Source organism: Sutcliffiella rhizosphaerae (genome assembly GCF_917563925.1).
Lineage (GTDB): Bacteria > Bacillota > Bacilli > Bacillales > Bacillaceae_I > Sutcliffiella_A > Sutcliffiella_A rhizosphaerae.
The window spans coordinates 173015-230685 of sequence record NZ_CAKJTJ010000001.1 but is presented as its reverse complement, the minus strand read 5'-3'; the positions used below and the strand labels follow the sequence as shown (position 1 = coordinate 230685).

52 protein-coding genes, 1 other RNA gene and 2 other annotated features (2 of these 55 running past the window's edge) are annotated in these 57671 nt (G+C 38.3%); of the genes, 46 read left to right on the top strand and 7 right to left on the bottom strand.

Features of this window, described 5'->3' with window-relative positions; genetic code table 11:
- From secDF to dtd, 7 genes are all read left to right on the top strand, one after another.
- Nucleotides 1–2072, top strand: the 3' portion of a protein-coding gene (gene secDF / locus LRP81_RS01165) for a protein translocase subunit SecDF (protein ID WP_230499396.1). It extends 178 nt beyond the left edge of the window; the window shows 2072 of its 2250 coding nt (coding positions 179–2250); its start codon lies beyond the left edge, outside the window; it ends in the stop codon at nucleotides 2070–2072.
- Between the two features lie 104 nt (nucleotides 2073–2176).
- Complete coding sequence (locus tag LRP81_RS01160; RefSeq protein WP_230499395.1) at nucleotides 2177–3076, top strand: cation diffusion facilitator family transporter; 900 nt, start codon at nucleotides 2177–2179, stop codon at nucleotides 3074–3076.
- 18 nt (nucleotides 3077–3094) lie between these two features.
- Entirely contained in the window at nucleotides 3095–3403 is a 309-nt protein-coding gene (locus tag LRP81_RS01155) for a LapA family protein (protein WP_230499394.1), read from the top strand.
- Between the two features lie 84 nt (nucleotides 3404–3487).
- Nucleotides 3488–5833, top strand: coding sequence for a single-stranded-DNA-specific exonuclease RecJ (gene recJ, locus LRP81_RS01150; RefSeq protein ID WP_230499393.1), 2346 nt, complete (start codon nucleotides 3488–3490; stop codon nucleotides 5831–5833).
- A 14-nt stretch (nucleotides 5834–5847) separates the two neighbouring features.
- Nucleotides 5848–6360: an adenine phosphoribosyltransferase gene (locus LRP81_RS01145; RefSeq protein WP_230499392.1), complete on the top strand. Its 513-nt coding sequence runs from the start codon at nucleotides 5848–5850 to the stop codon at nucleotides 6358–6360.
- 353 nt (nucleotides 6361–6713) lie between these two features.
- A complete protein-coding gene (locus tag LRP81_RS01140) occupies nucleotides 6714–8912 on the top strand; it encodes a RelA/SpoT family protein (RefSeq protein WP_230499391.1) in 2199 nt (732 codons plus the stop codon).
- Nucleotides 8913–8929: 17 nt separating this feature from the next.
- Entirely contained in the window at nucleotides 8930–9370 is a 441-nt protein-coding gene (gene dtd, locus LRP81_RS01135; RefSeq protein ID WP_230499390.1) for a D-aminoacyl-tRNA deacylase, read from the top strand.
- Nucleotides 9371–9422: 52 nt separating this feature from the next.
- On the opposite strand, the gene LRP81_RS01130 is transcribed toward dtd, so the two are convergent.
- The gene (locus tag LRP81_RS01130; RefSeq protein WP_230499389.1) at nucleotides 9423–11168 is read right to left on the bottom strand and encodes an SH3 domain-containing protein; all 1746 of its coding nucleotides are present in this window, start codon (nucleotides 11166–11168) and stop codon (nucleotides 9423–9425) included.
- 133 nt (nucleotides 11169–11301) lie between these two features.
- Between LRP81_RS01130 and LRP81_RS01125 the strand changes: the two genes are divergently transcribed.
- The 4 genes from LRP81_RS01125 (at nucleotide 11302) to ssrS (ending at nucleotide 15176) form a co-directional block, all read left to right on the top strand.
- Complete coding sequence (locus LRP81_RS01125) at nucleotides 11302–11478, top strand: RNA polymerase subunit sigma-70 (protein ID WP_230499388.1); 177 nt, start codon at nucleotides 11302–11304, stop codon at nucleotides 11476–11478.
- Between the two features lie 85 nt (nucleotides 11479–11563).
- Nucleotides 11564–11804 (top strand) — a binding site (T-box leader).
- A gap of 61 nt (nucleotides 11805–11865) precedes the next feature.
- Complete coding sequence (gene hisS / locus LRP81_RS01120) at nucleotides 11866–13149, top strand: histidine--tRNA ligase (protein WP_230499387.1); 1284 nt, start codon at nucleotides 11866–11868, stop codon at nucleotides 13147–13149.
- Nucleotides 13149–14921 (top strand): aspartate--tRNA ligase, encoded by a 1773-nt coding sequence (gene aspS / locus LRP81_RS01115; protein WP_230499386.1) that lies wholly within the window; start codon nucleotides 13149–13151, stop codon nucleotides 14919–14921. Before hisS ends, aspS begins: the two co-directional genes overlap by 1 nt.
- A gap of 66 nt (nucleotides 14922–14987) precedes the next feature.
- A non-coding RNA gene (gene ssrS / locus LRP81_RS01110) (6S RNA) lies at nucleotides 14988–15176 on the top strand.
- A gap of 445 nt (nucleotides 15177–15621) precedes the next feature.
- On the opposite strand, the gene LRP81_RS01105 is transcribed toward ssrS, so the two are convergent.
- A complete protein-coding gene (locus LRP81_RS01105; RefSeq protein ID WP_230499385.1) occupies nucleotides 15622–15975 on the bottom strand; it encodes a sunset domain-containing protein in 354 nt (117 codons plus the stop codon).
- A gap of 269 nt (nucleotides 15976–16244) precedes the next feature.
- Between LRP81_RS01105 and LRP81_RS01100 the strand changes: the two genes are divergently transcribed.
- A complete protein-coding gene (locus LRP81_RS01100) occupies nucleotides 16245–17012 on the top strand; it encodes a tRNA threonylcarbamoyladenosine dehydratase (RefSeq protein WP_230499384.1) in 768 nt (255 codons plus the stop codon).
- Nucleotides 17013–17544: 532 nt separating this feature from the next.
- On the opposite strand, the gene LRP81_RS01095 is transcribed toward LRP81_RS01100, so the two are convergent.
- Together LRP81_RS01095 and LRP81_RS01090 are read right to left on the bottom strand one after the other, a co-directional pair.
- Nucleotides 17545–18219, bottom strand: coding sequence for an RsfA family transcriptional regulator (locus LRP81_RS01095; protein ID WP_230499383.1), 675 nt, complete (start codon nucleotides 18217–18219; stop codon nucleotides 17545–17547).
- 187 nt (nucleotides 18220–18406) lie between these two features.
- Nucleotides 18407–19675: a replication-associated recombination protein A gene (locus LRP81_RS01090; protein WP_230499382.1), complete on the bottom strand. Its 1269-nt coding sequence runs from the start codon at nucleotides 19673–19675 to the stop codon at nucleotides 18407–18409.
- A gap of 363 nt (nucleotides 19676–20038) precedes the next feature.
- Between LRP81_RS01090 and LRP81_RS01085 the strand changes: the two genes are divergently transcribed.
- The 6 genes from LRP81_RS01085 to recD2 all read left to right on the top strand — a co-directional run bounded on the left by LRP81_RS01085 (nucleotide 20039) and on the right by recD2 (nucleotide 26824).
- Nucleotides 20039–20713 (top strand): YczE/YyaS/YitT family protein, encoded by a 675-nt coding sequence (locus LRP81_RS01085; RefSeq protein ID WP_230499381.1) that lies wholly within the window; start codon nucleotides 20039–20041, stop codon nucleotides 20711–20713.
- 27 nt (nucleotides 20714–20740) lie between these two features.
- Nucleotides 20741–21157, top strand: a complete 417-nt coding sequence (cymR, locus tag LRP81_RS01080; protein WP_230499380.1) for a cysteine metabolism transcriptional regulator CymR — start codon at nucleotides 20741–20743, stop codon at nucleotides 21155–21157.
- A 36-nt stretch (nucleotides 21158–21193) separates the two neighbouring features.
- Nucleotides 21194–22339, top strand: a complete 1146-nt coding sequence (locus LRP81_RS01075; protein WP_230499379.1) for a cysteine desulfurase family protein — start codon at nucleotides 21194–21196, stop codon at nucleotides 22337–22339.
- Between the two features lie 83 nt (nucleotides 22340–22422).
- Nucleotides 22423–23538 (top strand): tRNA 2-thiouridine(34) synthase MnmA, encoded by a 1116-nt coding sequence (mnmA, locus tag LRP81_RS01070; RefSeq protein ID WP_230499378.1) that lies wholly within the window; start codon nucleotides 22423–22425, stop codon nucleotides 23536–23538.
- A 213-nt stretch (nucleotides 23539–23751) separates the two neighbouring features.
- Nucleotides 23752–24405: a tetratricopeptide repeat protein gene (locus tag LRP81_RS01065; protein ID WP_230499377.1), complete on the top strand. Its 654-nt coding sequence runs from the start codon at nucleotides 23752–23754 to the stop codon at nucleotides 24403–24405.
- Nucleotides 24406–24424: 19 nt separating this feature from the next.
- Nucleotides 24425–26824: an SF1B family DNA helicase RecD2 gene (gene recD2, locus LRP81_RS01060; RefSeq protein ID WP_230499376.1), complete on the top strand. Its 2400-nt coding sequence runs from the start codon at nucleotides 24425–24427 to the stop codon at nucleotides 26822–26824.
- 49 nt (nucleotides 26825–26873) lie between these two features.
- Here the strand turns inward: recD2 and LRP81_RS01055 are convergent, their stop codons facing one another.
- Entirely contained in the window at nucleotides 26874–27419 is a 546-nt protein-coding gene (locus tag LRP81_RS01055; RefSeq protein WP_230499375.1) for a hypothetical protein, read from the bottom strand.
- A 186-nt stretch (nucleotides 27420–27605) separates the two neighbouring features.
- On the opposite strand from LRP81_RS01055, the gene LRP81_RS01050 reads away from it, so the two are divergent.
- From LRP81_RS01050 to LRP81_RS00925, 26 genes are all read left to right on the top strand, one after another.
- Nucleotides 27606–28079 carry a PRC-barrel domain-containing protein gene (locus tag LRP81_RS01050; protein WP_230499374.1) on the top strand — a complete coding sequence of 158 codons (474 nt, stop codon included), beginning with the start codon at nucleotides 27606–27608 and terminating at the stop codon, nucleotides 28077–28079.
- A 15-nt stretch (nucleotides 28080–28094) separates the two neighbouring features.
- Nucleotides 28095–28289 (top strand): hypothetical protein, encoded by a 195-nt coding sequence (locus LRP81_RS01045; RefSeq protein ID WP_230499572.1) that lies wholly within the window; start codon nucleotides 28095–28097, stop codon nucleotides 28287–28289.
- Nucleotides 28290–28314: 25 nt separating this feature from the next.
- Complete coding sequence (locus LRP81_RS01040; protein WP_230499373.1) at nucleotides 28315–28470, top strand: YrzQ family protein; 156 nt, start codon at nucleotides 28315–28317, stop codon at nucleotides 28468–28470.
- Nucleotides 28471–28702: 232 nt separating this feature from the next.
- Nucleotides 28703–29593, top strand: a complete 891-nt coding sequence (locus LRP81_RS01035) for a nitrilase-related carbon-nitrogen hydrolase (protein WP_230499372.1) — start codon at nucleotides 28703–28705, stop codon at nucleotides 29591–29593.
- Between the two features lie 256 nt (nucleotides 29594–29849).
- Nucleotides 29850–31169: an NAD(P)-dependent oxidoreductase gene (locus tag LRP81_RS01030; protein WP_230499571.1), complete on the top strand. Its 1320-nt coding sequence runs from the start codon at nucleotides 29850–29852 to the stop codon at nucleotides 31167–31169.
- A gap of 22 nt (nucleotides 31170–31191) precedes the next feature.
- The gene (preA, locus tag LRP81_RS01025) at nucleotides 31192–32478 is read left to right on the top strand and encodes an NAD-dependent dihydropyrimidine dehydrogenase subunit PreA (RefSeq protein WP_230499371.1); all 1287 of its coding nucleotides are present in this window, start codon (nucleotides 31192–31194) and stop codon (nucleotides 32476–32478) included.
- 16 nt (nucleotides 32479–32494) lie between these two features.
- Nucleotides 32495–33919: a dihydropyrimidinase gene (gene hydA / locus LRP81_RS01020; RefSeq protein ID WP_230499570.1), complete on the top strand. Its 1425-nt coding sequence runs from the start codon at nucleotides 32495–32497 to the stop codon at nucleotides 33917–33919.
- Nucleotides 33920–34034: 115 nt separating this feature from the next.
- Nucleotides 34035–35501 (top strand): NCS1 family transporter, encoded by a 1467-nt coding sequence (locus tag LRP81_RS01015; protein WP_230499370.1) that lies wholly within the window; start codon nucleotides 34035–34037, stop codon nucleotides 35499–35501.
- A 16-nt stretch (nucleotides 35502–35517) separates the two neighbouring features.
- Entirely contained in the window at nucleotides 35518–35736 is a 219-nt protein-coding gene (locus LRP81_RS01010; RefSeq protein WP_230499369.1) for a hypothetical protein, read from the top strand.
- A gap of 68 nt (nucleotides 35737–35804) precedes the next feature.
- Nucleotides 35805–36038, top strand: coding sequence for a hypothetical protein (locus tag LRP81_RS01005; RefSeq protein ID WP_230499368.1), 234 nt, complete (start codon nucleotides 35805–35807; stop codon nucleotides 36036–36038).
- A gap of 138 nt (nucleotides 36039–36176) precedes the next feature.
- Complete coding sequence (locus tag LRP81_RS01000; RefSeq protein WP_230499367.1) at nucleotides 36177–37784, top strand: PucR family transcriptional regulator; 1608 nt, start codon at nucleotides 36177–36179, stop codon at nucleotides 37782–37784.
- Nucleotides 37785–38042: 258 nt separating this feature from the next.
- Complete coding sequence (locus LRP81_RS00995; protein ID WP_230499366.1) at nucleotides 38043–39512, top strand: CoA-acylating methylmalonate-semialdehyde dehydrogenase; 1470 nt, start codon at nucleotides 38043–38045, stop codon at nucleotides 39510–39512.
- Nucleotides 39513–39778: 266 nt separating this feature from the next.
- Nucleotides 39779–41119 (top strand): aspartate aminotransferase family protein, encoded by a 1341-nt coding sequence (locus LRP81_RS00990; RefSeq protein WP_230499569.1) that lies wholly within the window; start codon nucleotides 39779–39781, stop codon nucleotides 41117–41119.
- A 57-nt stretch (nucleotides 41120–41176) separates the two neighbouring features.
- Nucleotides 41177–42235: an AI-2E family transporter gene (locus tag LRP81_RS00985; protein WP_230499365.1), complete on the top strand. Its 1059-nt coding sequence runs from the start codon at nucleotides 41177–41179 to the stop codon at nucleotides 42233–42235.
- A gap of 48 nt (nucleotides 42236–42283) precedes the next feature.
- Nucleotides 42284–42509: a binding site (T-box leader), on the top strand.
- A gap of 190 nt (nucleotides 42510–42699) precedes the next feature.
- Nucleotides 42700–45333 (top strand): alanine--tRNA ligase, encoded by a 2634-nt coding sequence (alaS, locus tag LRP81_RS00980; protein ID WP_230499364.1) that lies wholly within the window; start codon nucleotides 42700–42702, stop codon nucleotides 45331–45333.
- An 81-nt stretch (nucleotides 45334–45414) separates the two neighbouring features.
- The gene (locus tag LRP81_RS00975; protein ID WP_230499363.1) at nucleotides 45415–45681 is read left to right on the top strand and encodes an IreB family regulatory phosphoprotein; all 267 of its coding nucleotides are present in this window, start codon (nucleotides 45415–45417) and stop codon (nucleotides 45679–45681) included.
- 3 nt (nucleotides 45682–45684) lie between these two features.
- On the top strand, nucleotides 45685–46101 hold the full coding sequence (ruvX, locus tag LRP81_RS00970; RefSeq protein WP_230499362.1) for a Holliday junction resolvase RuvX: 417 nt from the start codon (nucleotides 45685–45687) through the stop codon (nucleotides 46099–46101).
- 18 nt (nucleotides 46102–46119) lie between these two features.
- Entirely contained in the window at nucleotides 46120–46404 is a 285-nt protein-coding gene (locus tag LRP81_RS00965) for a DUF1292 domain-containing protein (protein WP_230499361.1), read from the top strand.
- A gap of 354 nt (nucleotides 46405–46758) precedes the next feature.
- A complete protein-coding gene (gene mltG, locus LRP81_RS00960; RefSeq protein ID WP_230499360.1) occupies nucleotides 46759–47898 on the top strand; it encodes an endolytic transglycosylase MltG in 1140 nt (379 codons plus the stop codon).
- A 216-nt stretch (nucleotides 47899–48114) separates the two neighbouring features.
- Nucleotides 48115–48780: an O-methyltransferase gene (locus LRP81_RS00955; protein ID WP_230499359.1), complete on the top strand. Its 666-nt coding sequence runs from the start codon at nucleotides 48115–48117 to the stop codon at nucleotides 48778–48780.
- Nucleotides 48773–49699 carry a peptidase U32 family protein gene (locus LRP81_RS00950; RefSeq protein WP_230499358.1) on the top strand — a complete coding sequence of 309 codons (927 nt, stop codon included), beginning with the start codon at nucleotides 48773–48775 and terminating at the stop codon, nucleotides 49697–49699. Before LRP81_RS00955 ends, LRP81_RS00950 begins: the two co-directional genes overlap by 8 nt.
- Before the next feature lie 24 nt (nucleotides 49700–49723).
- The gene (locus tag LRP81_RS00945; RefSeq protein ID WP_230499357.1) at nucleotides 49724–50995 is read left to right on the top strand and encodes a peptidase U32 family protein; all 1272 of its coding nucleotides are present in this window, start codon (nucleotides 49724–49726) and stop codon (nucleotides 50993–50995) included.
- A 4-nt stretch (nucleotides 50996–50999) separates the two neighbouring features.
- The gene (udk, locus tag LRP81_RS00940) at nucleotides 51000–51635 is read left to right on the top strand and encodes a uridine kinase (RefSeq protein ID WP_230499356.1); all 636 of its coding nucleotides are present in this window, start codon (nucleotides 51000–51002) and stop codon (nucleotides 51633–51635) included.
- Nucleotides 51636–51796: 161 nt separating this feature from the next.
- Entirely contained in the window at nucleotides 51797–52270 is a 474-nt protein-coding gene (gene greA / locus LRP81_RS00935; protein WP_230499355.1) for a transcription elongation factor GreA, read from the top strand.
- 56 nt (nucleotides 52271–52326) lie between these two features.
- Nucleotides 52327–54108 carry a peptidoglycan D,D-transpeptidase FtsI family protein gene (locus tag LRP81_RS00930; protein WP_230499354.1) on the top strand — a complete coding sequence of 594 codons (1782 nt, stop codon included), beginning with the start codon at nucleotides 52327–52329 and terminating at the stop codon, nucleotides 54106–54108.
- A 95-nt stretch (nucleotides 54109–54203) separates the two neighbouring features.
- Entirely contained in the window at nucleotides 54204–54878 is a 675-nt protein-coding gene (locus LRP81_RS00925) for a YrrS family protein (RefSeq protein ID WP_230499353.1), read from the top strand.
- A gap of 1127 nt (nucleotides 54879–56005) precedes the next feature.
- Here the strand turns inward: LRP81_RS00925 and LRP81_RS00920 are convergent.
- The gene (locus LRP81_RS00920; protein ID WP_230499352.1) at nucleotides 56006–56473 is read right to left on the bottom strand and encodes a hypothetical protein; all 468 of its coding nucleotides are present in this window, start codon (nucleotides 56471–56473) and stop codon (nucleotides 56006–56008) included.
- Between the two features lie 56 nt (nucleotides 56474–56529).
- Nucleotides 56530–56739, bottom strand: coding sequence for a YrzA family protein (locus LRP81_RS00915; protein WP_230499351.1), 210 nt, complete (start codon nucleotides 56737–56739; stop codon nucleotides 56530–56532).
- A gap of 176 nt (nucleotides 56740–56915) precedes the next feature.
- Between LRP81_RS00915 and LRP81_RS00910 the strand changes: the two genes are divergently transcribed.
- Both LRP81_RS00910 and mtnN read left to right on the top strand, forming a co-directional pair.
- Nucleotides 56916–57557, top strand: a complete 642-nt coding sequence (locus LRP81_RS00910) for a class I SAM-dependent methyltransferase (RefSeq protein WP_230499350.1) — start codon at nucleotides 56916–56918, stop codon at nucleotides 57555–57557.
- A gap of 73 nt (nucleotides 57558–57630) precedes the next feature.
- A protein-coding gene (gene mtnN, locus LRP81_RS00905; protein ID WP_230499349.1) for a 5'-methylthioadenosine/S-adenosylhomocysteine nucleosidase crosses the window boundary here: on the top strand, nucleotides 57631–57671 show its 5' end (the start). 661 nt of this gene lie beyond the right edge of the window; 41 of the gene's 702 nt are visible here — the first part of the coding sequence; its start codon is at nucleotides 57631–57633; its stop codon lies off the right edge, out of view.

Below are 57671 nucleotides of genomic sequence, written 5' to 3'. Positions count from 1 at the left end.
ATGTTTTACTAAGTACTGTAAGTGCATTGAATAATCGTGTAAACGTTCTGGGTGTAAGTGAACCAAATATTCAGATTGAAGGAACAGATCGAATTCGTGTTCAACTTGCAGGTATCGACGATCAAGCTAAAGCACGGGAACTACTGTCCACAGAAGCAAAACTAACATTCCGTGACGTGGATGACAAGTTATTAATGGATGGTTCAGCTTTGGCTGAAAGTGGGGCAACCCAGTCCTTTGATCAATATAATGCACCAAGTGTTTCATTAACGCTTCGTTCTGCGTCCGAATTTGGTGATTTAACACGTCAAATTATGAACATGGGACCTAATCGTAATCTAATTGTCATTTGGCTTGATTATGAAGAAGGTGTGGACTCTTACGCTGCGGAAGCACAAAAGGAGAATCCAAAGTACCTCTCAGCTGCAACGGTCCAACATGTAATTAATGATACAAATGTCCAAATCACTGGAAACTTTACCGTAGAATCTGCTAAAGAGCTTTCGGATCTGTTGAATGCAGGTTCTTTACCAGTTGAATTAACAGAAATCTACTCAACATCCGTTGGAGCGCAATTCGGTGAAACTGCTCTTCAGAAAACGGTATTTGCTGGAATAGTTGGTATTGCTATCATTTTGCTATTTATGTTAGTTGTTTATCGTCTGCCAGGTTTTGTGGCTGTCATTACATTGAGCGCATATATCTTCCTTATCTTGTTAGTGTTTAACCTGATGAACGGGGTCTTAACATTGCCTGGTATCGCAGCATTAATTCTCGGGGTTGGGATGGCAGTTGATGCCAACATCATCACCTATGAGAGAATTAAAGAAGAACTGAAGCTTGGACGATCGACGATGTCAGCATTTCGAGCTGGTACAAGAAACTCTTTTTCAACTATCTTAGATGCGAACTTAACCACTTTGATTGCTGCAGGAGTTATGTTTGCATACGGGACAAGTTCTGTAAAAGGGTTTGCGACCATGTTAATTGTAAGTATTTTGTTAAGTTTTGTGACGGCAGTATTTGGATCACGGATTCTGTTAGGGCTACTAGTTAATAGTAGAATTTTAAATAATAAACCACATCTTTTTGCAGTGAAAAAAGAGGATATACTAGATATTAATCAAATCAATGATCAGACAGATCCACCGAATAGATTTTCAAACTGGGATTTCTTAAAACATCGTAATAAATTCTTTGTTTTCTCCGCAACAATGGTCGTGATTGGGATAATAATTCTGACAGTGTTCCGGTTAAATCTAGGAATTGATTTTGCTAGTGGTGCTCGAATTGATATAATGAGCGAAAATCCTTTAACTGCAGAAGAAGTTAAAGAGGAGTTAGCATCCATTAATTTTGAACCAAGTGATGTCATTTTATCGGGGGACAATAACGAAATGGCTGTTGCAAGGTATGTTGATGATTTTTCTCAATCTGAAATTGCGGAAATTAAGCAGCATATTAGCAGTAAATATGGAAGCGAACCTAGTATTAGTACTGTATCACCGACTGTTGGGGAAGAGCTTGCCCGAAATGCATTCTTCGCAGTATTAATTGCATCCATAGGTATTGTTATATATATTTCAGTCCGTTTTGAGTTTTTGTATGGATTAGCTGCGATTACAGCCTTGTTATATGATGCGTTTTTTATCATTGTCGTTTTCAGTATTTTGAGGCTAGAGGTTGATATCACCTTTATAGCGGCAGTACTGACTATAATTGGGTATTCTTTAAATGATACGATTGTGACATTTGATCGAATACGTGAAAATTATAAAAAGAAGAAGCGTGTTAAAACTTATGAGGATTTAGCGGAAATTGTAAATAAAAGTCTTCAGCAAACATTTACTCGTTCCATAAATACGGTATTAACGGTATTGTTTGCAGTTGTAGCATTGTTGTTATTAGGAAGTGAATCCATATCAAACTTCTCGATAGCACTGCTCGTTGGCTTAATTGCAGGAACGTATTCTTCATTATTCATCGCTGCCCAGCTATGGCTTGTTTGGAAGCATAAGCAATTGAATAAACCAAAAAAAGCTCCAGTAAATGAAGCGGAACCGGAAGTATAAGAAAAATGTCGTACGTCTTTTTATAAGACGTGCGATTTTTTTTGTTTTAGAAAGAAGAATAAAAAAGATTCTCATACAATAGAAGAAGGAAGGGGTGTTGGGTGATGGAACATAACGAACGTTTTAAGAAGGCTGAATTTGCTGCATTAGTTGGAGTGTTTGGGAATGTTATCTTAGCGGTTTTTAAGGCATGGATCGGAATTATTGCCAACAGCCGTGCACTTATTGCAGATGCTGCTCATTCCGCTTCTGATATTGTAGGGTCTTTTGCCGTGTATATAGGGTTAAAAGCGGCAAAGCGGCCGCCTGATGAGGATCATCCGTATGGGCATGGAAAAGCTGAGAATATTGCTGCAATAATAGTTGCAGTTCTTTTGCTTATTGTGGGCTTTGAGATTGGAAAATCCTCTTTTCAAGCTTTCTTTAAACCCATCGACCCACCAAAGATAATCGCTATTTATGCCGTCATTATTTCCATTATTGCGAAGGAAGCGATGTTTCAATATAAGCATAGATTGGGAAAAAGAATTAAAAGTGATGCAATTATCGTAAATGCCTATGAGCATAGGTCAGATGTTTATTCTTCAATAGCTGTATTAATTGGAATAGCAGGTGCTGTTTTTGGTGGTAATATCGGAATTGAATGGCTAGTATATTTAGATCCAGTGGCAGGAATAGTGGTTGCAATTATTATCATCAAGATCGCCTGGAAGCTCGGTTCTGAATCTATACACAGTACGTTGGATCACGTTCTACACGAAGAAGATACAGAAAAATTTCGAGTCATTGTTCAATCAGTACCAGAGGTTATGAAGATAGATAGCCTTCATGCAAGAGAGCATGGGCACTATGTAATCATCGATTTGAAAATCTCCGTAAATCCCTACATTACTGTTGAAGCTGGTCATCTAATAGGGAAGAAAGTAAAGGCTAGGCTATTGGAAAGTAAAGAAGTACAGGATGTATTTGTTCATATCAATCCTTACTCTGAACAAGTAACATAAAAAAGGAGAGAAGTCATTGTGAAAACACAATGGTATTTACTTGCTGGAATTTTGTTTACCATATTTGTATCGGTATTTGCTGTATTGAATGTGGCACCGGTTGAAGTTAATTTCTTGTTCGGAACTGCTGAATGGCCACTTGTGTTAGTAATATTATTTTCCACACTGATGGGGATAATAATAGCAGGTTCTATAGGTATCTATCAAGTAGTGATGACAAGGCGTAAATTCGAACAAAAGCATAAAAATAGTAACACTACTAAGACGTACACATCTGAAAATACAAAAACGGGGGCATCACATGAAAGGAAGCACAAGCTGAAATAGTGGCTTGTGTTTTCTTATGTTAAACCTTTATTGAAGCCATCTCCTCTCTCTAGTATAATTAGAAAAGCTAAGGGAGGAATTATTTTGATAGCTTCTAAATCACGTTGGAATGTTAAGGAACCAAATAGAGAAAAAGTACAATATTTGGCGGAGTCTCTTAATATTGCCCCACTAATTGCTTCCCTTTTAGTAAACAGAGGGATGGATACACTTGAGACTGCAAAAGAATTTTTATATACACATGAACTGGATTTTCACGATCCGTTTTTGATGGATGATATGGACAAGCTTGTAGAAAGAGTTAATCAAGCTATTCAAACGGAAGAAAAAATTCTTGTCTACGGAGATTATGATGCAGATGGAGTTAGTAGCACCACGGTTTTAGTAACGGCACTTAGAGAAATTGGTGCAAAAGTTGAATTTTATATTCCGAATCGATTTACAGAAGGGTACGGACCGAATGAATCTGCTTTTAAGCAAGCAAAGGAAAACGGTTTTTCCGTCATTATTACAGTTGATACAGGGATTTCCGCACTTCATGAAGCTAAGATTGCCAAAGATCTAAATATGGATCTCATTATTACAGATCACCATGAACCTGGTCCAGAACTTCCTGATGCATTCGCGATTATTCATCCGAAAAAAGAGACCTGTACATATCCTTTTAAAGACTTAGCGGGAGTTGGAGTTGCCTATAAGGTAGCACATGCGCTATTAGGGAAAAATCCTGAACATCTTCTAGATGTGGCAGCTATAGGAACAATAGCCGATTTAGTTCCTTTAGTGGGAGAAAACCGGTTATTAGCTTCAAAGGGTATTAAAAAAATGCAGCAAACAACACGGATTGGTCTTAAGGCTTTGTTCCAAAAATGTGGGGTAGAAACTCACACTATTTCAGAAGAAACAATAGGTTTTTCCATCGGTCCTAGAATTAACGCGGTTGGTAGATTGGACAATGCTGACCCTGCTGTACATCTATTAATGACAGAAGATGTGGAAGAAGCAAAAATGCTGGCAGATGAAATGGAAAGTTATAATAAAGAGCGTCAGCAAATTGTCACGCAGATAACTGAAGAAGCGATTCAACAAGTGGAAGAAAAATATCCACCTGAAGAAAATAGCTTTATTATTGTCGAGGGACATAACTGGAATGCAGGTGTAATCGGCATTGTTGCTTCTCGTCTCGTTGATCGCTTTTACAGACCAACTATTGTGTTAAGCCTTGATGAAGAAAAAGGGTTAGCTAAAGGTTCCGCAAGATCAATCGCGGGATTTGACTTGTTTGAAAATTTATCTGGATGTCGGGACATTTTACCTCATTTTGGAGGTCACCCGATGGCTGCGGGAATGACTCTAAATATGGAAGATGTAGAAAAGCTCAGATTAAGGATGAATCAGCGAGCATCTGAAATACTAAAGGAAGAAGATTTCTCACCAATAACAGATGTGGATATAGAATGCAAAGTCGAAGAAGTAACTTTGCAGACAATTGAACAACTAGACAAACTAGCTCCATTCGGAATGGCAAATCCTAAGCCCAAAGTATTAGTAAAAAGTGTTTCTCCACAACAACTAAGACAAATTGGTAATAAGAGTAACCATTTAAAGATGGTCATTGAACAAGATGGTTGTTCTTTAGATTGCGTAGGATTTGGCTTTGGAGAAAAATTTCATCATGTTTCTCCAGGAGCAACTCTTGATGTGCTTGGGGAACTTTCTATTAATGAATGGAATAATTTCCGTAAACCACAGTTGTTTTTAGCAGATTTACGGGTGAAGGAATACCAGCTGTTTGACATCCGTTCTATCAAACAACTTAACCAAACATTGCAGGGAATTGCTAAAGATAAACTTTGTATTATGTATTTTAACGAAAAAACACTAAAAGAAGTAAACTTGGATAATGAATTGTACCCGTACGCAACCTATGTGGTAAATGGGACTAAGATAGAAACAAAAGGGAAATACCTTGTACTGCTGGATATACCTTCAGATGAATTGTTGCTTTCAACAATTTTAGAAGAAGCAGAGCCTGCAAGGGTATATGCAGCATTCTTCCAAAAAGAAACGCACTTTTTTTCAACAATCCCAACCCGAGAGCATTTCAAATGGTTTTATGCACTACTTGTGAAAAAAGGGTCATTTGAACTGTCAAAACATGCTGGAGATATTGCCAAGCACAAAGGTTGGTCAAAAGAAACGGTATATTTCATATCACAGGTGTTTTTTGAGTTAGAATTTGTTACAATAGACAAGGGTTTTATCGCTTTGAACCATACCGCGAAAAAACGGGACATTGAAGAGTCCCCTACTTATCAAAAAAAGCAACAACAAGTGGAACTCGAAAACTTGTTTCTATACTCATCATATAAACAACTAAAATCGTGGTTTGATCGGCATCTAACCAGGCAATGCATTGTTCATTCATAGGAGGAAAATAGAAGATGGATTTAAAGAAATATATTACAATTGTTCCAGATTGGCCAAAACCCGGCATTCAGTTTAAAGATATTACAACATTGATGGATAATGGGGATGCCTATCGCTATGCAACAGATCAAATCGTTGAGTATGCTCGCGAAAAAGAGGCAGATCTGATTGTTGGTCCTGAAGCTCGAGGGTTTATCATTGGTTGCCCGGTTGCATATTCTTTAGGAGTAGGTTTTGCACCAGTTCGTAAAGAAGGAAAGCTACCACGTGAAGTGGCGCGAGTAGAATACGGATTAGAATACGGCAAAGATGTACTAACGATTCATAGAGATGCCATTAAACCTGGGCAGCGTGTATTAATTACTGACGACCTTCTTGCAACAGGTGGTACAATTGAAGCGACGATTAAACTTGTAGAAGAACTTGGTGGAGTCGTTGCTGGTATTGCATTCCTAATTGAACTGTCTTACTTGGATGGGCGCAATAAGCTTGATGGATTCGATATCTTAACATTGATGAAATACTAATACAAAAACTAGGACTGAAAATAGTCCTAGTTTTTTTAAAAAGAGTTTTTTAAGTAAGCACAATGTCAAGCGCCTCGCCGCCTCGTCTTATACTTGTCGGGGCTGATCAAGGCGCTTACGCTTTTCTGTAACAGGGTAATTTTTACACCTATTCCTAAAAAATCTGTCGACAAATCTTTATTTTTCACTTAATATCCCTTTACATCTACTTAAATTTTCACGATAATAAAAACAATATCTTTGTTTTGGTAAAATTGAAAAGTAATTGTCAATAAAGTAATAGAATTATTTAATATAAATCGGAAATATTGTGAATCCAAAATGGAGAAATTCAAAAAAGGTGAGTAGAAAAAATGGCAAATGAGCAAGTATTAACTGCAGACCAGGTGATAGAAAATGCGAGGCGCTATCTGAAAGGCGACGATATCACATTTTTAGAAAGAGCGTATGAGTTTGCTAAAAATGCTCATGCAGAACAGTATCGAAAATCAGGAGAGCCTTACATCATACACCCGATACAGGTTGCAGGAATCCTTGTAGACCTTGATCTAGATCCATGCACTATTGCAGCTGGGTTTCTTCATGATGTCGTAGAAGACACCTCTATTTCCTTGGAAGAAATTAAAGAAGCTTTTAACACAGAAGTTGCGATGCTTGTGGATGGCGTTACAAAACTTGGAAAAATAAAATATAAATCACATGAAGAGCAGCAAGCGGAAAATCATCGTAAAATGTTTGTAGCTATGGCGCAAGATATCCGCGTCATCTTAATTAAACTTGCAGACCGTCTTCACAATATGCGCACCTTAAAGCATCTTCCACAAGAAAAGCAACGCCGTATTTCTAATGAAACGTTGGAGATTTTTGCGCCACTTGCTCATCGGCTTGGTATTAGCAAAATAAAGTGGGAACTTGAAGATACAGCGCTCCGCTACCTTAATCCTCAACAATATTATCGGATTGTAAATTTAATGAAACGTAAGCGTGCAGAGCGGGAGCAATATATTTCTGAAGTAATGAATGAGGTTAATAACAGCCTCGAGGAAGTGGAAATTACTGCTGAGCTTTCTGGTAGACCTAAACATATTTATAGTATTTATCGTAAAATGGCGATGCAAAACAAACAATTTAGTGAGATTTACGATCTTTTAGCGGTCCGAATCATCGTAAATAGTATTAAAGACTGCTATGCTGTTCTTGGAATCATTCATACGTGCTGGAAGCCTATGCCTGGTCGATTCAAGGACTATATTGCAATGCCAAAACCAAATATGTATCAGTCGTTGCATACAACCGTAATCGGTCCTAAAGGGGACCCTTTGGAAGTGCAAATCCGGACAAATGAAATGCATCAAATTGCTGAATACGGAATTGCTGCTCACTGGGCATACAAAGAAGGTAAAGAGACGGATGATAGTGCATCCCTTGAAGATAAATTAACCTGGTTCCGAGAAATTCTCGAATGGCAAAATGATGCCACCAATGCAGAAGAATTTATGGAATCTTTAAAAATTGATCTTTTTTCAGATATGGTCTTTGTGTTTACACCGAAGGGAGACGTAATCGAACTACCTTCTGGATCTGTTCCGATTGATTTTTCCTATCGAATCCATTCTGAAATCGGGAATAAGACAATTGGTGCCAAAGTTAATGGGAAAATGGTGACGTTGGACTATAAACTGAAAACTGGTGACATCATTGAAATATTGACATCCAAACATTCATACGGACCAAGCCAGGATTGGTTAAAGCTTGCCCAAACATCCCAAGCAAAAAATCGCATCAGACAATTTTTCAAAAAACAACGTCGTGAAGAAAATGAGGAAAAGGGCCGCGACTTAGTTGAAAAGGAAATTAAAGGACTGGATTTTGACCTTAAAGAAATATTAACATCAGAAAACATTAACCGTGTTTCAGAGAAATTCAATTTTATGACTCCGGAAGATATGTTTGCTGCTGTTGGTTATAACGGAATCACTGCTCTGCAAGTTGCCAACCGTTTAACAGAAAAACAACGTCGAAAACGGGATCAGGAGCAACAAATTACTGATATTACAGAAAGTGCAGAAAAGAAAAAAACGGCACCGGTAAAGAAGCGTAAGGACGCAGGTGTTGTTGTCCAAGGTATTGATAGTCTACTTGTTCGCTTATCAAAATGCTGTAATCCTGTTCCTGGTGATGAGATAGTCGGCTTTATTACGAGAGGTCGAGGAGTATCAGTCCATCGTGCTGACTGCGCAAATGTTCTTGCTGAAGAGACCAATGATCGTTTGATAGATGTGGAATGGGAAAGTGATGTCAAAGATAATCGTGAATACAATGTAGAAATTGAAATTACTGGTTACGACCGAAGAGGCTTGTTAAATGAAGTATTACAAGCTGTTAATGAAACAAAAACTGATATAACAGCTGTATCTGGGCGTTCTGACAGAAATAAGATGGCAACCATTCATATGGCAATAGCTATCCATAATATAAATCATTTGCATAAAGTTGTGGAGAGAATTAAACAAATCTCTGATATATATGCAGTTCGTAGAATTATGCAATAAGTGAGGTTACCTGGAAAATGAGAGTAGTGCTGCAAAAAGCAAAAAGAGGAGAAGTCCGTGTAGAAGGAGCAACCGTGGGTAAAATCGACAAAGGGTTAATGCTCCTAGTTGGTGTCACACATGAAGATTCACTTGAAGATGCGGCTTATGTTGCAGAGAAGGTAATTAATTTACGTATCTTTGATGATGAAAACGGTAAAATGAACTTATCTTTATTAGATGTAGGGGGACAAGTTCTATCTGTTTCGCAATTTACTCTATATGGAGATTGTCGGAAAGGTAGACGCCCAAACTTTATGGCTGCAGCAAAGCCAGATTATGCAGAAAAAGTATACAATGCTTTTAATCAAGAGCTCCGAAATAAAGGGTTGGAAGTGGAGACCGGTCAATTTGGAGCCATGATGGAAGTGGATTTTGTGAACGATGGCCCTGTGACATTGATTGTGGAAAGTAAGTAATATACAACAAGCCGCTTGATCACCTTTTAAATTAGGGAATCAAGCGGCTTGTCTAATTTTCTTTAAAATATTGAGCAAGTCCTTGATAGATGGCTGTTGATGCTCTCTCTTGGAAATCACCAGATTTAATCGTCATTTCCTCACCACGGTTACTAATATACCCCAATTCTAATAGAAGGGAAGGTCGCATACTTTCTCTTAAAACAAGATAGTTTTCCTGTCTATAACCCCGATCGCGTAAATGGATATATTGAGTAAGTGCAGAATGAACACTTTCTGCTAAGCTCTCATCGGAATTACTATAGTAATACGTCGTAGTACCTGTTACACTACTATCGTCCAGACTATCGTAGTGGACACTGATAAAAGCATCAGCTTGGTAATAGTTCGCCATTTGAGGGCGTGTGTGTAAAGGAACAGAAGTATCAGCTTGTCTAGTCATATGGACTTTAGCACCTGCAGCCCTTAACTTATCATGCAATAGTTGTGAAGTACGTAATGTTAACTCCTTTTCATAAGTACCAGAAGCGCCAATTGCTCCTACATCTCTTCCTCCGTGTCCTGGATCGATGACAATAACTTTATTGGCCAAATATTGCTCTGCACCAGCTCTTGATATCTTATTAGTACTTCCTTTTGTAGTGACTATCCATCCAGCAACAAAGGCGTCAGAACCGTCAGATAGCTTTATTTTATACCAATTGTCTTCCACTCCAGCAATCTCAAATTCTTCGCCTTTATTTGCTCTTAGCACTACGTTTGCAGTCGTTGAAGGAGCACTGCGAATATTGGTTGCATCATCGACTATGACAATGGTTCCCTCGGTGTTTGATGGAATTTCTTGTGATGATTGTCCACTCTTTTCAAGAAACCAGCCTGCAATCCATCCTTTTTGTCCATCATCCATTTCAATTTCACACCAATTATTTCTTTCATTGATTATTTTTACCTTGGAGCCTTCTGCAAGCTGTTTCAACACACTTCCATTCAAAGATGGTTCACTTCTTACATTAAGACCTGCTACTTTGATAATTGCTTCAGTAGCGGTTGGTGCTGATCCTGCTTGATCTTGATTAAGAGTGGCATAATCTTTGTGTATCCATCCATCCATTCCTTGATAATTGATTTTTAGCCACTCACCACTTGACGCTGTTACCATTACTTGTTGTCCAGTTGATAATGTCCCAAGCACTTCACCTTGAGTAGAAGCTTCACTGCGTATGTTCAGGTCGTCTGTTAGAATAGTGGCCACTTGTTGTTTTTCTTCATCGACTGTTGTTTCAGTTTTTTTAGCAGTTATTGAGACAAATTCTTTTGCTACCCAGCCTTCTACTCCGTCCCCGCTTATTTTCACCCAATTTTCATTTTCATCTAAATAACGGACATTTACGGAAGAGGTGTGAACAAAACCAATTACTGAAAAGTTGGTACCTGGTCCAGTACGAACACGTAAATCGTCAGTTAGTATTTGGACAAAAGACTCTCCGCCTGTACTAGGAGCAGTAGAACCACCGCCATTACTGCTTTCTTTTACAAGATAAGATGCTACCCAACCAGCCTTTGAAGAGGTAACTTGAATTTTCACCCATTCTCCCTGACTCTCCACTACTGGATATGTCTCTCCGCGTAATACTTTGGAAATGATTGCCCCATTTGTATCAGGAGTTGTTCTAACGTTTAAGACATCTGTCGCGACAACAACTGATTTATTTGCATAAGCAGATGTAACATCCAAAAAGGCAAAAACTGTTGAAAATAATAAGAGTGCTGTAATAAAAATATGTAGTTTTTGACGCAAACCGTTGCCTCCTTTATGTGTGCTCACCAAATTCTCTTCTACATGTAATCAAAAAAATCCTGCTAATATTGAAAGATTTAGCCAGAAAAAGGACAGGATAGTAATTAGTGTAGCAAAAAAGGAGCGTATGAGGATGAAATTTAGTGAAAAACATAATAGAGCTTATGGAAGTAGAGATGTATTCGGTGTAAGTTTTCATGATTTTCTCGAAAAGGAAAAAGACTCTTCCACATACTTGGAATTGGCATCTGAGTTTGGAATATCGGTAAGGGATGTCAAATCGTTAAAAAAACAAATAAATCGAATTTAATAATATCTTGACAAGAGGATTCTAATGTATATATACTAGCAAGTATCTTACATAGCCAATTGTCTATTTAAAAGACTTACTATATTTTATACCGATGATGGGGAACAGTAGTTGAGAAACACATGGAAAGAGAAGAAATGCCTTGGGCTGAAAGCATTTCACCATGATGCCTCAATGAACGAACACTCCGTAGGATCCCCTCTGAAAAAGCAGAAATTGCTCTATTAGGAGATGGACGTTGCAGGCGTTAACTGCTTGAGTGGAAGTATCGTTTATTTAGTTACTTCAATTAGGGTGGCACCACGGGATAATCTCCCGTCCCTTGTTTAGTTTTTAAACAAGGGACGGGAGTTTTTTTATTTTTGAAAGGAAGAGGAGGAACTGTTAATGGCAATTCAAATACCGCGTGGAACACAGGATATTTTACCTGGTACAGTGGAAAAGTGGCAGTATATTGAAGCAAAGGCAAAAGAAATCTGTGAGATTTATAACTATAAAGAAATTAGAACTCCAATATTTGAAAGTACTGAGCTCTTTTTTAGAGGAGTAGGAGATACCACAGATGTTGTCCAAAAAGAAATGTACACATTTGAAGACCGTGGAGGTAGAAGTCTTACTCTTCGTCCAGAAGGAACGGCTTCAGTGGCAAGGTCTTACGTCAACAACAAAATGTTTGGATCCCCTAATCAACCTACAAAACTATTTTACATTGGACAGATGTTCCGTTACGAGAGACCACAAGCTGGTAGGTTTCGTCAATTTGTTCAATTTGGTATAGAGGCGCTCGGAAGTAACGACCCTTCCATAGATGCAGAAGTTATTGCATTAGCAGTAGACCTATATCAAAGCCTTGGCTTAAAAAACTTAAAAGTAGTTATTAACAGTTTAGGTGATCAAGAAAGCAGACAGGCACATAGAGATGCCTTAATTAATCACTTCCAGCCTAGAATTAATGAATTCTGTGGAGACTGTCAATCGCGTTTAGAGAAAAACCCGCTTCGTATTTTAGATTGTAAAAAAGACCGTGAGCACGAGCTGATGAGCACAGCACCATCCATCCTGGCCTATTTAAATGGTGATTCAAAAGCTTACTTTGACAAAGTCATCGGTTATTTAGAAGTAATGGGAGTGAATTATGAAATTGACCCGAATCTTGTTAGAGGACTTGATTATTATTTCCATACTGCATTTGAAATAATGAGTACTTCTGAAGGATTTGGTGCCATCACTACTCTATGCGGTGGCGGACGCTATAATGGTCTAGTTCAAGAAATTGGCGGACCAGAGACACCAGGTATTGGCTTCGCACTAAGTATCGAGCGATTAATCTCTGCAATGGAAGCAGAAAATGTGGAGTTCCCGAAAGAAGATTCTATTGACTGTTTTGTTATAGCATTAGGCGAAAAAGCAAAGGATACCGCAGTTAAACTACTTTTTGACCTCCGTAAAGCGGGCATAGTTTCAGAAAAAGATTACCAGGATAAAAAATTAAAAGCCCAGTTTAAAGCAGCTGATCGCCTGCAGGCTAAATATACCGTTGTTTTCGGGGATGACGAATTAGATAAAGGAGTAGTTTCTATTAAAGAAATGGAAACTGGAGAGCAACAAGAAGTCCCATTTGAAAATGCTGTTGCATATATTTCAGAAAAGAAAAGTGAGGAGAGATCATGATGCAAGGAAGAACTTATTTTTGTGGAGAAGTCCCACAATCATCCATTGGAGAAACGATTGAACTGAAAGGATGGGTTCAAAAACGTCGTGATCTTGGGGGATTAATTTTCTTAGACCTACGTGACCGTACTGGTCTTGTACAAATCGTTTTTAATCCGGATGTTTCTGCGGAAGCGTTACAAACTGCTGAATCTGTCCGTAATGAATTTGTACTATATATTAAAGGAAAAGTAGTTGCCAGAGATGAGGCGACAATAAACACCAACTTAAAAACTGGTGGGATTGAAGTGCATGCAGAAGCGATTGAAGTGTTAAATGCTGCAAAAACACCACCTTTCGTTGTAGGCAACAAAACAGAAGTAAATGAAGATGTTCGTTTGAAATATCGCTATTTAGACCTACGTCGTCCTATTATGTTTGACACTTTGAAAATGAGACATGAAGTATCACGTTCTATTCGTGAGTTTTTAAATAATAAACAATTTTTAGAAGTGGAAACACCAATCTTGACTAAAAGTACACCTGAAGGAGCACGTGATTATTTAGTTCCTAGTCGTGTACACCCAGGTGAATTTTATGCACTGCCACAATCACCTCAGATCTTTAAACAGTTGTTAATGGTTTCTGGTGTTGAGCGTTATTACCAAATTGCCCGCTGTTTCCGAGATGAAGACCTTCGTGCAGACAGACAGCCTGAATTTACCCAAGTCGATATTGAAACATCCTTCCTATCAGAAGAAGAGATTATTCAAATGATGGAAGAAATGATGGGCATGGTAATGAAAGAAACGAAAGGATTGGAAGTTTCAGATACCTTCCCTCGTATCACCTATCAAGATGCAATGGAAAGATACGGGTCAGATAAACCAGACACACGTTTTGAAATGGAACTTATCAACCTTTCCGAACAAGTTGCAGGTAGTGGATTTAAAGTGTTCAGTGCCGCTGTAGAAAACGGTGGACAAGTAAAAGCGATCAACGTTAAAGGTGCAGCTTCTAAATACTCAAGAAAAGACATTGATGCACTAACAGAGTATGCTGCTGTTTATGGAGCTAGAGGCTTAGCCTGGTTGAAGATGGAAGCAGAAGGTTTAAAAGGACCGATTGCGAAATTCTTTAACGAAGAAGAACAACAAAGCTTTATTCAAACATTGGATGCTTCAGAAGGGGACCTAATTCTTTTCGTAGCAGATAAAAAATCAGTAGTGGCGGATGCTCTTGGTGCCCTTCGACTGAAATTAGGAAAAGAACTAGGACTAATCGATGAAGGTAAATTCAATTTCTTATGGGTAACAGACTGGCCGCTTTTAGAGTACGATGAAGAAGCGGGGCGTTATTTTGCAGCACATCACCCATTTACCATGCCTAGACGTGAAGACATGTCGTTACTTGATACAAATCCAGGACAAGTACGGGCTCAAGCATATGACCTTGTCTTAAATGGTTACGAATTAGGTGGGGGTTCTCTTCGTATTTATGAAAGAAACATCCAAGAAAAAATGTTTGAAGTGCTAGGTTTTAGTAAAGAAGAAGCGCAGGAACAATTCGGATTCTTGCTAGAAGCATTCGAATATGGAACTCCTCCACATGGTGGAATTGCGCTTGGTTTAGACCGTCTTGTCATGTTGCTTGCAGGGAGAACGAATCTTCGTGATACGATTGCATTCCCGAAAACTGCAAGCGCAAGCTGTATCTTAACAGCCGCTCCAAGTCCTGTCGAAAGTGGGCAATTAGACGAGTTACATTTGTCGCTATCTGACAAAAAAGAGTAGATTTTCCTATGTGTTGTTCCCTTGTAAAAAAGGTTATCCGTGTGGTATGATACTTTCAAGAAGTTGCAAGTCCTGATGTGTTCGTCGTATAACCTATTGTTTTGACCGAACAATAGATTATACGGGAGCTCAGAGTTTTCGTCGCTGCGTAAATGCCTTCCCTGTGAGGACTTACTAGATGCATGAAACAGAGCACCCACCTGCTGTGAGCGGGTTCAAAACGAAGGCATCAACGACGGCACAATTGGGACTTGCATACATACGGAAAAAGGGGCTGGGACAAAAATGTTTTAGCCTAAGACAAAACCGAACTTATTTGAGTAATTGATCAAATATGTTCGGTTTTTTAGTATAAAAATATGCTTTTATTTTTTAGATTACACTAGCGGTTGATTGGAGGGCAAGACGTAGACTCCTGCGGGAGAAGTGGCTAATGTGAGACCCCGCAGGCGAAGCCGAGGAGGCTCGCGGGTCACCCGCGGAAAGCGAAGTCTTGCACGGAAATCAATAGCGGTATTTATTGTCGGCCATTATATTGTTCGTCTTTTTGTTTGTGTTCTTTAGTTTTGTCCCAGCCTCCTCTTTTTTGTTTGATAAAAAAATAGGTTTCGCTTACAAGGATGTTTTAGATAACAAATTGTGAAAAATTAGATAGAAACAAAAAACACCCCTAAATCAGAGAAGGGGTGAATCTTCATAGTTATCTGGCAGATTTACGATATCCAGCAGCTTCTGCTTCTTCTTCTGTATGAAACCATTCAACAGGTGTCGTTCGATCATAAAAAACACCGCCAGGAACATGATATATATTTTCACCTCGAGCATTTTTATTTGCTTTAATTAATGGAGTGTTTTCTTGTTCAGACATAGATTCTTTAGTATTCTTTTTCGATTTTTCCAGCGTCACCGCAATAGCCTCTAGTGTTTGCTTAACTTGAAACGAAGTGACCTCTTTAGCAATCACTTGTTGATTTCTTCTTTTTACATTGAAAATTGTCAGGAATCCACTAACTAGTACAAATATAAATGATAAGACCTTCCATACACTTTTCATCAACATCCCCCGCCTTCAAATAAACTAACTCTTCGTTTCTATTCCCTCTATTATAAGGTAAACAAACCAGTTTCGTAAAAAGTAAACCTATAAAAGCAAAATTATTGACAATATTTACATTCATTAAACCCTTTCCATACAAAATAGGTAATTCCATTCCATCCACTTGTGACCACTTGATTTTCACCAAAAGTATGTTATATTCGATTTCGGGTACAATCTTTAAAAGATAAAAGTTGATTCGAATGATAAATGGAGTTGATTAAACAATGCTGCATCAATTTTCAAGAAATGAATTAGCAATAGGAAAAGAAGGGTTGGACAAGCTGAAAAACAGTACAGTTGCTGTCTTAGGTATTGGAGGAGTCGGATCTTTTTCAGCTGAAGCTCTTGCACGTTCTGGAGTAGGTCGCCTTATCTTAGTTGATAAAGATGATGTCGATATCACCAATGTTAACCGCCAGCTTCATGCATTATTGTCAACAGTTGGACAACCTAAAGCAGATTTAATGAAGGCACGTATTCAGGATATAAACCCTGAATGCGAAGTGATTGCCTTAAAAATGTTTTACACCGAAGAGACATATGAAGAGTTCTTCAGCTATAAGCCTGATTATGTCATTGATGCATCTGATACAATCTCTTATAAAATTCATTTAATGAAAGAATGTCTTCAACGAAAAATCCCAGTCATATCAAGTATGGGTGCTGCCAATAAAATGGATCCAACACGCTTTAAAGTTGCGGATATTTCCAAAACACATACAGATCCAATTGCTAAAGTAATACGAACCCGCCTGCGTAAAGAGGGAATTCACCGTGGAATCAAGGTTGTCTTTTCTGATGAAAGTCCGATCGTCATTCGTGAAGACGTAAGAAAAACAGTTGGTAATGACAAGGCACAAATCAGGAAGGCAAAAATGCCGCCATCCTCGAATGCGTTTGTCCCATCTGTAGCTGGTCTAATCCTTGGTGGATATGTGATTAATGATTTACTAAAGCATATAAAAATCCAGCGTGTCGGTGGACAACAATAATAAGAGAAAAAGTAGGACGAAAACGAGCAGTTATTCCATCCTACTTTTTTTTATTGTTGAAAGGGTATTTCAATTGTTCGTTCGTTTAGAAGTGAACCGTTTGCTAAATCAAATAAACAACTGATTGTTCTTTTGGATAGGGTTGATATAGTATCTAAATCATCATCAGATCTATGAGTACCCAAATCCCATGAGAGTTAATGGGAAAATGTCATCATCAGCAGTATGAAGACAAAAATCCGAGGGGAACCTTTAGAAAAATGACTTCATCTGCGATATGAGGACGAAAATCTCAGAAGGACGATAAAAAAGTCCTCATATGCATAATGAAGACTAAAAACTCAGTGAAACTGGATAACTGTTAATCAATATGAAACTTTTCTATCAGATTTACTATTTAAGTCATACTTCAATAAGATAATTTTTCAAGGAGTACCTTGCAACTATAAAAAGTGAAAATTCAAGAAGTTAAAGTGGTTGTTTCTTTAATAAATATTTTTCAAACTTCTTGGAACAGCTTTATACATGGTTTTTATATTACACAATCTTGAACGTTACCTGTTAGTCTTTTAGCACGGTTCATAATTTGTACAAGCATCTCATAGTCTTCATTGATAGTGGTTTGTTGATCTTCCAATTCTTTTAGCTTTAATTCTAAAACTTGGTTTTTTTGCTTCAATAATTGATTTTCCCGTTGCAGTCTTTCTTGCTCCATCGTCTGACGATATTCTGACTGTCGATCTTGAGCAAGGTTTTGTAAAAAATGAATACAGTCATCTAATGTTAAAGATGGTGATTGTGTTGCATTTCTGACTGGTAGTGGGAGATATTCTTCATCCTCCAGATCTAATTCGTAAGGGAGGGAGGTGTTGGTTTCTTTTTGTATCTTTGGTGCAGGGAGCCATTGTACCTCCACTTGTTGATTGTTTAATTCATTTTTTGTAGTCTTTTGCTCTAATTTAGTCTGTTTATCGAGAGCTCGCTTTTTCTCTTTGCGTTGTTTTTTGGCAATGGCAACTGCAGGCTCGTATTTCTTTCTGACTTCTGCATTCCATCTGAAGCCACATGCTGCAGACGTTCGATTTAGTGCATCTCCAACTTCATCAAATGCACCTAGTTGTGTGCCACCATCTCTTATGTATCGTAAAACGGTCTCTGCTAAAAAGAGGTCATCTTCATGAGACCAAGCATCCTGTCTTACTTTCATTAGCATTCTCTCCTTATAAACGGGCGATTTTTTACCATCATTTCCGTAAATAGACTAGAATATACAGAAAATAAACTAGTTTATAAGAATGGAACGTCATTTTTGCAATTTTAGTTGTTTTTTTAATTATTTGAGCAGGCAGATAAGGAGCTGAATAAGAAAGAGGCGCACCTGGGTGTAGCACCTCTTATTTATTTTTCGTTTTTTCGTAAATTTTAGCAAGAGCAGCTTCAAATTTGCTCGTCTCTTTTGGCTTATAATAAGATTTATTTTTCAGTTTATCAGGAAGATACTGCTGAGCTACCCAACCACTTGGATAATCATGAGGATACAAGTAATCCACACCTCTTCCAAGCGTGGTGGCACCTTTATAATGGGCGTCCTTTAAATGTGGTGGAACTTCTCCCACAAGCCCTTTTCTTATATCAGCTAGCGCTTCATCCAATGCCTTGTACGCCGTATTGGATTTAGGGGAAAGGCATAGTTCGATTACGGCATTAGCAAGTGGTATGCGTGCTTCCGGAAAGCCAAGGCGTTCTGCTGATTCAATTGCTGCTAGTGTTCTCGCCCCTGCAGGAGGATTAGCAAGACTGATATCTTCATAAGCAATTACTAAAAGTCGTCTGCTTATACTTACAAGATCACCAGCTTCAATTAATCTACCGAGATAGTGAAGAGCCGCATCAACATCACTTCCCCGAATGGATTTTTGGAAGGCTGATAAAACATCGTAATGGCCATCCCCATCCTTATCGTGATAGAAGCTTTTTTTCTGCAGGCATTCTTCGGCAGTTTCGAGAGTGATGACGACTGCGCCTTCATCATTTGGTGTTGTCGATAGAACTGCTAGCTCCAGAGCATTAAGAGCTGATCTAACATCCCCTCCACAGCCGTTGGCAAAGTGTATTAGTGCGTCGTCCTCTAGAACGACGCTATATTCTCCGAGCCCGCGTTCCTTATCCTCTAGTGCCTGCATAATAACTTTTTTTATCTCATCAACAGACAAAGGATGTAATTCGAAAATCTGACATCTGCTACGAATTGCCGGATTAATGGCGTGATAGGGATTACTTGTAGTTGCACCAATCAATACGATTCTGCCATTTTCCAAATGTGGCAATAAGAAGTCTTGTTTTGCTTTATCCAGACGATGGACTTCATCTAATATAAGGATGACTTTTCCAGACATTTTTGCTTCTTCCGCAACAATTTCCATATCTTTTTTATTGTGGACAACTGCATTTAACGTCCGAAAAGCGTATTGGGTACTTCCAGCTATTGCCGTTGCGATAGAGGTTTTTCCAATGCCTGGTGGTCCATATAAAATCATGGAGGAAAGATGCTTTGCTTTTACCATTCTTTGAATGATTTTCCCCTGTCCAACAAGGTGCTCCTGTCCTACCATTTCTTCGATCGTTCTTGGCCTCATGCGAAAGGCCAATGGATTATTATTCATGCTATGACACCGTCCTATTACTTGACATGCTTTTTGTCTAGAGTCTTTTCTTGAAGAATGTTGTTATTGTATAAATTCGGCTTCTGAGAAATTTGCCTTTTGGTTTATGTATAAAAGCTCGAATGAATATTGATTGTTAAGAATTTTTTATATAGTTCACAAAAGCAACAAAGGTTGTGAAAACAGACTCTGTTTAATACACACTTTATCATAATTCTCTTCATTTCATGAACTGTAATACTTTTTCTTTTATGCTATAATGAAAGATATTTTGTATAGTCGCCTTCTCGTCTTATGCTTGTCGGGGCTGGTCAAGGCGCTTGGGCTTTTCTAATAAAAATGACAACTGAAGGGTAGAGACAGATGCATATAGAGCGGAGCATAGGCAGAAGAATATTCTTAGTGAAATGGTCCATATATTTTATTGGATTATTTATAATGGCTTTTGGTATTGTATTAATGATAAGGGCAAATCTTGGTAGTGCCCCTTGGGATGTCTTTCATATTGGCCTTTATTATCAACTTGGCTTGACGATTGGTACATGGTCTATTATCGCGGGCTTTTTTATTTTGGTAATTTCTTCTTTCATTGTAAAAAAACCTCCACAAATTGGAGCATTACTGAACATGTTGATGGTTGGAATCTTTATTGATATGTACCTATTAATTCCTCAACTGGAAACACCGGGATCATTAATAGGTAAAATGATAATGTTATTTATTGGTATAATCATTATGGGAATTGGAATAGGTATTTATATTTCCGCTCGATGTGGTGCTGGTCCACGTGACAGTTTAATGATAGCTTTAACAGAAGTAACAGGCTGGAAAGTGCAGCATATTAGATTAGGAATGGAAATAGTAGTATTATGTTTAGGATGGCTTTTGGGTGGTCCAGTGTTTGTTGGTACAATCCTGTTCAGTTTAACAATTGGCATTATTGTGGGATGGACACTACCTGCTTGCCAACGGATGACCGATTTAATCATTGAAAAAATTCAACATAAACATGATGAAAAAATTACCTTGCATATATAGAATGAGAAAAGAGTAGAGGTGTAGGAAATGAAAATTTCAACAAAGGGCCGCTATGGCCTGACGATTATGATTGAGTTAGCAAAGAATGTTGGTGAAGGTCCGCTTTCTTTAAAAACAATTGCACAGACACATGACTTATCTGAGCACTATTTGGAGCAACTAATTGCACCACTAAGAAATGCAGGTCTTGTGAAAAGTATAAGAGGGGCATATGGTGGATATATTTTAGCGGATGAACCGACAAAGATTACCGCTGGTGATATTATTCGTGTATTAGAAGGTCCAATTAGTCCAGTTGAAGTCATTGATGATGAAGAACCTGCAAAACGAGAGTTGTGGATAAGAATCCGCGATGCTGTCAAGGATGTTCTTGATAGTACAACATTAGATGATCTTGCAAACTACAGTGGTGGCGAGCAAGAATCGTATATGTTTTATATTTAAATAATTGGATTTTATATTGAAAGGAGGCGTCTGTGAGTGAAACAAATCTATTTGGATCATGCGGCGACCTCACCTATGCACCCAGTTGTCCTTGACAGCATGCTTTCTGTAATGAAAGAGGAGTTTGGTAACCCCTCAAGTATTCACGGTTTTGGAAGGAAAACTAGGCATCTTGTGGATGAAGCTCGGCATATGGCAGCTAAAAGCATTGGGGCAAAGGAATCAGAGATAATTTTCACCAGTGGCGGGACGGAAAGTGACAATCTAGCAATTGTAGGTGTAGCTCGAGCTAATCAAAATCGAGGTAAGCATATAATTACAACACAGATTGAACATCATGCTGTCCTCCATACGTGTGAACAACTCGAAAAGGAAGGGTTTGAAGTAACGTATCTTCCTGTAAATAAAGAAGGACTAATTGACATAAATGAATTAAAGGCAGCTTTGAGGAACGATACCATTCTTGTGACTGTCATGTATGGGAACAATGAGGTTGGGGTCATCCAGCCGATTAAGGAAATAGGGGAAATTCTTAAAGAACACAAGGCATATTTTCATACGGATGCAGTTCAGGCTTTTGGGTTAATACCGATTAATGTGAAGGAAGCTGGTATTGACCTTCTTTCAGTATCTGCTCATAAAATAAATGGACCAAAAGGAACTGGTTTTTTATATGCTCATACGGGTACGAACTTTTCTCCAATCACATATGGTGGGGAACAAGAGCGAAAACGGAGAGCAGGAACAGAGAATGTAGCTGGTATCGTAGGATTAAAAACCGCTATTGAATTTTCTTTGGACGAGGCAGCAGAAAGGTCACTTCAATACAATAACTTTAAAGAAATCATGCAACAAATCTGGAAAGAAGAAGGAGTCGTTTTTCACATGAATAACAGTGCAGAAGCAACTTTACCACATGTGATGAATGTGTATTTTCCAGGAACGAATGTGGAATCCTTGCTTGTAAACCTCGACTTAGCGGGAGTCGCTGTCTCGAGCGGTTCTGCGTGTACAGCGGGTTCCATTGATCCGTCCCATGTGCTTGTTGCGATGTTTGGGAAGGAATCCGATCGAATCGCCTCTTCCATTCGTTTTAGTTTTGGATTAGGTAATACGATGGTCGATATCATATATGCTGCTAAAGCAACTGCAAAGGTTGTTAACAGATTGGTGAAAAAATAAGCAAAGACTTGCAGGTGTAAAGAGTGCAGTAGTTAGCAAGAAACATAATGTTTATATAGAATAATTGAAACGGGGTGATCATGATGACAAAAGCACCAAAAGATACCCGTGTAGTAATAGGAATGTCAGGTGGGGTGGATTCATCTGTAGCGGCACTTCTACTAAAAGAACAAGGCTACGATGTAATCGGCATCTTTATGAAAAACTGGGACGACACCGATGAATTCGGTGTTTGTACAGCAACAGAAGATTACAATGATGTAATCCGAGTTTGTAACCAAATCGGTATCCCTTATTATGCGGTAAATTTTGAAAAACAATATTGGGATAAAGTATTCCAATACTTTTTAGACGAATATAAAGCAGGACGTACGCCAAATCCAGATGTTATGTGCAATAAGGAAATTAAGTTTAAAGCCTTTTTGGAGCATGCAATGGACCTTGGTGCAGATTACCTTGCGACTGGGCATTATGCCCAGGTGGAGTTCCGTAATGGAGAATACAAAATGTTGCGGGGATTGGATGATAACAAGGACCAAACCTACTTTTTAAATCAGTTGACTCAAGACCAACTTTCAAAAGTAATGTTCCCGATTGGTAATATTGAAAAATCAGAAGTCCGGGAAATAGCAAAACAGGCAGAGTTAGCTACTGCTACTAAAAAAGATAGCACAGGAATCTGCTTTATTGGAGAGAGAAATTTTAAAGAGTTTCTTAGCGGTTATTTACCAGCACAGCCAGGCAATATGGTGACGCTTGATGGAGAGGTAAAAGGGAAGCATGACGGCTTGATGTATTACACAATCGGACAACGTCATGGTCTTGGAATCGGTGGAAGTGGTGATCCTTGGTTTGTTATTGGAAAGGATTTGGAGAAAAATATCCTTTATGTTGGTCAAGGCTTTCATAATGAACTTCTTTATTCAGATTCCATTATCGCAACAGATATTAGCTGGGTTTCAGATACATTACCAGCAGATGGCTTGTCATGTACTGCTAAATTTCGCTACAGACAGCAAGACAATCAAGTAACAATCCACAGACTGGAAGATAATAAAGTAAAGGTTGTCTTTGACACGCCAATACGTGCAGTTACCCCTGGACAAGCAGTAGTGTTTTACAGTGATGATGAGTGCCTCGGTGGCGGAACCATTGATGACGTCTTTAAAAATGACGAAAAGTTATGGTATGTTGGTTAATTTGAAAGGATCTTTTCTATAAGATTTCAAATTCCGAGTTACTATTATTCGTAAAAGATAAGAAGTTTGCGAAAACAACCATAGAAAAGCGGAAGTTGCCTATAGCTAAACTTTGTTTTCTATAAAGAAATCCTCTATTTCACTATTGGGAATAGAGGTTTTTTCTATGTTATACTAGTATGGGCTTATTTATAAATCGAGGTGTAGAATTAAATGACAGACAACAACGCAATAGGAATTCAGTACTTACAAGAAGGCAAATATGAGGAAGCGCTAGCTGCTTTTTCAAAAGAAATAGAAGTGAATCCAGATAATGCTGTGGCATATGTTAACTTTGGCAATGTATTAAGTGCCGTTGGAGAACTAGAGAAAGCAATCAAATTTTATGAACGCGCTCTAGAAAAAGAGTCAGAAATGGGCACCGCTCATTACGGACTAGGGAATGTTTATTATCAATTAGAAAAATGGAATGAAGCAAAGGATCAATTTGAAATGGCAATGAAAAAAGGTGTAAGCGACAGTGATACTTTCTTTATGCTAGGCATGACATTGCTTCAATTTGATCAACCAAAACTAGCTCTCCCTTTTTTCCAACGTGCGGTAGAATTGAAACCAGAAGATGCTGAAGCAAGATTTCAGTATGGTCTTTGCCTAGCTGACCAAGGACTTATAAAAGAAGCAACAGCAGCATTTGAACAAGTAGTTGAGGCTGATGAACTACATGCGGATGCCTACTATAATTTAGGTGTCGCTTATGCTTTTCAAGAAAACAGAGAAAAAGCGCTAGAAAATCTTGATAAAGCATTGGATATTCAAGCAGACCATATGCTTGCATCACATGCAAAAAAAATCCTAACAGAAAATTAAAGAATGGAGGAGAATTCCCATGAAAGACCAAAAGCAGCAGTCCTCTTTAGATCTATTTGAGGAAAATGAAAAATTTATCAAAGGATCTCACCTCGTTACGATTTTTCACAACGAATCCAATATGTATTCCGTTGTTCGTATAAGGGTGGCAGAGACAAATGTTGCTTATGATGAAAAAGAAGCGGTCGTTACGGGTTATTTTCCTCGTATTCATGAAGATGAAACATACATATTCTTTGGACAGATGAAGGACCACCCTAGGTTTGGACGCCAATTCCACGTCGAGCACTTTAGGAAGGATATACCTCAAACAAGGCAAGGGATTGTCCAATATTTATCAAGTGATCTTTTTTCTGGTATTGGCAGAAAAACAGCAGAAAAGATTGCTGATTCCCTCGGTGAAAATGCTATTTCTAAAATTTTGGAGAATCCTTCTGTTCTTGATTCCGTTCCCAAGCTTGCAGGAGACAAGGCAAAGTTACTTTATGATACATTGATGGAGCATCAAGGACTCGAGCAAGTCATGATTGCATTATCTCAATTTGGGTTCGGACCACAGCTTTCCATGAAAATATATCAAGTTTACAAGGATGAAACCATTAACACGTTACAAAAGAATCCTTATCAACTAGTGGAGACTGTGGAGGGAATTGGTTTTGCGAGAGCAGATGAGCTTGGAAGCCATTTTGGAATTTCTGGTAATCACCCTGATCGTATTAGAGCAGGATGCTTATATATGCTCGAACAGTACTCGATGCAAGAAGGGCATTGTTATGTAAAAGAAGAGCAGTTAGTAGATGAGGTATTACGACTGTTAAATGAAAAACAACGTGATCTTGTTGCAGCCATTGACATTTCTCGGGAAATTATGCAATTAACAGAAGAAGGAAAGTTGAAAAGTGAAGATGGCAATGTTTATCTTCTTAGCCTTTATTTTTCGGAGCAAGGTGTGGTTACGAACATTCAAAAGGTGTTGGAACAATCACAATATAAGGAACAGTTTCCAGAATCGGAATTTTTACTTGCTTTAGGAGAATTGGAAGACCGTCTAAAGGTTCAATATGCTCCATCGCAAAAAGAGGCGATTCAACAGGCATTATTGTCACCAATGCTTCTTTTAACAGGTGGACCGGGAACAGGAAAAACGACAGTTATTAAAGGTATAGTGGAATTGTATGCTGATCTTCATGGTTGTTCTTTAGATCCAAAAGATTATAGCAAAGAAGACCCTTTTCCAATTATGCTTGCGGCACCAACAGGTAGGGCAGCCAAACGGATGAGTGAATCTACTGGGCTACCTTCCTTAACGATTCATCGTTTGCTTGGCTGGAATGGTTCGGAAGGTTTTCAACATGATGGAGAAAATCCGATAACGTGTAAGCTTTTAATCGTTGATGAAATGTCTATGGTTGATATATGGCTTGCAAATCAATTGTTTAAATCTCTTCCGGATGATATTCAAGTTGTGCTTGTAGGGGATGAGGATCAACTTCCTTCTGTTGGTCCAGGACAAGTATTAAAGGATTTATTGGCCTCAAGTGTGATTCCTACAGTAAAACTAACGGATATTTATCGTCAAGCGGATGGTTCATCCATCATTGAACTTGCCCATAATATGAAGGATGGATTGATACCTTCCAATATTTCGGTGGCACAAAAAGACCGATCTTTTATTCAGTGTAATCAAGCACAAATATTGGATGTCGTAAAAAAAGTTTGTGCGAATGCACAGAACAAAGGATATTCTGCAAAGGATATTCAGGTTCTTGCTCCTATGTACCGTGGAAATGCCGGGATAGATAAGCTTAACGAAGCGTTACAAGAGCTGTTTAATCCGAAAAATGACCAACGCCGTGAACTCAGCTTTGGAACAGTTGTGTATCGCACAGGTGATAAAGTACTCCAACTTGTGAATCAACCAGAAAGTAATGTCTTTAATGGTGATATAGGGGAAGTAGTATCAATCTTTTATGCCAAAGAAAACACTGAAAAACAAGATATGGTTATCGTTTCCTTTGATGGTATTGAAGTAACGTATACAAAGCAGGACTTGGGGCAGATTACACATGCTTATTGTTGTTCTATCCACAAATCCCAAGGAAGCGAGTTTCCAATCGTCGTATTGCCTGTTGTGAAAAGCTACTATCGGATGCTTCGCAGAAACCTCCTGTACACAGCCGTCACTAGATCGAAGAGATTTCTAATCCTTTGTGGAGAAGAGGATGCACTAAAGCTTGGTGTAGGGCGGGCAGATGAACAGTCTAGACAGACATCACTTAAAGAGAAATTGCAACAAAAGCAACCAGGGGAACCAATAGAATCACAGGATGAAGAAATACTTAAGGAAATTCCTTTTTGGCATGATGCTAATATCGGTATGGATAATATAAGTCCGTATGATTTTATGGAGGATACATAAAAAGAGGCTAGTCCACCAATGGGCGAGCCTCTTTCTTACTAAGTGTGAATTAGTTTTTCTGTTTAATCTCTGCTGCTGTAAAAGTGAACGGACCATTAACAAAAACAGCTAGTGCAGCTTGTTGTGGGTCTTTTTGTGCAGTTAAAAAATACGTGACATCCTCTTCTCCTTGTCGAATCAAATCCACAAACTGTGACACAGATTCAATTACATCATCGCGACCCTCAATATCTATTTCAACAACACTTTGATAGATAAGGTTTGAGGGGGTAATACTGTTGCGATAAATTCTTGTAATTAAATCAGCCACTACGCCAGAATTATTGTTTGCATGATACAGACCTTGTAACCAAACAGCATTTCCTGGACTTACATCTCGCAATGTTAGAGCAGCTAATACTTGAGGAGTTGTAGTAAGGGGGAAGTTTGTAGGAAGAGGAGAGCTTACAATTGGATCTGCAGTATCATGTGCAAATCCCACAAGCTTTGCCTCATGATTCCTTTTACATTTATCATCATGTTTGCTTCTTTTATGCTCTTCCGCGCTACTTTCATTATTTTTGTTGTTTTTATAATAATAATATTTTGACATCATTTTATTTTCACCTCCTTCGTACTCCATATTAATGATATTCTTTCCAATTAATTAAGGTTTGGTCAAACATGGAAATATAGAGCCTGTTTTCACTCTCTTTCACCTATTTACAAATGGAAAACCTTTCGCAGTATGAGTTAACTTTTTGTAACAAAAGCTATAAATGTTCGAAAAGAGGTGGTGTCTTTGAGAACATTTTCTCGAGTAGTAGGGATGCTAATTTATGACGTTGCATCAGGAAACAATATTGGTAAAGTGATGGACTTTTGCTTGCAAGAACCAGGACAACTAAAGGGCATAGTTATGGATGGAAAAGGCTTATTCCATCGAGCGAAGTTTCTTCCTTTCGACTACATTCATTCTTTTGGAGAAGATGGGATAATGGTAAGTAAACATCTTTTAACTCCTATCTCGAAAGAAAACGGGCAAGTATATTTTCATCACTTCCATGGCATAAAGGGAAAGACCTTTATTACTGGGGAAGGAAATAAGCTTGGCCTGTTAGACGATGTATATTTCGATGAAGAAACGGGCACAATCGTAGGATATGAAGTTACGGACGGTTTTTTTGCTGATTTATCTGAAGGAAAAAAGGTAGTAAAGTCTCCATCAGATTTAATTATTGGAAAAGATACCGTCGTCGTTTCTGTAATAACCTGACGTGAGGTGTCTGAATTGGCTCTTATTTGTCCTAATTGTAAAAGTAAGGATATTGGCAAAATTGGTGTGAATCAATATTATTGTTGGGGTTGTTTTATAGAACTATCCATTTCAAAAGGTATTGTTCATACGCACCAAGTAGAGGAAGATGGTACACTCAGCTCTTTAGATGATTTGTTTCATGAGGACGATCGACATATTAGTATGTAATAACTAACAGTTGGGAGTGAGTCGCATGAACAGAGCAATGAAATCCTTGTTAATGATTGGCATCGGTGCCGCTGCTACACGACTTAGTCGAAACCATGATGTGCAGAATTTCTTGGGAGATATGACTTCCAAACGAAATATGAAAAAAATCAGAAAACAAGCGAAGCGATTGTTTTCTTAATAGAATCCCGTTCCTTTCGAGGAACGGGTTTTTATATGTTAAAAGAAAGCGCTAAAGTCATCAGAAATCCACTTCAAAGCATACCTAGCTATTTTACATATTGGAAAGTTTGCACCGACTATCATTTAACATTATGTATAGTGTAAAACAAGCCTAAAAAAAGTAGAATAAACATAAAGTTCTAATTATTCAAAAAAATCAAATAAAGCTTTCATCAAAAGGAGGTTAATAAATGTCCGACAAAGTGATGATTGGTTTAATTCAAGCTTCTAACGATGTGGATGGTAAAGAAGCAGTCGAAGTTCATAAAAAAGCTGCAATTGAAAAACATATCAAACTTGTTCGGGAGGCAAAGGAAAAAGGAGCTCAAATTATATGCCTTCAAGAAATTTTTTATGGACCATATTTCTGTAGTGAACAGAATTCCAAGTGGTATGAAGCTGCAGAGGAAATTCCAAATGGTCCTACTACTAAACTGTTTCAAGAACTTGCCAAGGAACTAGGAGTGGTCATTGTACTGCCAATATATGAGCGAGAGGGTATTGCCACTTATTATAATACTGCTGCTGTCATAGACGCAGATGGAAAATACTTAGGAAAATATCGTAAGCAACACATTCCTCAAGTGGGGGTTGGAGAAAATGGGCATGGTTTCTGGGAAAAATTCTATTTTAAGCCAGGAAACCTAGGATACCCAATATTTGAAACAGCGTTTGCGAAAATTGGGGTCTACATATGTTATGACCGACATTTTCCAGAAGGCGCGAGACTACTTGGTTTGAAGGGAGCGGAAATCATTTTTAATCCTTCTGCAACTGTAGCTGGTTTGTCTGAATACTTATGGAAACTTGAACAACCCGCACATGCTGTGGCAAATGGTTACTATGTTGGTGCAATCAACAGAGTTGGAGTGGAAGGTCCATGGAAAATGGGAGAGTTTTACGGCCAATCTTATCTTGTTGATCCTAGAGGGTCTTTTGTGTCTATAGGAAGTAGAGACAAAGATGAGGTCATTATTGGTGAAATGAATAAAAAATTAATAAGAGAAGTGAGAGATGTATGGCAGTTCTATCGAGATAGAAGGCCAGAAACATATGAAGAAATGACAGCACTTTTACCGTAAGACAAAAAAGGTGGCTTATTCGCAGTTGTGTACCTGATTCCGGGATAGAATTTTAGGCACATCCGGCGACTAAAGTCACCTTTTTATATAGGGAAAATCGCTTAGAAATAATTTAGATTCAGGCATAGAGTATGTGCAAAGTTGTCTGTTGTTACTACTGGCACTTTGCTTCACCTCTATAAAAAAAGATAAGGAGTGTGGATATGTGAAAGGTGTGGCGAAAAGAATCGATCTCGAAAATTTGGCTTTAAACTTCATGGAAGCGAAGCCTGGATTAACAGATACGGAAGCAGTTGAAGAAGCCAATAGATGCTTATATTGTTATGATGCCCCATGCATTACCGCTTGCCCTACAAGTATAGATATCCCTTCTTTCATAAAGAAAATAGCTTCTGGAAACTTAAAAGGATCTGCTAAAACCATTATGAGCGCTAACCCTGTAGGAGCAAGTTGTTCAAGAGTCTGCCCAACAGAAGAGTTATGTGAAGGAGCTTGTGTCCTTAATCATCATACAAAACCAATCGTCATTGGTGACTTACAGCGTTATGCAACAGACTGGGCGATAGCTAATGAGCAAGTATTGTTTCAAAAAGGAACTTCCAATGGTTTTAAGGTGGCTGTAGTTGGTGGTGGTCCAGCTGGTTTATCCTCAGCACGAGAACTTGCACTACTAGGTTTTCATGTCACCATATTTGAAGCAGAAAAAGAAGCTGGAGGGTTAAATACGTATGGAATTGTGTCCTTTCGGCTTCCAAAGCGTGTCTCCTATTGGGAAGTAGAACAAGTGAAAAGTTTGGATGTTGAAATCCTAACACACACAAAAGTAGGAGTGGATATTCAAGTGAATGAACTCCTCTCCCAATATGATGCTGTTGTATTAGCAGTAGGGATGGCAAGTGTACCGATGTTAGGTATACCTGGAGAGCAATTAGCAGGGGTACATGACGCAATCGAATTTGTAAAGGCAACGAAAACAAAGGGCATTTCTGACACTTTTAAAGGTAAAAATGTTGTTGTAATCGGTGCTGGAAATACCGCAATTGATGGGGCTACCTGTTCGATAAGACTTGGAGCAGAAAATGTAAAGATTCTATACCGCAGAACAGAGGCAGAAATGTCTGCTTACGACTTTGAATATGAATTTGCTAAGCAGGATGGGGTGGAATTCCGATGGCTTACAGCACCAAAGCGCATTATAGGAAATGAAAAAGGAGAGGTAACTGCTATAGAATGCGTCAAAATAAAATTATCAAATATAGATGCTGATGGGAGAAGAAGACCCATTCAAGTGGAGGGCTCGGAATTCACATTGAAGGTTGATGCGGTAATAAAAGCGATTGGTCAGACAAGATACATGAGTTTGATTGAGCAGTTCAACCTTTCTCATAATGAAGGTGTGGTGGTTGTTGATTCGATCACCCATCAGACTTCTAATGAGAAAGTATTTGCCTGTGGTGATGTAATTTTTGGAAAAGGTCAAGGAGAGGCGATGGTCGTAACTGCAGCTGAACAAGGGAAGCAAACTGCCTATGCTCTTTATGAAAAACTCGTAAAAAAGAAAATAGGAACAGCTTAATTCAATGTGAGGGGGGAACAATTTGGCAGATTTATCAATAAACTTTGCAGGAATAAAATCACCAAATCCATTTTGGCTAGCTTCTGCACCACCCACAAATTCAGGCTATCAAGTACAGAGAGCGTTTGAAGCTGGTTGGGGAGGGGCAGTCTGGAAAACGTTAGGTGACCCGATTATCAATGTTTCATCCAGATTTGCTGCAGTTAGCTTTAATGGGCAAAGGGTTGCAGGATTCAATAATATTGAGCTTATTACCGACCGGCCACTTGATGTGAATTTGAAAGAAATAGAAGAGACAAAAAAGAAATTTCCAGATAGAGCCCTTATTGCATCATTAATGGTAGAACCGAAACAAGAGAAATGGCATGAGATTGTTAAGAAAGTGGAAGCTGTTGGTGTGGATGGATTGGAGTTAAACTTTGGTTGTCCCCATGGAATGGCCGAGCGTGGAATGGGATCTGCGTCTGGGCAAGTTCCTGATCTTGTGGAAAAACAGACATTTTGGGCAAAAGAAGTTGCAAATACGCCGGTAATCGTGAAATTGACACCAAATATTACTGACATAACAGTGACTGCCGAAGCTGCAGTAAGAGGTGGTGCTGACGCTGTTAGTATGATTAACACGATTAATAGCTTGGCAGGTGTTGACCTTGATAGTTGGAACACAATTCCACATGTTGGAGGGAAAGGGGCACATGGAGGTTATTGTGGTCCAGCTGTTAAACCGATTGCCCTTAACATGGTAGGGGAATGTGCGAGAAACCAAAGAATCAGTGTTCCCATATCTGGAATGGGAGGTGTCTCCAACTGGCAGAATGCAGTGGAATTCATGCTAATGGGTGCCACAGGGGTCCAGATTTGTACAGCAGCTATGCACCATGGGTTTCGAATAGTGGAGGATATGATTGATGGGTTGAACAATTACCTTGATGAAAAAGGAATAGCAAATGTGATGGATCTAGTAGGTAAATCAGTCCCTAACTATTCAGATTGGGGTAATTTAGATTTGAATTATAAAATTGTAGCTCGAATCAATCAGGACACCTGTATTAACTGTAATAAATGTCATATTGCCTGCGAGGATACATCCCATCAATGTATTGATATGCTGAAGGATACCTCAGGTAAATCCTATCTAAAAGTAAGAGAAGAGGATTGTGTTGGATGTAACCTGTGTTCTATTGTTTGTCCGGTTGAGGATGCGATTACAATGGTAGAATTACCTCACGAACAACCACCAATGACTTGGAATGAAAGACAAACGGCGCTGGGATTACTAAAGCAAAGTGAAGTGGATACGGTTAAATAAAGGAGATGGAAAAGAAATGTCAGGTAGAAAATTAATTAAGAACGGAATAATCGTAACTGCAAGTGACCAGTATGAAGCAGATATATTAATTGAAGGTGAACATATTTCAGCAATAGGAGATAACTTATCCGCACCAGGTGCAGAAGTGATTGACGCAAAAGGGTGCTACGTATTCCCTGGAGCGATTGATCCTCATACACATCTTGATATGCCTTTTGGAGGAACTGTTACAAAGGACGATTTTGAAAGTGGAACAATTGCTGCAGCATTCGGTGGGACAACTTCCATTATTGATTTTTGTTTAACCGAAAAAGGTAAACCTCTTCATGATGCCATTCAAACTTGGCATAACAAATCAAAAGATAAATCCGTCATTGATTACAGCTTTCATTTAATGATTGGTGAAATGAACGAAAACGTCTTAAAAGAACTTCCAGAAGTAATAGAAAAAGAAGGTATCACATCATTTAAAGTATTCATGGCTTACAAGAATGTATTTCAAGCGGATGATGCGACCCTTTTCCATACACTGAAAGTAGCCAAAGAACAAGGAGCACTAGTGATGGTGCACGCAGAAAATGGAGATGTAATTGATTATTTGACAAAGGAAGCTTTAAAAAAAGGAAATACAGAACCAATATACCATGCCCTTACAAGACCTCCAGAGGCAGAGGGAGAAGCAACAGGCCGTGCAGCACAATTAACAAAACTTGCAAATTCCCAACTTTATGTCGTGCATGTCTCTTGTGCTGAAGCAGTGGAAAAAATAGCTGAAGCAAGGGGAAAAGGGGTGGATATTTGGGGTGAAACCTGTCCTCAATATTTGATGCTTGATCAAAGCTATCTGGAAAAACCAGATTTTGAGGGAGCAAAATATGTTTGGTCTCCACCTCTTCGTGAAAAGTGGAATCAAGGTGTTTTATGGAATGCATTGAAAAGTGGTCAACTGCAAACTCTTGGTTCTGATCAATGCTCCTTTGATTTTAATGGTCAAAAAAGTTTGGGCAAGGGAGATTTTACGAAAATTCCGAATGGTGGACCGATGATTGAAGATAGAGTAAGCATCCTATTTTCAGAAGGAGTGAATAAAGGAAGAATAACTATAAACCAATTTGTTGATATAGTTTCTACACGTGTAGCAAAGCTTTTTGGAATGTTCCCCAAGAAAGGGACGATTGCTGTTGGTGCAGATGCAGATATTGTGCTTTTTGATCCAAACAAAGAAAGAGTAATCTCGGCATCCACCCATCATATGGCGGTAGATTACAATGCATTTGAGGGGATGAAAATAACAGGAGAACCTGTATCGGTTTTAGTAAGAGGTAACTTTGTAATCCGTGATAAACAGTTTGTTGGAAAAGCTGGGCATGGTGAATATATAAAGCGAAAAAAATATGGGGTTACAAAAGAACTCAAACGAAACGAATCGATATCCATATAGACCACGAACATTAAAACTATATTTGCAGCCAACCTCCATATGCTTGACCTCTTTTTTAGGTCAGGCATTTGTTGTAACAAAATACAATCGAAATAATTTTGTATGAGGTGTGGAAATGGAGAAGAAATCAAGTTACTTAAAGTCACCTGATCTTTTGCCAATCGGACATTCTCGAAGAAAAATTGGTACGCTTGGCTTTGCTTTAATGTGGATTGGTATGGCTGTTGTTCTTGCAGCATTTGCGATAGGGGGAGCAGGGGTCCAAAATCTATCATTAGGTTGGGTGATTCTTGCCACTATTATCGGGAGTGTTGCAATTGGTCTTTGTATGACAATTACAGGAGATATTGGGATAGAACATGGCCTATCCTTTCCGGTATATATGAGAGCTCCTTTTGGTACAATTGGTACTCATATTCCATCCATTATACGTGGGTTAACTGCATCATTCTGGTTTGGAATTAATACTTTCTTTGGTGCAACTGCCATGAATGCGATTTTGTTTACGCTAACAGGCTTCAACAATTGGTTTGTTTGCTTCTTAATCTTCGCTGCAGTTCAAGTACTTAATACTGCATTTGGTATTAAAGCGGTGGAGCGCTTTGCTGATCTCGCAGCTCCAATCATTATCATTATTTCTGCTTGGATGTATACTACTTTATCGGAAAGAGCTTTGGAGCAAGGAAGAGATGTGTGGGCATGGATTGAAAGTCCTGTCACAGGAGGCGCAGCAATTACTGCTTTTTTGGTTGTCATTTTCAGCAATATGGGTTTTTGGGCAACCTTGGCTGCAGACATGCCTTCCATATCGAGATTTATAAAAGCACCAAAGTATGAAAGTAGCTGGCTAAGACGCAATAAATCAAGCATTATTGGGAGTGTTATTGCATTACCACTTACCCAAACTTTTATGGTAGCAATCGGCGGCGTTTCATATATAGCAGTTTCAAACTACGATCCAGTTGTTGCTCTTCAGGAAGCGGCATCTGGAATCGTACTTGGTGTGTTATTATTGATGATCATTTTTGCGCAATGGTCTACTAATGCTGCTGCTAACCTAATACCTGCTGCCACTATTTTTTCAAATGTAGGGGGACCTAAAGTTCCCTTTTGGGCAGGGGTAGTCATAGCTGGGATTGTTGGTTCGGTTGTTCAACCTTGGAATCTATTTGATATACTTATTCAAGTTTTACTCATAGTTGGTGGGATTCTTTCTGCAATCGTTGGAATCCTATTTGCAGATTACTATTTACTAAGAAAACGTCGTGTAAATGTACATGACCTTTATGAAGATAATGGCCAGTACAAGTATTCAAAAGGATTCAATCTTGCTGGATTTATCGCATGGTTTGCCGGAGGGTTAGCATCTTACTTTCTCGCTAATTATTCGTTCATAGTAGGTTTTGTTGTAGGTGCAGTGCTTTATTATCTATTGGCTAAATATTGGTATTTCCGAAAACATGAACAAGCAGAAATAATGGATCCAGACGATGAAAAGTATTTAGGCATAACGGTAGGAAGAGATTGGGACATCAAAGAAGTAGCTGACTATTACGAAAAGCCAAAGGAGCTTACTAGTTAAAAAGGAGGAATAATTTTTGAGTGACAACCAACAATATGCTATAGAAAAAGAGAGAATAGATTTTTTTATAGATAAAGGGTTTCGTATAAAAGTAGTGGAAGAAAATTTAGAAGGTGCATTTCTTGTCCTTGAAAACAAGGAAAAACAGGAAGAAACCCTTCACATAAAACATGCGGACGCAAGAAAGTACTTCTCCTCTATTTTAATCAAACAGCAGCGGAGAGAAAATTTATAAAATGCTCATAGACTATCATTAACGAGAATAAAATCATGTAAACTGCTTCGTGGAAGGAGTATTCTTAAATGGAATATCAATTGAAATGTAAAGAGAGCGCGTATCCTTGTGAAGTGACCATTGATGAGGACAACAACAGATTTACCATTAGAAAGGCAGATTCAAGTGGTGAATTTTTTAACTCTCCTGAAGAACTAGTGCATTGGATTTTAGAGAATTGGGAATCCAGTGATTTCAATGATGAAGGAGAGTTTGAAGAGATGGTACAGGAAATTCAACTCTATTTTCCCATCAATAATTAAACATCAGAAGGTGACAAGTTTTGGATAACTTGTCACCTTTTGTGTTAATTTGTCTGACTATTTAGCAAAATAATGACTCATCTTTCGTTATAATGATGATATGGACATTATTTACATACTTCGTTAAGGGGTGAAAAAATGAAGGTAATGCTGTCACTGCAAGATATTATGAAGCGAACACAATTTGAAAATGCAGAAATTGTTGCTGGTGAGAAAGGAATGGATCGACATGTGAAATGGGTTCACGTGGTGGAGGTAACTAACATTGAAAAACTACTGAATGGACAAGAACTAATTCTCTCTACTGGTGTTTCATTTGGTAAAGATACTTCCGAATTTCGTTCGTTTGTTCAACAGCTAATCAATTGTAAAGCAGCAGGGTTAGCCATAGAAAAAGGAGCTTTTATCCCCAAGATACCACAAGAAATAATAGACTTTGCAAATAAAGAACATTTCCCCCTTATCCTCTTTCAACAAGAAGTGTCTTTTGTAGATATCACACAAGATATTCATTCTGTCCTTATTAATCAACAATATCAAATGATTACACAACTAGAAAACTATTCTCAATCCTTAAATAAAAAACTTTTAACCATCACCCATGAGTTTGAGATATTAACATATCTTCACGAGCATATAAATGCACAAATTATTTATGAAAATAGCAATCATGAAAGATTATTTATCCCAGATGTACCCATTCATGACCGTAAGAAATATATTTGTCGTCTTCAATCAGCTAACTCTCCTAAATCCTCTTGGAAGCAACCGGTCTTTGTCATGGAAAAACAGTATGGAATCGTACATATATTTACGGACGAAAGATCTATATCAGAATTTGATCATCTGCTATTGGACAGAACATTGACAGCGCTAGCACAGCATATATTAAGGGGGCTCTATGTAGAAGAAAAAAGGAAATTAGAAGAAAGTGAGTGGCTTAGAAGTTGGTTGGAAGGTGGACAAACAAAAGAGTCCATTCGTGAATTTCTCATGAGGAATGAAAGCTTTATTTCAAAAGGTGCAATGGTGCTACTTTGTAAAAAAAGAGATTCTAAATCCCCACCATTGGATAAAACGTACTTAACATTATTAATCAGATCAAACTTTGAACATTTGGGATTTACTGTTTTTTTTACAGAAATGAAAAACACCCTTACTGTCATTATGTTAAATAGCAGAGATGAAAAAGATTGGAAGGAACGTTTGAGAACGGGGGTTAGATCGTTACTGGAAAAACAGCAAGATAAAAAGGGATGTACTTTCATTCGTCTTTCAGCTGGAAAATATGTACAGCAACTAAACCACCTTTCTAAAAGCTTTCAATCTGCCATGGAAACATTACAAATACAAGAGCAATTATTAGAGCATGAAGATTTTTCATGTTTTGAAGATCTTCATATTTATCGGTTAATATCCTTCATGCAAAGGCACCATGATCTTCGTGACTTTGTAATGGAGTACCTAGAGCCAGTCATAAAATATGATCAAAAACATAATGGTAAACTGCTTGAAACCTTGAAAGTTTATCTTGCTTGTAATGGATCGAAAAAAGAAACGGCAGGAAAACTCTATATCGTAAGGCAAACACTTTATCATCGAATTCAGAAACTTGAAACCTTATTAGGAGAGGATTTCATGATCGCTGAAAAGCGTCTCGTTATAGAGTTTATGGTTATGGTGTATGAATATTTGCATACCACCACATCCTATTTAGAAGGTGAAAGTAAAAGTTTCTCACAATAAAACTATTCAGCGCGATTTGTGCCATTCATAAATCCGCTGTTTTTTTATGAGCTCTTAATCAGATTTGTAAAAGGATAAGAATTTGTGTTAACACTACCTTGTCACACTACCGATATTGAAAGAAGTTCTTTCACTCATTATCAAAATGTTAGAATCATCCCCCTATCCATTTTACATTATGTCTAATGAAAGCCTTTTAAATTTGTCAGATAATAATCATAAGTACAAAAATAAAAGAAAGGAGAGGGAGGAAAGAACATGACTATCACTTCAAAAGAAACAGTAGTATTGAAGAACTTTATTGATGGAAACTGGGTCCAGACTAACGGAGTAGAGTACTTGGATGTTATTAATCCTGCCACAAAAGCTTGTCTTGCAAAAGTGCCAATTTCTACAAAAGAAGATGTGGAGGCAGCTGTAAGAGCTGCAAAAACCTCTTTTAAAACTTGGAGAAGTACACCAGTGCCAAAGCGTGCTCGAATATTGTATGCCTATCATCATTTGCTAGCTAAGCATCATGATGAACTAGCAAAACTGATAGTCCAGGAAAATGGTAAAGCTTATAAGGAAGCTCATGGGGAAGTGCAGCGCGGTTTGGAATGTGTAGAGTTTGCAGCAGGTGCTCCTACTTTGATGATGGGAGAGTCTTTGTCCAATATTGCAGAAGAAATAGATTCGAGCATGTATCGTTATCCTCTTGGAGTGGTAGGGGGAATAACACCGTTTAACTTCCCGATGATGGTTCCGTTATGGATGTTTCCACTTGCGATAGCTTGTGGGAATACATTTGTCCTAAAACCTTCAGAACGAACCCCTCTGCTTGCCAATAGGCTAGTGGAACTATTTATTGAAGCTGGCGCACCAAACGGAGTTCTAAATATTGTGCACGGTGCACATGATGTTGTGAATGGGTTATTAAATCATAAAGACGTAAAAGCTATTTCTTTTGTTGGGTCACAGCCTGTTGCTAAACACGTTTATGAAACTGCTGCTAAAAATGGTAAAAGGGTTCAAGCTTTGTCAGGAGCTAAAAATCATCATGTCGTAATGCCGGATGCAAATATTGAGAAAGCTGCTCAACATGTTCTTACCTCTGCTTTTGGCAGTGCAGGTCAACGGTGCATGGCATGTAGTGCAGTTGTAGTTGTAGATGATGATAAAAACCAGTTTATCGATGAACTAAAGAAAAAAGCGAATGAACTTACCATCGGAAATGGCATGGAAGAAGAAGTTTTACTAACCCCTGTTATTAGAGAGAATCACCGAGAAAAAGTACTTGGTTATATAAAACAGGGTATTTCTGAGGGTGCATCATTAGTAAGAGATGGAAGAAAAGAAATGGATGAGCTTAAGGAAGGGTACTTTCTTGGACCGACTATTTTTGATCACGTAACGCCGGAAATGACAATTGCAAAGGAAGAGATTTTTGCTCCTGTATTAAGTGTTCTAAGAGCAAAAGATTTGGATGAGGCACTTGAACACATCGAGAAATCTCGCTACGGTAACGGAGCAACCATCTATACAAAGGATGCCAAAGCTATAAGACAGTTCCGAGAAGAGGCAGATGCAGGAATGATTGGTGTTAATGTAGGAGTTCCTGCAACGATGGCATTTTTCCCTTTTTCAGGTTGGAAGGATTCGTTTTATGGCGACCTTCATGTTAACGGAAAAGATGGGGTCAATTTTTTCACAAAGAAAAAAGTGATTACATCCCGATTTGATTTTTAGCATCGGCTCTTTTCTAAGAGATTGCTAGTAAGTCTTAAAAGTAATTTTTGGACTATTTACCAACTTTCCAATAGAAAATTTGCAGACTACTCTATACTAATTTGATGAAAAAGGGCACGACAGTAAAAGTTGTTCGAGTATCTTAAATGATACGCAATACCAACATAGTTTGTGAACACAGCCTTAGCATTTAATAAATTAAAAGAGGTTGTTTTATTAGCCTTCTTTCAAGGAGGAGAAATAGATTGGTAAACACAAATCAAGAAATGACTAGTCATTTGTTTACGCAAGATGAACGTTTCGTCTGGCACTCCATGAAGCCGTACAGCCCCTCGTCTACAATGGTGGTAAAACAGGCAAAAGGTGCATGGATAACGGATATAGATGGAAATCGGTATTTGGATGGAATGGCAGGTCTTTGGTGTGTAAACATAGGATATGGAAGAGTAGAACTTGCTGAGGCAGCATATGAACAGCTGAAAGAGCTTGCTTATTTTCCTCTCACTCACAGTCATGTTCCAGCAATAAAGCTTGCCGAAAAATTAAATGAATGGCTTGGTGGAGAGTATGTTATTTTCTTTTCCAATAGTGGATCGGAGGCAAATGAAACTGCATTTAAGATTGCTAGACAGTATCATGCACAAAAAGGAAATGCTAGTAGATATAAAATAGTCTCTAGGTACCGATCATATCATGGAAACACAATGGGGTCCCTTGCCGCAACAGGGCAAGCACAACGTAAATATAAATATGAACCACTTGCACCTGGATTTGTCCATGTTCCTCCTCCAGATACTTACAGGATGGAAGACGCTCATTTAGCTGACCCAAAGGAAATGCGCTGTGTCAAAGATGTCGATCAAGTGATGACATGGGAAATGAGTGAAACCATTGCGGCGATGATTATGGAACCAATTATTACAGGTGGAGGAATTCTTACTCCTCCTGAAAGTTATATGAAGGCAGTTTCAGATGTGTGTAAAAAGCATGGAGCTTTATTGATAGTGGATGAGGTAATTTGTGGATTTGGCCGGACCGGCAAAAAATTTGGATTCATGAATTATGGTGTGCGTCCTGATATCATTACGATGGCAAAAGGGATTACAAGTGCATATTTACCTCTTTCTGTTACAGCAGTAAAAAAGGAAATTTATGATCAGTTTAAAGGGGAGGAAGAATACGACTATCTCCGTCATGTTAACACATTTGGAGGTAGTCCAGCTGCATGTGCATTAGCTTTGAAAAATCTTGAAATAATGGAAAATGAAATGTTGATTGAGCGATCTGCAGAAAAAGGCGCCATCCTTCTGAGCGAATTGAAATCTAAACTTTCTGCATTTTCACATGTAGGAGATGTACGAGGGAAAGGGCTGTTACTAGGGATAGAGCTTGTGAAAGATAAAAAAACGAAGGAACCGATAGAAATGGAAAAAATAAATGCAGTTATTGCGAGCTGCAAAAGGAAAGGATTAATTATTGGAAAGAACGGTGCTACTGTAGCAGGGTTCAATAACGTCCTAACGCTTTCTCCGCCACTTTCCATTACAGATGAAGACTTACAATTTGTGATTAGGACGGTAACCTCAGCACTTTCAGAACTTAAGTAAAAGCACTGTATATTTCCGATAAACTAAATAGAGAATAACGAGTAGGAGGCGTTTCTCTTGGAAAAACAGAAGAAATGGCTGTTACGGCTTGTTATACTTCTACTCGTTATGATCATATTATATGTATTTTTGAAATTAGGTCCATTGTGGCAACCAATTTTCAAAGTGATTTTCAAGATTAGTATTCCGTTTATTATAAGTATTTTTATTACTTATTTGCTACACCCAGTAGTCGAATACACGCATAATCGTGGTATGTCAAGACCGATTGCGATCCTGTTAATTTATCTGTTGTTTTTCGGTGGAATCGGATTGATAGGCTATAAGGGGATTCCTGTCATTATCGATCAGCTGTGGGAACTCTCCGATAATTTCCCACGCCTTGCACAGACCTATAGCTCATGGATCAAGCAAATCCATCATTCTACTTCCAATTGGCCAGATGGTATGCACCATAGGGTGGAACAAAGTTTCAATGAATTTGAAACGATGCTATCAAACCTTATGACGAAAGTGGTTGCCGGTCTAAAAGGAATACTAAATTCATTTTTTATTCTGATTGTCATTCCGTTCATTGTATTTTATTTACTTAAAGACTTTGATCAGGTCAAAAAGACCATGTGGTATCTAACTCCAAGAAAGTGGAGGGAACCGGGTATGGCATTCTTAAAAGATGTTGATATCTCTTTAGGAAGCTATATAAGAGGCCAGCTTACAGTTTGTTTATTAATAGGGATATTAGCAACTGCAAGCTTGTGGATAAGCGGGATGAAATACCCGATGGTCCTTGGGGCAATAATTGGTGTCACAAATGTGATTCCTTATTTTGGCCCAATTATTGGAGCCTTTCCTGCAGTTATTATTGCTGCGACCATCTCTGTGAAAATGGTAATAATCGTTATCGTCATTATCTTTTCTCTTCAATTTATTGAAGGAAATATCTTATCCCCATTAATAGTTGGAAAAAGCCTTCATATTCATCCGGTATTTATCATTTTAGCGCTTTTGATAGGCGGAGAAGTAGCTGGAGTGGTAGGATTGATATTAGCTGTCCCAGTATTCGCTGTGTTGAAGGTGACTCTTACACATGTTAGTGCCCATTTCATCAAACATTGACAAGCTTTGTTCTCTTGCATATAATCGAAACATACTAGCTACATAATCATTAATTCAAAGAAGGATCCAAGTACGTTACAGACCATCTTAAATGGGTAAGTCATGCTCAATAGAGAAGAGTTCCAAGGCTGAAAGAACTCTAGGATGAAGGGTAACAGAAAGCTAATCCGGAGTGCAGTGTAAAATCCTGCCGGCTTGCACCGTTAACGCAATCTGAGAGATGACTTTATTGTCATAATCAGGGTGGTACCGCGAGAACACTCTCGTCCCTGTTATTGGGGACGGGAGTTTTTTATGTTTTGCTAAGGTTTTTTTCTAAAAGATGTTTGCTAACAACCAATTACTATGTATCTGCATTAGGCTTGCAAGCTTTCCCTACCTTTAAACTAAATGCAAATAGTATAAGTGCGCAAAAGCAACTAATTTTTTTGTGAAAAAACCTTTGATAAAAAGGAGGACTAAAAATGAAAAAACTAACATCTGCTCAAGTTCGCCAAATGTTTTTGGACTTTTTCAAGGAAAAAGGACATGCAGTCGAGCCAAGCGCATCTCTTGTACCTCATGAAGATCCATCTTTACTTTGGATTAATAGCGGGGTTGCAACACTAAAGAAATATTTTGATGGACGAGTAATTCCGCAAAACCCAAGAATCTGTAATGCACAGAAATCAATTCGCACAAATGATATTGAAAATGTTGGGAAAACCGCTCGTCACCACACTTTTTTTGAGATGCTAGGAAACTTTTCTATCGGTGAATATTTCAAAAAAGAAGCAATTGATTGGGCTTGGGAATTTTTAACGAGTGAAAAGTGGATAGGATTTGATCCAGAAAAATTATCAGTCACGATTCATCCGGAAGATGAAGAAGCATACAAATACTGGAACGAAGTAATTGGGGTACCGGCTGAAAGAATTATACGGTTAGAAGGTAATTTTTGGGATATTGGAGAAGGCCCAAGTGGACCGAACACTGAAATCTTCTACGATCGTGGGGATAGCTATGGAAGTGATGAAAGCGATCCAGAATTATATCCAGGTGGGGAAAATGAGCGATACCTAGAAATTTGGAACTTAGTATTCTCAGAGTTTAATCATAATCCAGATCACACGTATACTCCTTTACCTAAGAAAAATATTGATACTGGTATGGGATTAGAACGTATGGTATCTGTCATTCAAGATGTGCCAACCAACTTTGATACAGATCTTTTCATTCCAATTATCGAGGCTACTGAAAATGTTTCTGGTGAAAAATACAGAGCAGACAGTGAAAAGGATGTTGCTTTTAAAGTAATAGCCGACCATATCCGTACCGTTACATTTGCTGTAGGCGATGGAGCACTTCCATCTAACGAAGGTCGGGGATATGTGTTGCGCCGCTTATTAAGAAGAGCAGTCCGCTATGCAAAACAGCTCGGAATTAATCGACCATTTATGTTCGAACTTGTCCCGATTGTGGCTGAAGTTATGGTTGATTTCTATCCAGAAGTAAAAGGAAAACAAGACTTTATTCAACGTGTTATTAAAACAGAAGAAGAGCGTTTTCACGAAACATTGAATGAAGGTTTAATTATTCTTTCAAGTGTTATTGCGAAAGCAAAGCAAGAGGGTACTACCGTTGTTTCAGGCGTTGATGCATTCCGATTGTATGACACATACGGCTTCCCTGTTGAACTGACAGAAGAATATGTGGAAGAGCATGGAATGACACTCGACCATGAAGGATTCGAAAAAGAGATGGATATGCAGCGTGACCGTGCTCGTTCTGCTCGCCAAGATTCCAACTCCATGCAGGTGCAGTCAGGTATTCTTGGTGATATCCGCTCAGAGAGCTCATTCATCGGTTATGATAATCTTACAGCTGAAGCAACTCTATCTGTAATTGTAAAAAACGGAAAGCTATCTGATTCTGCTGAAGCAGGGGACGAAGTTCAAATTATTCTATCGGAAACACCGTTTTATGCAGAAAGTGGGGGGCAAATTGCTGACCATGGATATGTAGTCACGGAATCCGGTAGAGGCTTCGTAAAAGATGTTCAAAAAGCACCGAATGGACAAAACCTACACACTATCGTAGTGGAAGAAGGGGCTCTTCATAGAGAACAGGCTATAAAAGCGGAAGTTCATGCACAAAATCGTGCGCATATCATCAAAAACCATACAGCAACGCATATTCTTCACCAGGCATTAAAAGATGTACTGGGAACACATGTTAATCAGGCAGGGTCATTAGTAACAGCAGAGCGACTACGTTTTGACTTTTCTCATTTTGGTCAAGTAACACAAGAAGAAATTGAAAGAATCGAAGCGATTGTAAATGATAAAATTTGGGCAAGCCTTGATGTAAACATTGAGAACAAAAGCATCACAGAAGCGAAAGCAATGGGGGCAATGGCACTTTTCGGTGAAAAATACGGCGATATCGTTCGTGTTGTACAAGTAGCTGACTACAGTATTGAGCTATGTGGTGGTTGTCATGTTCCAAATACGTCCGTAATTGGTTTGTTTAAAATCATGTCCGAATCTGGTATCGGTGCTGGTACACGACGAATAGAAGCTGTAACGGGTGAAGCAGCATATCGATTAATGAACGATCAAGTCCTACTTCTAAAAGAGGCAGCGGCGAAATTAAAGACGAAGCCTCAGGAAGTAATCGTCCGTATAGATGGTTTGCTTACGGATATGAAAGAATTGCAAAGAGACAATCAATCACTAGCTTCTAAGCTTGGAAACATCGAAGCAGGTAACCTCACTTCTAAAGTGAAAGAGGTAAATGGTGTAAAAATGCTCGTGAGTAAAGTAGCAGGAACTGATATGAACAATCTCCGGACGATGGTGGATGATTTAAAAACTAAGCTCGGTTCTGGTATCATAGTACTTGCAAGTGTACAAGAAGGAAAAGTTAATATTTCTGCAGGAGTTACAAAAGACCTGATTGAAAAAGGGTACCATGCTGGTAAGGTTGTAAAGGAAGTGGCTACACGTTGCGGTGGTGGAGGTGGCGGTCGCCCAGACATGGCCCAAGCAGGTGGAAAAAACCCGGAACAAGTCGATTCTGCATTACAATCTGTTGAAGAATGGATAAAATCCGTTTAACATTGCCGACATTTGGTGTACAATATAGGTAACAATTGACAAGCAGATAGAAAAAAGAAGTCTAAGAGAGAGGTGCAAATGATGAGCTCCTTTGACAAAACGATGAAATTTAACTTTCCTGAAGATGCATTGGATGCAAATGTTGATGACGTATTAATAACGGTTTATGAGGCACTGCAGGAAAAAGGCTATAATCCAATCAATCAGATTGTCGGCTACCTACTTTCCGGGGATCCAGCATATATTCCACGTCATAAAGACGCGAGGACCCTTATTCGGAAAATCGAAAGGGACGAGCTTATTGAAGAATTGGTGAAGTCCTATCTAAAACAGCACCGCAAGGAGTAACACATGCGCATTTTAGGCTTAGACGTCGGTTCCAAAACGGTTGGTGTTGCCATTAGTGATGAAATGGGATGGACCGCTCAAGGTTTGGAAACGATAAAAATTGACGAGGCAGTAAAAAACTTGGGCATTAAGCGCATAAAACAAATAATCGCAGAATACAAGCCTGAAAAAGTAGTAATAGGACTACCTAAGAACATGAACGGTACCATTGGTCCTCGTGGCGAAGCGAGTAAACAGTATGGTGACAAGCTAATAGATAAAACGGGATTACCTGTTATCTATTGGGATGAAAGACTTTCTACTGTAGCAGCAGAGAGAATTCTTCTATCTGCTGACGTAAGTAGAAAAAAACGAAAGCAAGTAATTGACAAAATGGCTGCAGTTGTTATTTTACAAGGATATCTTGACAGCCAACAATAATTTTGAGGTGATTTAAAAATGGAACATGGTGAACAGCATATTACGGTAGTAGACGAAGACGGAAATGAGCAGCTTTGTGAGGTTCTTTTCACATTTGAATCTGACGAGTTTGGTAAATCCTATGTGCTCTACTATCCAGTAGGATCAGAAGATGATGACAATGAAGACATCGAAATACATGCATCAAGCTTCACGCCAAGTGATTCAAATGAAGGCGGCGATTTAGAGCCAGTAGAAACGGATGAAGAGTGGGACATGATTGAGGAAATGTTAAACACATTCCTAGCAGAAGAAGAAGAGTAAAATGGAAGGGCATGCAGAATAATAAATTCTGCATGCTTTTTTTTTTTGGAAATAATGTCTACTTAAAGCTTTGCAATGATTTTTATCCCTCTTTTGCCTACCAATAATATCCTCAATAACGCAAACACTGCAGGTTGATTATCTCCCTCTAGAAAAATGCGTAGGATTCTAATCGCCTATATCATAAATTACAAATATTTTGAAAAGATATAGGGAAAAAGTAATGCTGATTCCGAGAAAAATGGTAAAATATGATGTGGGGTTGTGTCGGAAAAGCAAAAATGATTGTTTTTTGTCAAAAATAAAATGAAATTGTTGTATAATTAATTGGTGTGTGTGAGAGGGGGATTTGTTTTGTCAAATAAAAATCATAAAAACTATATACAAGAAAAATTAAAAGAAAAACATACAGAAGCGAAAATAGTCCGCCGCATTGTGTTTACTGTATTTGTTGTTTTGATGCTTGCATTAACCGGCATTATTGGTGGTGGGTATTTCTTTATAAAAAATGCAATACAACCAGTGAATGAAGAGGATACGAGTATAGAATCAGTAGAAATACCAATTGGGTCTTCCACGACAATGATTGGACAAATACTTGAAGATCATGGGATAATCAAAAGTGGGAAAATTTTTCGATATTACGTAAAATTTAAAAATGAATCGGGCTTTCAGGCTGGGGAATATGAACTCAGTCCTTCCATGAAACTAGATGACATTATTGGACATCTTAAACAAGGAAGAGTTCAGCAAGATGTGGTTTTCCAAATTACTATCCCAGAAGGCAGACAATTAGAACAAATTGCAGAGATTCTAGAAAAAAGAATTGGTGTTTCCAAGGATGAATTTATGGAGAAGGCCAATGACAAGAGCTATTTAAGCAGCTTAATAGAAAAATTTCCTAAAGTTATTACTGAGGAAATATTGAATGAAGATATTAAATATGCTCTTGAAGGTTATCTCTTCCCAGCAACATATCCATTTTATGTAGCAAATCCTACTATTGAGGAAATCATTGAAGTTATGCTGCAAAAAACTAGTGAAATTCTAGAAGATGATGAACTAAGGATTGCAATGGCTAACAAAGAATTCACACCCCATAAACTACTGACCATGGCTAGTTTAATAGAAGCAGAAGCAACTGTACAAACAGACCGCGAAATGATTGCAAGTGTCTTTTATAATCGTATAGATGTAGGTATGCCGTTGCAAACTGACCCAACTGTTTTATATGCATTAGGGGAACATAAAGAAAGAACTTTATATGAAGATCTTGCAGTAGATTCACCTTATAATACGTATAGAAATCAAGGATTGCCACCTGGCCCGATTGCTAATGCAGGGGTTTCCTCCATTCAAGCGGCATTGGAGCCAGCAGATACTGAGTATTACTACTTCCTTGCAACACCCGAAGGAGAAGTACTGTTTAATGAAACGCTTGAAGGTCACAACCATGATAAAAATGAACATATTACTAACCAAGACAATAGTTAAACAATTTTAGGGAGGCGGAAATTAATTCGCTTTCCCTCTTTTTTTGTGATAAAATATATCGAGTTGTTTTGAACTTATTTAAGTGATAAGAGCTGAAGCTAGACACTGTTCTAACTTAAGCCTATATTTTCATATTTAGAAAAGCGAGTACTGAACAGAGGGCTCCTCGATCGAGGTTACCTCTATTTTCTTTGTATAAAAGGAGGCGTCCTTCCGTTGGAAGCCAATAATGATAAAGTGATTTCGTATTTGGAATCATTAATTCCAAAAAGAAATAATCTTGTAACCCAAATGGAGCATGAAGCGAGGGAAGACAACGTACCCATCATGGATTTGGTAGGAATGGAAACGTTGCTCCAATTGCTAAGATTAGAGCAACCGAAATGTATCTTGGAAATTGGGACAGCAATAGGATATTCTGCGATTCGTATGGCTGAAGCGTTACCTAGCACAACGATAGTCACAATTGAACGGGACGAACAAAGATACTTGGAAGCAAAGAAGAACATAGGTTTAGCTAAGCTAGAAAATCGTATTCATTTAATCTTTGGAGATGCGTTAGAAGTGTTTGACGAGGTGAAAATGAAAGCATCATACGATCTTATCTTTGTGGATGCGGCAAAGGGTCAATATGAGCGATTTTTTTCTATGTATGAGACGTTGCTTTCTACACAAGGAACAATTATTTCGGATAATGTACTATTTCGCGGGCTTGTAGCAGACAATTACGAAGCAATTGAACCGAAGAGAATTAGGAATCTTGTTAAAAAAATTGATCGTTACAACAGATGGCTAACGGAGCACCCAAGTTATATTACTACGATTCTGCCAGTTGGAGATGGCATTGCCATAAGTAAAAGAAGAGGTGAAAAAGGTGAATAAGCCAGAACTGTTAGTTACCCCTTTGAACTTAAAAAACTTGGAAGTCTTAATAAAAGCAGGAGCAGATGCTTTTGTCATAGGAGAACAGCGTTTTGGACTGAGACTAGCAGGTGAATTTAGTCGAGATCAAGTGAAAGCGGCTGTTCAACTTGCCCATGAAAATGGCAAAAAAATCTATGTTGCCATGAATGCATTATTTCATAATGAAAAAGTAGACGAACTTTCCGATTACCTATCATTTGTTGATGAAATAGGAGCGGATGCAGTGATTTTCGGAGACCCGGCGGTACTGATGGCTGCTAGGGAAGTTGCTCCTAACTTGAAATTACATTGGAATACGGAAACGACGGCAACCAATTATTATACGTGCAATTATTGGGGTCGAAAAGGCGCAAAACGAGCAGTACTTGCACGTGAACTTAATATGGAAGCTATTAACGATATAAAAGAAAATGCAGAAGTAGAAATTGAAGTACAAGTTCACGGAATGACCTGTATGTTTCAGTCCAAGCGCTCTCTAATTGGTCACTATTTTGAATATCAGGGAAAAGAGATGGAAGTGGACAGAGGTAATGACAGAGCGATGCTTCTTCATGATAAGGAAAGGAATAATAAGTATCCAGTCTTTGAAGATGAGAATGGTACACATATTATGAGTCCCAATGATATGTGCATAATTGATGAACTCGAAGAAATGGTGGATACAGGAGTTGATAGCTTTAAAATTGATGGTATCCTGCAAACGCCCGAATATATCGTGGAAGCGACCAAAAAATACCGAAAAGCAATTGACCTATGCGTAGAAAATCGTGAGAATTACGAAGAAATAAAAGACGACTTACTAAATGAATTAGAAGATCTGCAACAAGACCACCGCCCACTTGACACTGGATTCTTCTTTAAGGAAACCGTCTATTAATTTGAAAAGGAGGTGGATAGGGTCATGACAACTGATGTAAATGATACTATTTCAACATTTATAGATGGTAAACGTGTAATTGTAAAAAAGCCAGAATTACTAGCACCAGCAGGGAATCTGGAAAAATTGAAAATTGCGGTACAATATGGCGCAGATGCGGTTTTTATTGGTGGACAAGAATATGGCCTCCGCTCAAATGCAGGAAATTTCACACATGAAGAAATGGCGGAAGGTGTGGAATTTGCTAAAGATTATGGTGCGAAAATTTATGTAACGACCAATATTTTTGCCCACAACGAAAATATTGACGGACTTGACGATTACCTTCGGGGAATTGAAAAAGCCGGGGTACATGGTATTATTGTTGCGGATCCATTAATCATTGAAACTTGTCGAAAGGTTGCACCTCGACTTGAGGTTCACCTAAGTACCCAGCAATCCCTATCTAACTGGAAAGCTGTTCAGTTTTGGAAGGAAGAAGGCTTGGAGCGTGTCGTCCTTGCCCGTGAAACAAGTGCAGAAGAAATTCGTGAAATGAAGGAAAAAGTGGATATTGAGATTGAAACTTTTATTCATGGGGCAATGTGCATTGCCTATTCAGGTCGCTGTACACTAAGTAATCATATGACTGCTCGTGACTCTAACCGTGGAGGTTGCTGTCAGTCCTGCCGCTGGGACTACGATCTTTATGAGCTAAACCATGGGGAAGAGGTTGCTCTATTCAAAGACAATGATGAGTCATTTGCCATGAGTCCAAAAGATTTAAAATTAATCGAGTCTATTCCAAAAATGATTGAACTAGGTATCGACAGCTTGAAGATTGAAGGACGTATGAAATCCATTCACTATGTGGCAACGGTTGTGAGTGTCTATCGGAAAGTAATTGATGCATATTGCGCAGATCCAGAGAATTTTGTCATCCAAAAAGAGTGGTTAGAGGAATTAGATAAGTGTGCAAATCGTGAGACAGCACCGGCTTTCTTTGAGGGAGTACCAGGGTATAAAGAGCAGATGTTTGGCAATCATAGCAAAAAAACAACATATGATTTTGTTGGACTTGTATTAGATTATCATCCAGAAACACAAATGGTAACCTTACAGCAAAGAAACTTTTTCAAACCAGGGGAAGAAGTCGAATTCTTCGGTCCTGAAATTGAGAACTTCACACAAAGAGTCGAGAGAATATGGGATGAAAAGGGCAACGAAATGGATGCTGCACGACACCCTTTACAAATCGTACAATTTAAAGTGGAAAAACCGGTCTATCCGAATAACATGATGCGAAAGGGGCAGTAAGGCAATGGGGAAGAAACCGATCGTAATCGGAGTGGCTGGAGGTTCTGGCTCAGGGAAAACGAGTGTAACAAAATCAATTTTTGATCATTTTACAGAGAAATCAATTTTAATGTTGGAACAGGATTATTACTATAAAGACCAAGCTGATGTTCCAATGGAGAAAAGATTACAAACGAACTATGATCATCCATTAGCATTTGATAATGATTTATTGATTAAGCATATCGAAAGTTTAATAAATTATGACAGTGTAAAAAAGCCAGTTTATGATTATACTCTTCATACAAGGTCCTCTCATGTTATTGAAGTAGAACCAAAGGATGTAATAATTGTAGAAGGAATTTTGGTATTAGAAGACGAACGATTGCGTAATTTAATGGATATAAAGCTTTTTGTGGATACAGATGCAGATTTACGAATCATTCGACGGATGCTTCGTGATATTAAGGAAAGAGGACGTACTATTGATTCTGTTATCGAACAATATGTTACAGTAGTTCGTCCGATGCATAATCAATTTATTGAACCAACGAAACGATATGCAGATGTCATTATCCCAGAAGGTGGACATAATCACGTAGCAATTGACTTAATGGTCACAAAAATTCAAACAATTCTTGAACAAAAAGAGATTTTGTAATAACATATGAGAAGCTAGAGAATTTTCCAATTGTGGAAGTAAAGCCGATGTATTCCATTTAATGGGTACATCTTTTTCCGCATTTACATATGCCTCATTCGTAAGTGTTATATAAAATAATGTAAATTGGGGAATGCAATTACTAGAAGGAGTGAGTAGTCATGGCACAAGAGAAAGTATATCCAATGACACAAGCTGGGAAAGATAAGCTTGTACAAGAGCTGGACCAATTAAAATCCGTAAGACGTAAAGAAGTAGTGGAACGAATTAAAATAGCACGTAGCTTTGGAGATTTGTCTGAGAACTCCGAATATGATTCCGCAAAAGAAGAGCAGGCATTTGTTGAAGGGCGTATAACATTACTTGAGCAAATGATTCGCAACGCAAAAATCATCCAAGAAGATAAAGAGACAGATGCGGTCGGATTAGGGAAAACCGTTACTTTCATTGAACTTCCTGATGGTGAAGAGGAAACATATACAATCGTTGGAAGTGCTGAAGCAGATCCATTTGAGGGTAATATCTCCAACGAATCCCCAATGGGTAGTTCCCTAATGGGGAAACGTGTAGACGACGAAGTAGCTATTCAAACTCCAGGCGGAGAAATGAACGTAAGAATCGTATCAGTAAAATAAATCGGATTGATTAAATCCAAGACACCTCGTCAACAATGTTGATGAGGTGTTTTTTTATGCAACGGCTAATCAGAGGGAGAATCAATAAATTAGGTATTTGTGTCGTACTTCTTTTAAGTCTGTTAATCGGCAGGCTTGTTCAAGTGCAGCTTATAAGTACAGAATCATTTACTAGCAATCATATTAATTTAATTGAAGCAAGTGTCAAACAAAGGACTCAATCACTTGTAGTGGACGAAGGGCGAGGACGATTTATCGATCGGTATGGGCAGCCATTAACACATGATTATTTTCCAAGTGTTATTTTGTTTCCGTTTTTAAAGGATCTAGAATGGCCGAAACAGGAACTTGCAATGATATTAAAAACACAACCACAAGAAATCGACCGCTTATTGGAAAACGCAAAGGTACCTGTTGTGCTTACTGAAAGCTTGACAGATGAACAAATGCAACAAATTAATGAGCTCAAGTATCCTGGAGTGGTTGCATTATACCGTCAATTTAAATTAAAGGAGCAAGTAGCAAAACATGTCATTGGCTATACTAGTGAAGATGCCGACACCTTCATGAATAGATACTCGGAAAAAGTATCGAAAGAAAATTATTCACCACATACCCCAATAGGCGTTTCTGGGTTGGAAATGGCTTTTGATGAAATCATTTTACCAGAAGGATCCACCAAATTGCTGTATCATGTAGATCGGTTTGGAGGACCTTTGTTTGGAATAGATGTTCGTTACATGTCTCCATCGAACCCTTACTATCCGGTGTCAGTAAAAACGACTTTGGATAAAGATATTCAAAGAATGGCAGAGGAAGTTTTAGAAAGCCATCAAGTGAAAAAAGGCGGAATTGTTCTTTTAGATATTGCATCAAATGAAATTCTAGCCATGGTTTCCAAGCCATCCATGGATTCGACTAATCCTTCAGAGGGACTTGGTGCACACAACCTGATGCTAGAGCCACATTTCCCAGGTTCGGTTTTTAAAACAGTCGTAACAACTGCTGCTTACGAAGAAAATGTCATTGATGAAACAATGACTTATAATTGCGATCTTAAAATAAATGGTAACCCAGAAGAAGAAGACAAGCAGATGGGAATGCTTGATCTTGAAACAAGCTTCACTCGCAGCTGTAATAACACCTTTGGTGAAATTGGGAAGAAACTAGCAGCCAAAGACCCACAAATTATTGAAAAGTACGCACATATTCTGGGGCTAACAGGAAAAGTTGGTTGGAGTGGACAATTGTTCGGATTTTCCGATTTCCATCAAATTCCAGAAGAGAAAAAAGGGATTATTTGGACGGATGACAAAGAGAAGAGAGTGCCGCTTGCTGTCGCACAAACCTCTATTGGGCAAAAAGATGTAAAGGTAACACCACTTTCTGTTGCTAACATGATGGCAACAATTGCGCGTGGTGGGGTTTCAATGGAAGTAAAGCTAGTTGAAGAGATTCTATATAAAAATGGAACACCCCTCTTTTCGTTTCCTGAACATAAACGTGAAGTAGACAAGCTATCCTCCTATACGATTATGCAAATCCAGCATTTGTTGCGGGAAGTAGTCACATCTGAGGTTGGGACTGGAAGATTAATGAAAGACCTCCCATACCAAGTGGCAGGAAAAAGTGGTACTGCCCAGACTGGGAAGGTTATAAATATGAATGGGAATGATGTGGAGCTCTATAATCGTTGGTTTGCTGGTTACTTTCCAATTCAAAGCCCAAAATATGCCATGGTTGTAGTAGATTTAGATGTATTAGAAGATGAGTACAAAGTCACACCAATCTATAAGGACATAGTCCAAGGTTTATATGAAAGAGCAAAGGAGGATTAAACTACCACCCCTTTTCACTGTCAATTTACTAGTAATGATGTTACAATAATCTATTGTAATTATACTATTTTTGGCTCTGACTAGGAGGGACTCACATGTCATTAGACTTTAACAAAGGTGGCTCACGTTATGGCCGGACAACGAAACGCAAAAAAACGAACATGGTTTATAATATCCTAATAGGTGTTGTATTTATTTTTATCATTGTTCTAGGATCTTCGTTATTTTTTGGTAAAAACGATCCTACAACAGATACCGAGAATCAGCTAGCAAATGATCAACAGCAGAATGAATCAGATGAAAATACTCCAACTGAAGACGAGAAAGCTGAAGAGGAAGAGGCAGCAAGGTCTGAAGAAGAGGAAGAACCAGAAGAAGAGGAATCCCAAGAAGAAGATGAAAATGAGGAAAACGAAAACGACTCTAATTCTGAAACGGAAGTCTCTGAAAACTCTGATGACCCTAATGTAATCAAAACAATGACAAATGCAGGCTGGGGACCAGTTGGAACTTCCCAATCTGAACCACATACATCTGTATATGATGAAAACCATATAGACTGGCAAGAAAAGCTAAATGCTGTTCATGCAGCAACTGGATTGAACAGTGGTGACTATACGTTAATGTTCTTAGGGAACGGTGGAAGCGAACATCATGCAGTCGCATCTATCCGTAACAAATCCACTGGCGAAAACTTCAAGATTTACCTCGAATGGGTAACAAATGAAGGTTGGAAACCAACAAAGGTTGAACAAGTTAAAGCACTTTAAAAATCTTAAAATCCACTCTGGCACATTGTTGTTGGGGTGGTTTTTTGTGTGAAACTCGAAGGCTTTAATGCGAACACTGTTGTGTCGTGTCGAATGGCAAATATATCATGTAAAGTGACCAATAATATAATGTTGCAGGAAATTGTGACCAGAATAGCGAAATAAATTTAGAAATTAAAAGGAATTGTCCAATGATAAAAAAGGACAGAGAAAAGCCATTTCGCTTACTCGCACACGAAGCTGGCGTTAGAAGGATCCAGAAAGCACATTCATTCGAAATACGCACTTATTGAAAAAGAGTTTTTCCGTCTCCACTACGAACATAAAGGAGAAAAAGCGATGGACTACTTTTCTTCCTTTCTACCACATGAAAGCTATCAAGTGCTGTATGGATTAAGGCTTCAAGATACAATGGGTCGATACTTTCAAATGGACACATAGCTCATATCATCTACACATTGTGTCATCCTAGATTCAAAATATATCTCAGGAATTCTTGAATTTGATGATGACACGGGAACATTAATACGACACAGCGGGGAAAACAGCGAAAGACTCGGAGATCCCTTTGCACAATTAGATCAGCAAAAAATTCAGCTTTCACAATTGATAATGCAATTAAATTTGCCCCCTATTCGATAGCCACACAAGTTGTTATTACTCATAACCATGCAATGCTCTATAAAAAATCCCCCACTATACTTGAAAGAATTACTTCCATACAAATCTTCCAAAGAAAAATAATTGATGAAAGCTATAAGCAAGAAACCTTTAACAATAAGCTTACTCGTTCCCTCATAAATCACCACTCTCCCGATAAGTTTAACTTAATTAAATATTATCATTTAAACTTAAATGACATAATACATGGAGTAATGTGTGCCAACTGTTCATTTTCCCCAATGCACAAATCCTATAAAGTATGGAGATGCAGCAATTGCCAAAACACAGAAAAAAATCCAATACCAGCAGCTTTAAGGATTATAAGCTACCTGGGATTGGAAATACACTTACTAATCAAAAATTTCGAGAATACTTATGTATCGAGTCGACTTTTGTGGCTTCAAAACTGCTAGCAGCGCAAAACCTTTTTCAAAGGGGAAGAAAAAAGGACGAATCTACTATCTCTAACTGTCTTTTTTCACCGCAACCATCAAAGCATATGACACACTTCCCCCTGGATTTCCTTCCCAATTTACATTGTAACCAAAGTAGTAAATTCCGGGTTCATCTGGAGCAGTAAATGAATGATTTTCAATCGGGAAATCTACATCTTCATAAGCGGTAGTTAATGAATAAACTAACTCCTCTACATCGGGAATTGGACTTTCAGGAAAAATAAACTCTATTTGTGTTCCAGGTTCAACTGTAAATAGAGGCTTTTCTTGGAGCTCCACATATCCGGCAATATCTACACATTCACCAGTATTGTTATAAGACCAACAGTAAGCTCCACGTGTCGCCTCATACACGGCATCATTCGCTTTCACTTGAACGATTGGAGGTTCTGTTAGTTTAACCCCTTCTTGACTCGCTTGTGCCCCACATCCTGATAAAATTAGCATAGTAATGCCTATTACAAGCCATCTCCACAAAACTAATCCCCCTCCTTCTTAATACCTAGACGAATTAAATGGAGAAAAGTTACATGTTATTTCCCTTTTAATTTAAAGTGTACGACTGCACTGTAGTATTTTCTTCCTTCCTCATCCATGTGCATCTGATGGGAAACAGAATGTACGCCAAGCATGAGGGCGCGGTTATGGTCAATTTGTTCATTAATTTTCTTTTCCAAAAGTGATAATTGAGGTGCCTCGAAAAACTCTATTTTATCTTCAATTAATGTAAAATCTAAATTCATTCTATTCTAGTCCTTTCAGAGGGTTTACCTATACAAGAAATCAGTTATCTGTGTACATCTTACCAAACAAATTCATTGAAGAAAATAGAAAGATGTGTTAGATTAAGAACAGTTATTTCTTTAATTCATACTATACTCATAGGAATTATATTATATAAATGGTGGAGTGAGAGAAAATGGGACGTGAATTCGTCGACTTGTTTAATGATTGGGCTAATTATTACGATGCAACGGTCAGTGGCAAGGACTTAGAGTATGCGGAAGTATTTCGTGGCTATGAAGATATTTTAAAAGATGTTGCAATGAAAGCGACAAGCCCTGTAATAGAATTTGGGGTGGGGACTGGAAATCTAACAAACGAGTTATTAAAACAGGGTCACAAAGTATATGCAGTAGAGCCATCCAAAACAATGCGAGAGAAAGCTGCTGAAAAGCTTCCAGAAACAGTTGTCATACAAGATGGTGATTTTCTAAGCTTTCCAGAACCAACGGAACAGATTCAATCCATTGTAAGCACTTATGCGTTTCATCACTTGACAGACTCTGAAAAAAAAGAAGCGGTGGAGCACTATGGAAAGTTACTCGTAAAAGGTGGTAAAATAGTATTTGCTGACACTGTCTTTGAAAATAAAGATTCATATGAAGCGACTATAAAACAGGCAGAAAATCATACATTCCTTAATTTAGCAAACGATCTCAAAACGGAATACTATACAACAATTGATGTACTTACTACTATCTTTGAAAAGCAAGGCTTTAAAGTAGAGTATAATCGTTTCAATCATTTTGTCTGGGTAATGGAAGCAGTCAAACAATAACAGACCGCCACTTTTCTCTCTTTTCAGAGGAAAAGCTCTGGCGGCTAATCTTATGAAAAGAGGGATTTTTACCATGAAAGCAGCAATCATCGGTGCAATGGAAGAGGAAGTAAC

Bases quoted from the DNA above. Each gene is read 5' to 3' on its own strand.
- LRP81_RS01160 (WP_230499395.1), top strand. From the start codon at position 2,177: ATGGAACATAACGAACGTTTTAAGAAGGCTGAATTTGCTGCATTAGTT.
- LRP81_RS01145 (WP_230499392.1), top strand. From the start codon at position 5,848: ATGGATTTAAAGAAATATATTACAATTGTTCCAGATTGGCCAAAACCC.
- LRP81_RS01140 (WP_230499391.1), top strand. From the start codon at position 6,714: ATGGCAAATGAGCAAGTATTAACTGCAGACCAGGTGATAGAAAATGCG.
- dtd (WP_230499390.1), top strand. From the start codon at position 8,930: ATGAGAGTAGTGCTGCAAAAAGCAAAAAGAGGAGAAGTCCGTGTAGAA.
- LRP81_RS01125 (WP_230499388.1), top strand. From the start codon at position 11,302: ATGAAATTTAGTGAAAAACATAATAGAGCTTATGGAAGTAGAGATGTA.
- hisS (WP_230499387.1), top strand. From the start codon at position 11,866: ATGGCAATTCAAATACCGCGTGGAACACAGGATATTTTACCTGGTACA.
- aspS (WP_230499386.1), top strand. From the start codon at position 13,149: ATGCAAGGAAGAACTTATTTTTGTGGAGAAGTCCCACAATCATCCATT.
- LRP81_RS01105 (WP_230499385.1), bottom strand. From the start codon at position 15,975: ATGAAAAGTGTATGGAAGGTCTTATCATTTATATTTGTACTAGTTAGT.
- LRP81_RS01100 (WP_230499384.1), top strand. From the start codon at position 16,245: ATGCTGCATCAATTTTCAAGAAATGAATTAGCAATAGGAAAAGAAGGG.
- LRP81_RS01095 (WP_230499383.1), bottom strand. From the start codon at position 18,219: ATGAAAGTAAGACAGGATGCTTGGTCTCATGAAGATGACCTCTTTTTA.
- LRP81_RS01090 (WP_230499382.1), bottom strand. From the start codon at position 19,675: ATGAATAATAATCCATTGGCCTTTCGCATGAGGCCAAGAACGATCGAA.
- LRP81_RS01085 (WP_230499381.1), top strand. From the start codon at position 20,039: ATGCATATAGAGCGGAGCATAGGCAGAAGAATATTCTTAGTGAAATGG.
- cymR (WP_230499380.1), top strand. From the start codon at position 20,741: ATGAAAATTTCAACAAAGGGCCGCTATGGCCTGACGATTATGATTGAG.
- mnmA (WP_230499378.1), top strand. From the start codon at position 22,423: ATGACAAAAGCACCAAAAGATACCCGTGTAGTAATAGGAATGTCAGGT.
- LRP81_RS01065 (WP_230499377.1), top strand. From the start codon at position 23,752: ATGACAGACAACAACGCAATAGGAATTCAGTACTTACAAGAAGGCAAA.
- recD2 (WP_230499376.1), top strand. From the start codon at position 24,425: ATGAAAGACCAAAAGCAGCAGTCCTCTTTAGATCTATTTGAGGAAAAT.
- LRP81_RS01055 (WP_230499375.1), bottom strand. From the start codon at position 27,419: ATGATGTCAAAATATTATTATTATAAAAACAACAAAAATAATGAAAGT.
- LRP81_RS01040 (WP_230499373.1), top strand. From the start codon at position 28,315: ATGAACAGAGCAATGAAATCCTTGTTAATGATTGGCATCGGTGCCGCT.
- LRP81_RS01035 (WP_230499372.1), top strand. From the start codon at position 28,703: ATGTCCGACAAAGTGATGATTGGTTTAATTCAAGCTTCTAACGATGTG.
- LRP81_RS01030 (WP_230499571.1), top strand. From the start codon at position 29,850: ATGGAAGCGAAGCCTGGATTAACAGATACGGAAGCAGTTGAAGAAGCC.
- hydA (WP_230499570.1), top strand. From the start codon at position 32,495: ATGTCAGGTAGAAAATTAATTAAGAACGGAATAATCGTAACTGCAAGT.
- LRP81_RS01015 (WP_230499370.1), top strand. From the start codon at position 34,035: ATGGAGAAGAAATCAAGTTACTTAAAGTCACCTGATCTTTTGCCAATC.
- LRP81_RS01005 (WP_230499368.1), top strand. From the start codon at position 35,805: ATGGAATATCAATTGAAATGTAAAGAGAGCGCGTATCCTTGTGAAGTG.
- LRP81_RS01000 (WP_230499367.1), top strand. From the start codon at position 36,177: ATGAAGGTAATGCTGTCACTGCAAGATATTATGAAGCGAACACAATTT.
- LRP81_RS00995 (WP_230499366.1), top strand. From the start codon at position 38,043: ATGACTATCACTTCAAAAGAAACAGTAGTATTGAAGAACTTTATTGAT.
- LRP81_RS00990 (WP_230499569.1), top strand. From the start codon at position 39,779: ATGACTAGTCATTTGTTTACGCAAGATGAACGTTTCGTCTGGCACTCC.
- alaS (WP_230499364.1), top strand. From the start codon at position 42,700: ATGAAAAAACTAACATCTGCTCAAGTTCGCCAAATGTTTTTGGACTTT.
- LRP81_RS00975 (WP_230499363.1), top strand. From the start codon at position 45,415: ATGAGCTCCTTTGACAAAACGATGAAATTTAACTTTCCTGAAGATGCA.
- ruvX (WP_230499362.1), top strand. From the start codon at position 45,685: ATGCGCATTTTAGGCTTAGACGTCGGTTCCAAAACGGTTGGTGTTGCC.
- LRP81_RS00965 (WP_230499361.1), top strand. From the start codon at position 46,120: ATGGAACATGGTGAACAGCATATTACGGTAGTAGACGAAGACGGAAAT.
- LRP81_RS00945 (WP_230499357.1), top strand. From the start codon at position 49,724: ATGACAACTGATGTAAATGATACTATTTCAACATTTATAGATGGTAAA.
- udk (WP_230499356.1), top strand. From the start codon at position 51,000: ATGGGGAAGAAACCGATCGTAATCGGAGTGGCTGGAGGTTCTGGCTCA.
- greA (WP_230499355.1), top strand. From the start codon at position 51,797: ATGGCACAAGAGAAAGTATATCCAATGACACAAGCTGGGAAAGATAAG.
- LRP81_RS00930 (WP_230499354.1), top strand. From the start codon at position 52,327: ATGCAACGGCTAATCAGAGGGAGAATCAATAAATTAGGTATTTGTGTC.
- LRP81_RS00925 (WP_230499353.1), top strand. From the start codon at position 54,204: ATGTCATTAGACTTTAACAAAGGTGGCTCACGTTATGGCCGGACAACG.
- LRP81_RS00915 (WP_230499351.1), bottom strand. From the start codon at position 56,739: ATGAATTTAGATTTTACATTAATTGAAGATAAAATAGAGTTTTTCGAG.
- LRP81_RS00910 (WP_230499350.1), top strand. From the start codon at position 56,916: ATGGGACGTGAATTCGTCGACTTGTTTAATGATTGGGCTAATTATTAC.